This is a genomic window from Peribacillus sp. Hz7 (assembly GCF_042136355.1).
Taxonomy (GTDB): domain Bacteria; phylum Bacillota; class Bacilli; order Bacillales; family DSM-1321; genus Peribacillus; species Peribacillus asahii_A.
Window position 1 is genome coordinate 1 of sequence record NZ_JBHHJV010000023.1, and the last position, 49,093, is coordinate 49,093.

The window sequence follows — 49,093 nt, forward strand, 5'->3', positions numbered from 1 at the left end:
ACAGTTTAGTTGTCGGGATCTAGTCCCACGGGTGCGTCCGTTCTACCCCGGCTACTATCAATCTATAAATTGAATAAAAAATAGTCAACCAGATTTCTCTGGCTGACCTTATAATACGAACGGAGTGCTTATGTTAAAGGAGGGATGGCTGCGGCGATCCCGTTTTCTTATTGTACTAACGGCGCAGTTTAGTTGAATTTTCAATATATTGTAGCCACCATTGAAAATGTTGATAAAATTATTTAGGTAATTATTATTTTTTTATCCATTTTATAGGAGTGTAAAAAATGAATTTAGAATTATGGGAAGAAGAATTTGATGATTATTTCAAAGGTCAAGTTGATTTAGAAATGTTAGAAAAAATTCAACAAGAATTAAAAGTAGATTTGCCTGAGTCATATATTAACTTGATGGCGAAAAGGAATGGATTTTATTTGAAAAAGAAATATTTCCTTACTGCTACTCCCAATAGCTGGGCTAACAATTCTGTATATGTAGATTTTTTATATGGAATAGGCGAAGAACCAGGATTATTAGATAATATATATTTACGAAAAGAATGGGGGATACGCAGCAAAAAGTTACTGATTATATCAGCAGACCCACCGATGTTTATCTGTTTGGATTATAGAAAGAGGAAAAATCCTTCTGTTATTTTCATTGATGTGGAACAAAATCAAGAGATAAAATTAGCAAATGATTTTCAGGAATTTATTAGTGGACTTGTTGATTACATAGAGGATGTAGAATTGGACCCTTATGATTTAGAGCTTTCTGAACAGGAAATAAAAGATTACTATGTGAAAATTGACGAAGTAATACAAAAGGGAAAGCCAGGAGAAATTGATCGTTTTTTCACAAAAATTCTCTCGACGAATAACGAGTTGATTCGATATATGGTTGAAAAAATGAGACAACACGAAAAACCAAAAGTGCATTTTAATTTACTGCTTTTTTTATTATGCTGTGCTGAAGGTGAGAATAAAGGAATTATAGAAGATGCTTATTTATTGGAAGTATTAAATGAACTATCCCAAAGTAAAAATAGGGATGTTAGAGATTTTAGTTTGTATAGCTTAAAGGAATTACATAAGAGACTTAACATCTAAGATTTTAATATATTCAACGGGTGTTTTACTTCAATATGGAATGAAGCCTTTTTCTTATTCACGAACGGGCAGGATAGCTGAGCAAGAAAAGTAAAAAAGGTTAACGTTACCAATTGGTCGTGATAATATGAATGTAATCTTTTAGAAGAGGTGAGCTTAGTTGAGTAGGGTTGAGCAGAGTACAAAGTTAGATTTAGAACGAATTGTTTTTATTGGGAGAACCTTTGAAGAGTATTTAAAAATGTTCTCACTTTCCGAGGAAGAACTGCAAGGAAAGAAAATACTCGATTGCCCAGCAGGAGCTTGTTCCTTTACTGCTGTTGGGAACAAATCAGGTTTAGATGTAACAGCGTGCGATATTGCCTATTACCATTCGGGTCAAGACCTAAAAAATAAAGGGCTCCAGGATATTGAACACGCTATGGAACATATGCAAAAAGCCCAAAATAATTATAAATGGGATTATTTCAAAGATATAGAAGGTCTTAGAAGTCATCGTTTAAGTGCCTTACAAGATTGTACCAAAGATATGAGGGAATCCAGCGAAAGATATATTCCCGTTACCTTACCTGCTTTACCGTTTGAGAATGAAGAATTTGATATTCTTCTCTCTGCACATTTTCTATTTATGTATGCGGATAGATTAGATTATCAATTTCACATCGAAACGATAAATGAGTTATTGAGGGTTACGAAACAGGAAATTCGTATTTTTCCTTTAGTTGATTTAGAGGGGAAAAGATATGAGTATTTAGATAAATTTATAAGTTATCTGAATAACAATGGCTGCACAGTTGAAGAAGTGAATGTACCATATGAATTTCAGACAAATGCTAACTCGATGTTAAAAATAAGAAAAGGGGAGTAAAGCAAGGCAACGTTGAGGCGTTGCCCTTTTTTAAATACCTCTTATTTAACTACCATGAAAATAAACTTCTGTAATTTAGTGAAAAAGGCAATACTTAATAAGACGCAGCTTATTCATTTTTAAAAAAGGGGAGAGCGCCTGATTTATTGATCTATTGTAGGAATATGGACTGGATTAAGATGCTTCAGGTTCTTGTAACGTTACTGTGTATCCTAAACTTTCAAGTCTTCGGAGTGAATGTCGTACAATAGATTGCTGTCTCTGTTTATCAAAGTAGTCTTCGCCTAAGTCTACATACATCTCTTTTCGTGTTAAGAGATAATAAGCTATTCTCATCATGGCATGAGCGACGACAATTCCTGCTCGTTTCTTACCTTTTCGTGATGCTGTACGCCGATACAGTGCTCCAAGGTAATTTTTTGATCCTCTTACGGAATGAGCTGCCTCTGTTAATGCTGACCTCAAATATTTGTTTCCTTTTTTGGTTTTAGCTGATTTTCTTTTTCCAGCACTTTCATTATGTCCAGGAACCAAGCCTGCCCAAGAACACATATGAGCTGCACTTGGAAACTGTTTTTTAATATCAGTCCCAATTTCGGATAAAATTTGTTCAGCCATTCTTGTAGCTATACCAGGAATAGAGTCTAATCGTTCCACATCTTCTTGATAGGAGCTTACCCTTTTCTCGACCTCTTGGTCGAGCATCTCGATTTGCTCTGTTAAAAAATCAATATGCTTTAAAATGGTTTTTAACATGAGGCGTTGATGCGAATGGATATAACCTTTAAGGGCAAGCTGCAGTTCATCTTTCTTCTTTTTCATTGTACGTCGAGCGAAGTTTGCTAGTTTTTCAGGATCTTCTTCGCCTTCGACAATAGCGTTAAGCATATCCCGATCTGAAACGCCCATGACATCCGAAACCACAGAACCCAGCTTAATGTTTGCGCCCTCTAACACTTTTTGAATGCGATTATGTTGTCTAGCACGTTCTTCAATAATACTCCTGCGATACCGAACTAGTTCGCGCAGTTCCCGTTGATTTCGATCTGGAATGTAACTAGCTTTCAGGAGCCCATGACGAAGAAGTTTGGCAATCCATTCTGCATTTTTCACATCTGTTTTACGTTCTGGCACTGCTTTCATATGTTGGGCATTCACAACCAAAAACTCAATATCTTCAGCCTCTAATAAATTAACAATAGGTTTCCAATACACACTGGTACTCTCCATTGCAACATGAGTACAGTTATGCTGTTTAATCCAGTCCACCAACTGTATTAGAAAAATAGTTTTTGTTGAAAACGTTTGAATCTCCTTTCCTTCTGGTGTCATAATACATGCAGTAATATTGTCCTTATGGATATCCATACCACATGCTCTTTCAATGACTACTTCCATTGAAAACATCCTTTCTACGGCTCTCAATATAATTGGAGGCTGGTGCATCAACCAGAATAGGATTAATCTACCATGTGTGCTTCCCGTAGGGGAGCGACAGTCAGTGGTGCACCTTGGTCGTTGAAGTCAGACTAACGGATGGGCTCTAACGCACCATAGTTCATCGACCTTCCTCTCCCAGCCGTAGAATCAGTATCGACGGTTCTGAACCATTTTCATTCTCTGTGGTGAAGCGCTGATTTTTGCGCTTCATGAATGGCTAACGGGCAGGTTAGCTTAACAAGAATTAGTAAAATAGAGTTGATAAAAAACTGAAACTCCACAATCAACACTGTTTATTAACGGTATAATTGGAAAATGTGCGAGTGCGAGAGAGTTATTATGGAGTTTCAGTTTGCTTGTAATCATTGTGGCTTTAGGGGGATGTTCAAGTTCCTCTAAAGCTTCGAGTTCTCTTGAGGCAAAAGGCGTTGGCTATCAAATAGTAAACGAGACTCACTCTGCAGAAAAGAAAGGATTGTAATTATGTATCAAGGAAAGTTACTAAAAATAACGATTGTGTTGTTAACATTATATACAGCTTTGATCCTCTATTTCTTGTATCTTGGTTTCAATAGAGGTTCCCTAGGGCAAGACTCTAGCTTACGATTTAACCCAATACCTGGAGGGATTCAATTGCATTATCCAATGGGAAGAGACTTTCAAAATTGGTTTTTTCAGTTCGGGAATTTTGTAGCGTTCATACCTTTTGGGATTATCATTCCACTTCTGTTTCGATGTAGTTTTAGACGCTTTATAACCTTTTTTATTTTTTCTATAACAATACTTGAAACCCTACAAATGTTTTCTGGTTTGGGAGCTTTTGATATAGACGATATCATAATTAATTCATTAGGTGCTTCGGTAGGATTTGCGGCACAGCGAATGGTCACCGGTGACCGAGATAAACCAAAAGGGATTTGCAAAATATTCTTAATGGCTATTGTACTTGCCCTTGGTACTATTATAATTATTGGCGGTATCAATAATTATCTAGAAAAAGGGGGAGGGGAAACCGCAGCTCTGAATGAACTGATCTTAAAAGATGGGTCTGTACAGTGGGATGAAAGCTTGTCCAGCTTTACAGTAGACCGAAAAGAGGTTACGCCTCAAATAAATCTGTATAGTAGAAATAATACGAAAAACAATGAATTCACGTATCACTTAGATGGCAAATATAAAAACATAACAGGCTATGTCGCCATACCGGACGATGTAATTAACGCTGCAAGAACAGAAGGTAGTGACATAGAATTCATCAGTGGCGGAACAGTCATTTATTCGTTAGGGTTATCATTCACAGGCGAGGAGGATTTTCAAATCCCTTTAGATGGCGTAAATGATCTTACCATAAAAATAATTAACAAAGACCCCAATCCAATTACAAATGCTGTGATGTGGGATATTACTCTTACAGAGGTAAACACAGGACAAAAAGTTATAAACAATATAAGAGAAAAAATAAGAGCATTATTCTAACAAAGACCTCAACAAAGAAACGAAAATAAGCTATCTACGAGAGGGGTACCTTATTTTCGTTGTTGGTATTGTGATTAATTTCACTTAAATTAACGGGTAGCATTAGTGGAGGAATTGTCTTTAGCTTTTATTCGACAATCTGGCCATATTGTGGAATAACACTTCAACGATAAGAAAGATTTTATGCAAGTTTTATGTAAATTTATGAACAAACTTTTTAAGGATAAATGCAGCTACTTCAACTGTTTATGCTATCTGTATAAAAAATGTGTAAACAAAGTTACACTAAAAAAGAGATAAACGTTGATGTAACAGCGTTTATCTCTTTTTTTGCGCTCCAAAACTTTGATTTGGGAACGTTTTTTAAGTTTATTTTGTATGCTTTATAAAGTTAAAAGGTACATTATTTCATTGAAAATTAAATATAAAAACAAACAACTTGAAATTTAAAAATTAATCAGTTAAACTGATTATATATTTAAGTGATTATCTGTAGGGGTGAATAATTTAAATGGAAAAATGGAATCAATCTTATGGTTTTTTACTCGGAAAAGTTCTTCAGCGAATGGAAACTAAATTCGCCGAGGGGCTTGTCCCATATCACATTAATGCTAGACAATATGGAGTTCTTTTATTTATTAACGGAAACCCTTACTCATCACAAAAAGATATTTCTGAAAATCTACAAATTGATCGGACAACAATGGTAAGTCACATTGATCATTTAGAAACTTTAGGCTTTGTAGAGAGGACAAGGAATCCTAATGATAGAAGGTCCTACAGCCTTATGATTACACCAAAAGGAAATGATTTATTGGATTCACGTTGGGAATTTTTAAACGATATTGAATTAGAAGTTTTAGCCCCTTTAAATAATCAAGAAAGACAATTGCTAAAGGATTTTCTCATTAAAATTTGGACTACACTTTAAAACTGGAGGTAACATAATTATGAATGCACTTGATTATTTTAATGCCCGTTTGGAAGCAACTATTAGCCCTATGGATTATTTGAGATTGACACAAATAGATCCAGATAAATATTTTTTGCTGGATGTAAGAAACGGCCCACTTCATGTAAGAAGTTTAAAAATTAAGGATGCTAATGTCATACCCGAACAAGAACTGCAAGCTCGTTTAAATGAAATACCAAAAGACAAGGAAATTATTGTTTACTGTTGGGATGTCTGGTGTAACACCGCTGCCAAGGTAGCAAAGTTTTTATTAGAACGTGGATATATGGTAAAAGAGCTAACGGGGGGTATTGCAGCGTGGAAAGAAATGAACTTTCCTGTTTCAGATTCCTCTCAAGAGGTTAACATGTCTGATAGCTGTGGGTGTTAACTCTGGTGCAAAGGGAATCTAATTAAATAAAAAACAGCTAACACTTTGTAGTAGTCTTAACTGCTGGATTGAACGTTCCCTATGTGTCATTTGGGATCATTTTTCGGAAGCGGTGTTTGGGAATATTGGTATTCATAAACTTGTAGACGCATAAAACTAATGGTATTCGTTATTCAACAATCGAGCGCTTTTCTTTAATTCACGAATTGCGCCCGATTGTTGAATAGAATGACTCACATTGTTTTAAATGATTTTATTGTAAGTTAAATAACTTTGTTGTTAGTATACAGAAGGATTCTGCGAAGATTTCTTCTAAACAAGAAAAGAAGAAATCAATGTTTCATCTTTTCTTCGTTTATTAATATCAAAATTCAATACTCTTCATTATTTAAAAGCATAATTAAATAATCCATAGTATAAAGGACCAACACAGATAATCAATGTGATTACAATAATTATTGGTTTAATGAATTTTGGTATCTCCTCATCGGTTACCTCTTCATTGAATTTTTTGAAACTAAAAATAACATCCCATAATAAACCACCTACAAATACAAATTTCCATACAAGCGGGGTAAGAATCTGGTTATTTGTAACATAGCCAAATAAACCTATCCAGGTAATTATGGAAAACACAAAATCCAATTTAGTAACAGTCGTTTTATAACCACCCTTTATGAGAAATCCAATTGCAGCTGTAGCTAGAATTCCTAAGTAGATTAACCAAAAGATATAAATCATAATGTACCTGCTCTCTCTAGTATTCGTTCATTATATAAAATTGCAATTAAATACAAGTAACATAGATAATGCTCATAGAAAAATAGATTATCGCATAATACGTTAAATATATGCAATAAAGAAAAAGTTTCTTGTCAATCGAAGGCATTGATGGATCGGGGGACGAAAGAGATCTATGTAGCTTTCCCGAGGAACCCCTCAAAACAAGAAAAGAAGAAAACAACTTTTCTTTGTTAGAAGAAAGGTTGTTTTCTTCCTTTCTTTTGCATCTGCGTAGCGATGCGGAGCGGGACTTCTCTGAGTGATCTTCAGCATGGCTGCATGATGAATAAGCTTGAAAGAATTGCTTCTTCGACTAGAGCACGAGGCTCTGGAGACTGTGCCGGATGCGATAGCAGGGGGCTAATGTCGGAGGAGACACGTGCGGCTTCCGCATGAAGAACTTCTTCGAGTAAACCGAGCGACAAGCTCTGGAGCCCCAACCTGAAGCTTTAGCTGAAGGTGGCGGTGGAAGAGATTGGCGCGGGCTTACTGCTTAAGAGACTTCTTTGAGTGAACGGAGAATGCTTCTACGAAGAAACCTTCGAAACAGGAAAAGAAGAAAACAATTTTTCTTCGTTAGAGGAAAGGTTGTTTTCTTCCTTGCTGTTGCTTCCATGCAGGTATGCGGGAAGGGCTTCTTGAATGGGCGGCAGCATGGCTGCAGGATGAGTATGCTTGCAAGATGGCTTCCTCGACTAGAGCGCGGGGCTCTGGAGACCGTGCCGGATGCGATAGCAGGAGGCTGGTGTCGGAGGAGACTCGGGCGGCTTCTGCGTGGGAGCTTCTTCGAGTGAGCGGAGAATGCTCCTGCGAAGAAACCTTCTAAACAAGAAAAGAAGAAAACAACTTTTCTTTGTTAGAAGAAAGGTTGTTTTCTTCCTTGCTGTTGCTTCCATGCAGGTATGCGGGAGATGCTTCTTGAATAGGCGGCAGCATGGCTGCAGGATGAATAAGCTTCCAAGATTGGCTTCTTCGAGTAAGAGGAGCGGCAAGCTCTGGAGACCCAACCTGAAGCTTTAGCTGAGGGTGGCGGTGGAAGAGATTGGCGCGGGCTGCCTTTGAACTTGCTTCCATGCAGGTATGCACGGGATCTTCTTCGAGTGAGCGGAGAATGTGCAAAATGAAAATAAAGTTATTTAATTTTAAAAGCTCAAACAAGCATAACCCCGTTATAAATTTAGGACGGGGTTAAAAGTATAGTTGTTTAATTTTTGATGTAAGACACTTCACTACACTCAAAAATATAATAATAAAGTCGTTTAAAAATCTAAGTTGTATTCCACAATCGCTCCCTTTACTTGAATAAGCTATAACGATTTCAAATTAGGGTCCTTTTCATCATTCTTATTAGGTTTTCGCATAAACAAACCTCCTTGTTTTTGGAACGATGCTATTCATTTCATCAGCTATACAGAAGGAAGTTAATTATTGCGATTTTTTTCTCCCCACTCACATAACTGTTCCAAAACAGGTAATAGAGTTTCTGCTTTATGTGTGAGACTGTACTCAACTTTAGGGGGGATTTGAGGATACTCTTTCCGTCTAACCATCCCATCTGCTTCCAATTCTTTAAGTTGTGAACTCAATGTTTTAAAGGTAATAACTCCTATTTTTCTTTTCATATCATTGAAGCGAACGGGTTGATTTTCTGCTAGGAGGTAAAGAATAAGCATTTTCCATTTACCACCAATCACTGACAATGTATAACCAAAAGGTGTCTCTTGGATATTACCATTTTCCTCATAATCATTCATACTCATATTGACACTATCCTTTCTGGTAGTAACTATCAAAAAAGTGCGTTCTATTTTTTTCCTTGTTTTCATTTTATACTTACTTTACTTTGAATTGAAGGAGAGAAAAAAATGACTAATGTTAAAACCTACAATCACGACCTTTGGGATCACGGTATTACTCAAGGTTACAGCGTCAACGGCACTATCTACATTTCAGGGCAATTTTCCCACGATAAGGAAGGTATTTTCGTTGGCGAGGGCGATATCGAATCTCAGACACGACAAACGCTTGAAAACCTCGATCGTGTACTGGAGGGATTTGGTGCCACAAAGTCCAACCTCGCTTACGTGGATATCTATCTAACAAATCCGCAAGAGCATTCCGAGTCAGTCATCGGTCTGTTCAAGGAATACCTAGAAAAACACCGGCCTGCGGGCAGCCTCATCGGCGTGACCTACTTGGCGTTCCCAGAGCAACTGATTGAAGTCTCGGCTGTCGCACACACCGATTAAATAAACTACATTTTAAATAAAGTAATTTTGTCAAGACTATTTCTTTAAGTGATTATTGAGTAAGCAGGAAAATCTAAAAAAGAGAATCAACTTGATTGAACCAAACCCCGAATAGTAGACTTAGAAAAAGTTGATCTATTCACCTAATGTATTATTGTTTTTTCTATATCTCAGCAAATCAATCTGTATTGATATTACGTTGAATTAAAGCAATATCAATACAGATATTAATTTGGTTGTTATTAAATTCTCTATTGCTTTTTTTACTAACCTGCTTCGTTCGCATTATAAGGTCAGCCAGAAAATATTTCTGGTTGACCATTTCTTATGTGGAGGAGATTGGCGCGGGCTGCTTTTGAACTTGCTTCCATGTGGTATGCGTGGGACTTCTTGAGTGAGCAACTTCTTCGAGCCAGCGGAGAATGCTTCGACGAAGAAACCTTCGAAACAATAAAAAAAGAAAACAATTTTTCTTCGTTAGAAGAAAGGTTGTTTTCTTCCTTGCTGTTGCTCCTATGCAGGTATGTGGGAGATGCTTCTTGAATGGGCGTCAGCATGGCTGCACGATGAGTATGCTTGCAAGATTGCTTCCTCGACTAGAGCTCGGGGCTCTGGAGACCGCACCGGATGCGATAGCAGGAGGTCGATGTCGGAAGAGACGCGGGCGGCGACTCTGGGAATGGGTGAAAAAAGAATTCGATAAACTCAAATACATATTCCTGTATAACTGTATTTATGTGAATCTGTATATACAGTTTTTTTATTTATGTTTTTAGAAGAAAAAAGAGCCAGTAAAAAATATACTGATCCTCTTAATTCTTATTTATGTCACGGAGTATGAAAGAACGTAACTCCGAATCCTCCTTGGAAAGTTCCCTCCTAGCTATACTCGCTAGATACTCATAACAAGTTTGAATATTTTTATCGGTATATGGTCCTCTGATGATTTTTACTTTCATCTCGATCATTCCTTTAGATTTTTATTGTCTAAATTATTCTACCTATTTCACCGAAATCCTATAAATACAAAGTAAGTAATTCAAATACATATACCTGTATTTATGTATATACAGGTATGCGGTAATATGTATATTTAAGGAATAACCGACAGAAATCACCAAAATTCCTTGCCTGTTTTATTCAAGGGGGCGAAATGTGAGTTTTAATATTTTTTTGACATTTAATTAGCATGTATTTCGTTTTATCTTTAAAAATATTTTGACATTTCCAAAAAGTAGGTGTACAAATTATTTTAGACTTTTAACATAAGGAGGATACATATGGAATATCGTTCAATCGAAGTCAACGGCGGCACGCTTGCTTATGCTGAATATGAAGGATCAAAAGGTGTAATCATAGGTGTTCATGGCTTAACAGGAAATAGTAAACAGCTACATTACTACGCTGAATTACTTAAAGGAGATTACCGATTTATTTCTATCGACTTACGAGGCCGTGGCAATAGTTCCGCTGCGACGGAAAATACAGGTATCGAGCAACATACTAAAGATATTATTGCGTTAATCGATGCATTAAACATAAAGAATCCAATTTTAATAGGCTATTCAATGGGTGGGTTCATTATGGCAAATGTCGCTAGTAAACGCGATGATGTGAAAGGTGTCATTTTACTGGATGGTGCTGCCACATGTACAGATCATCAAAGACAAATTGTTGAGCCTTCTCTAGGTCGCATTAGTAAACATTATAAATCGGCAGAGGCTTATTTGGAGGAAATCCAAAAAATCTATAGCAATCTTGGAGTAGTTTGGAATGAGCATATGGAAAGTGTTGGTCGCTATGAAATAGATGAAATAGATGGGCATTGGGAGAATAAATCGGATGAAGCAAAAATTCGACAAGACTTTCAAAGCTTCTACGATTACAAACCAGCTGAAGTCTTTGCTAATGTAGAATGCCCAGTTTTACTGGTACATTCTACAGGTGGTATTGGCGCTATGCCCGCGTTATTTTTAGCTGAATCCTATATTGAGACACAACAATACGCAAAAAATATTCATAAAATTACTTCTGACAGCAATCACTACACACTTGTTTTTGAAGAACGTAGCGATGTTAACCCAACAATAAAAGATTTTGTGAAAAAATTATAAAAAAAGATTGAAATTTGACGAAATTTATGTGAATAATTAATTAATCTTAATTTACAGCCTATCAGGTGGCTACAAGGAAATATCCTTTCTTTGTTTACCCACTTGACTGTTGGCCTCATTATTCTCAAATGACACTTACGTTACGTACGTGTTCATGGGAGTAGTGTGGCCTTTTTTATTTTTTAAAGGAGTGAAAAATAGATGGAAACGGGATTAGAGTACTTTAAAAAAGTTTATGATGTTGTGCCAGGCTGGGTACAAAAAATGCATGATTACAATCCGGAAATGTTAGATCATTACACGGCATTACGTGGTGCAGCAATGGCTGATGGCGTACTTTCTGTGAAAGAAAAAGACATTTTACTAGTAGGCATAAATTCTGCTCGACATTATGCTCGAAGCATGGTTTACCATACAAAAGGCGCAATCGATGGCGGTGCTACTCTTGCAGAATTGGCTGAGTACTTACTGGTTGCATACAATTACGGTGGAGAAAAAGCATTACAAATTGGGCTTCAATCTTTTGAATATGCACTTGAGCTAACTGGCACCGAGGCTGAAAATATTTCACATGATGCAACAGCAGCAGATATTGTACGTTATTACGCACATTTTGCTTCTACTGATGAAAGTAAAGAATACTACGAAAAGCTCATCTCCCTTTTTGTGGCGGATGATGAAAACGCTTTATCTGCCAAATTACTCGAATCGAATGTAGTAGATGAACAAATGAAATACATTTTAACGATAGGCATTTACACTACTGTTCTAAAAAATGCAGAAGTAGATTACTGGGCAAAAAAAGCACGTGAAAAAGGTGTAGATGAACCTCGCTTAGCTGAACTAGGATACATTTGTCTTTTAACAGCTGGTATCCCTTCCTGGTTCGAAATTAGTGACGCACTTATTCAAAAATAATGGAGTGAAAAAGAATGAAAATTTATAACTCAGCTGAAGAGGCACTGGATTGTGTCCAAACTGGTCAAACGATAATGGTTGGCGGCTTTGGGCTTGTAGGTGGCCCTCTGACACTAATTGATACTTTAGTAGAACTTGATGTAAAGGACTTAACTATTATTAGTAATAACCTCGGTGAGCAAGGTCAGGGCTTAGGGAAATTACTAGAACAAAAGAAAGTAAAAAAAGCGATAGGCTCTTATTTCACAGGAAATCGTGACGTAGGTGATGCCTTCCAACGTGGTGAAATTGAGATTGATTTACTGCCACAAGGTACATTATCCGAATCTATTCGGGCAGGTGGCGCTGGGATTGCTGGCTATTATACGAAAACATCTTTTGGCACAGATTTATCAAATGGCAAAGAAACAAAAATGTTTAATGGCGAGGAGTATGTGCTAGAAGAGGCGTTAAAAGCAGATGTAGCAATTATTCGTGCTCACCAAGCAGATACATTAGGCAATCTTGTGTATTACAAAACAGCGCGCAACTTTAATCCCCTTATGGCAACGGCTGCTAAAACCGTTATTGTCGAAGTGGATGAAATTGTAGAAGCTGGCGAACTAAAAAGTGATGAAATCGTTACGCCTCACCTATTCGTTGATCGCGTCATCTTAGCGAAAAAGATTTTGACAAAGGAAGGTGTCATCGAACATGGCTAATCCAATTCAAGAAGCAATTGCTCAACGTGCCGCAAAAGAATTAGAGCATGGGCAAATTATTAACTTAGGTATTGGGATTCCGACACTTGTGGCCAACTATGTAGAAAATAACCATGTTTTCTTCCACACTGAAAATGGCATGCTTGGTGTCAAGGACGTAAGTGAAGAAGATATTGATCCTAATATCGTCAATGCAGGAAAATTCGCAGTTGGAGAAGCTATTGGTTCCTCTTACTTCGATAGTGCAGCTTCTTTCGCTATGATTCGCGGTGGCCATGTGGACGTAGCCATACTAGGAGTTCTTCAAGTAGATGAACACGCACGAATTGCCAACTGGGCTGTACCAGGGAAAAACATCATTGGTGTCGGCGGCGCAATGGATTTACTAGTTGGCGCTAGTAAGGTTATTGTAACCATGACTCATACATCAAAAGATGGAAAAAGTAAGATCTTAAAGGAATGTAATTACCCTATTACCTCTACTCGTAGTGTAGACATGATTATTACAGATTTAGCTGTTTTTAAATACATCGACGGTCAATTACATTTAGTTGAATTAATGCCAGGAGCAGATTTGAAATCAGTTGAAGCAAATACAGAAGCTAGTTTCATCAACTCGTTGAAATAAGGAGGAGGCAACATGAAAGAAGTAGTGATTGTAGACGGTGTTCGTACGGCAATTGGAAGGCTCGGCGGTTCACTAATGAGTCAGACCGCTGATTACTTAGGTGCCGCTGTTATTAAAGAATTATTGACCCGCACAAGAATTGACCCTAATGCAGTGGATGAAGTGATTTTAGGTCAAGCGAAACAAAGTGCTGACCAATCCAATGTTGCTCGCCTTGCGTCATTACGTGCTGATATCCCGCTTGAAGTGCCAGGCTACACTGTACATCGTCAATGTGGTTCTGGCTTACAATCTATTAATAATGCTGCACAACAAATTGCTCTTGGGTTAAGTGATGTTATTATTGCAGGTGGTATAGAGTCGATGAGTACAGCACCCTACTATATTCGTAATGCTCGATACGGACTAACTGTAGGAAATGGCCTTTTATTAGATCCAAATACGGAAAGTCAACCTGGCTCTCAACCGGAATCCTATGGGCTAAAAACAATGGGAGAGACCGCTGAAAACTTAGCTGAAAAATACTCAATTTCTCGGGAAGCACAGGATGTCTTTGCTTATCAAAGCCAAGTCCGCACAGACATAGCTATTAAGAATGGCTATTTTGAAGGACAAATTGTCCCTTATGAAATTAAAACACGTAAATCGACCGAAATCTTTAAAGTGGATGAGCATCCACGGTTGACGCCACTTGAAAAAATGGCTACTTTAAAACCTGTTTTTCGTGAAGGCGGATCCGTTACTGCAGCTAACTCAAGTGGTCGTAATGATGGGGCTGCTGCTCTCCTAGTAATGTCTAAAGAAAAAGCCGAATCACTAGGACTTCAGCCAAAGGTAAAAATCATTGCTCAAGCTGCTGCTGGTGTAGACCCTTCTATAATGGGCATTGGACCTGTTCCTGCAACGCGAAAAGCATTAAAACAAGCAGGGCTTTCGATTGAGGATATCGATGTGATCGAACTAAATGAAGCCTTCGCTGCCCAATCATTGGCAGTGATCGGAGAACTGGGCTTAGATCAAAGCAAAGTAAATCCTAACGGTGGGGCTATAGCAATGGGACATCCCATTGGTGCAACTGGTGCTATTTTAATGACGAAGCTTATTCATGAATTAGATCGCACTGGTAAGCGTTATGGGTTAGTTACACTTTGTATCGCTGGTGGACTTGGTATTACAACAATCGTAGAAAATTGCCAAGTAAAATAAATAAAAAGAAAGCTCTCTTTAGAGAATTTTCTTTCAACGAGAAATGTAACCGCTTTAATTTAAGGCTCAACACCAAATTCTGTTCTTGACATAAAAAACAACTTTGCGTATGCAGTCCAATTTGTTATAAACAAAGGAATTTGCTAAAGACAATACATGTGTTAATTTCGTCAAGTATATGTTTGGGTGAGCCCCTAATTTAAATAACATCTTTTCACAAAATTATTTGGAAATTTTTTCTAAATATCTCTTCTGAGCAGATTTTAAAGCGACAATAACGGAGCCACTTGAAGGAGCCAAATAATGCTCTTCAATACGCCCAATTAAAATATTGATATCAGATGTAAAGTCAAAATTAATTAACATGCGTTTAAAGAAATCTTGTGCTAATTCCGTTACAAATGTGAATTCAGCATCTATTATTTTATGTGTTTGTCGGTCAATTTCAAGCACAATGCCTGCATGTTTATAGACCTCATACATGGATGTACCATGTGGAGCTTTAGCATACGCAGTCACTAATATAGTATTTAATTTTTGCATAAAAGAACCTCCGTTAATGAAAATTTAGATTTATTTTAGCATAGTTATTCTGAAAATTAGGCATTGTTATGCAAGTTAAGATAATAATTGCTTAAACTGCACGAAAGATTTAAATGGGAGTACTCGTTCGTATATCAAACAATTTTAAACGATTTTAGGGGGGACATTATATATGGAAAGATTAACGAATTTCTTCACTTCAATAATGAAAAAATATTTGCCAGACCCATTCGTATTTGCGATTGGTTTAACAATTTTAACATTTATTTTAGCACTTTTAATTGAAGATATTTCTTTCTTCGATTTGACAACTGAATGGGGTGGTGGCTTTTGGAACCTTTTAGCCTTCACTACGCAAATGGCTGTTATTTTAGCCATGGGTTATGTATTAGCAACAGCACCTATTACGGATCGCTTCTTAAATAGAATTGCAAGTATGGTGCATACACCTAAGATGGCTATTATTGTGGCTACACTAGTTGGAGGGATTGGTAGTTACTTAAACTGGGGCTTCGGACTAGTAATCGGCGGGATTATCGCAAAAAAATTAGCGGTTAAAGTAAAAGGTGTTCACTATCCATTAATTATTGCTGCTGCTTATTCTGGTTTCACATTTTATGGATTAGGGCTTTCCGCTTCCATTCCAATCTTAATTTCAACACCTGGCCATTTCTTAGAAGAAAAGATGGGTCTTATCGCTTTATCAGAAACTATTTTTAGTTTACCAATGATTCTTACTGCTATTTTTTTATTGATCACATTACCGTTGTTTAACGCTATGCTTCATCCAAAAGACGCAAAAAATGTAATCGAAATTGATCCTGCTTTATATACAAATTCTGAACAAGTAAAAGCAAAAACACTTGAAGAGAATACATTCGCTAACAAATTAAATAATAGCCGTATACTTTCCTATACGATTGGTATTTTAGGAGTTATTTACGTTATTAGTTATTTTTCTAATGGAAAATCATTAGATTTAAATATCCTTAACTTTATCATCTTATTCCTAGGGATTATTTTGCTTGGTACTCCTGCAAAATATGTAGAGCATTTATCAGATGGTATCAAAACGGTATCCGGTATCATTCTTCAATTCCCATTCTATGCTGGTATTATGGCAATCATGGCAGCATCAGGCTTAGTTGATACAATTGCAAAAGTATTCGTAGACATCTCTACTCAACATACATTACCGTTCTGGGGCTTGATTAGTTCGTTCTTCATTAACTTCTTCGCTCCATCTGCAGGCGGTCACTGGGCTGTACAAGGTCCTTTCATGATTGATGCAGCAAAAGAACTGGGAGCTTCACTTGGAGAGACTTCGATGTCAGTCATGCTCGGTAATGCTTGGAATGACTTAGTACAACCATTTTGGATTTTACCAGCTCTAGCACTATCCCGTTTAAAATTAAAAGACATCATGGGCTTCTTAGTAATGATTATGTTTTATGTAGGAATTGTCTATATTGTTGCTACACTTGCTTGGTCTTACCTATTCTAATAAAAAAAAATCTTTGTTTTTATAACAATGGCTCTTTTATATAAAAGGAGGTTCGGTTATGCACACTTTACTTGCAGATTCTTCTCTATCTAAAAAAGAAAAATCCTTAATATTAGTTGGTTTATTTGCTGCTCGACGTGAAGAACAAGCTATGCTCCATTTTACAGAAGTGGCCATTGATGCTGGCAATACGGTACATGAAATTGCTGAACTAATTTCTACCACAATTATTTCTCGTGGTATCCCGGCCTGGTTATCAAGTATTGATGCTATTTCAAAGGCGATTGAATTAACGGGAATGGTTGAATCCACGATAGAAACACAGAGAGTATCTGCTTTTTCAACTCAAGAAGAATGTGTGAGCTATTATCAATCAGAATTTGAGCAACTACCAAAATGGATTCAGTATTTAGTAGATTACGCACCCGACACATTATTAAAGTATAGCAATTTACGTACTACTTCCCTTCGTGATGGGGTAGTTTCACGCTACTTAAAGGAATTACTTTTATACGCTATTAACCTTTGCGATCAATACCCAAAAGGCATTGATATTCATAAAACGAATGCAATTCAATTAGGGGCAACTGATACTGTATTACAAGATACTAAAACGATCTGCATTTATGCAGTAGGTATTCAAGCCATTTTTAACGATTAAGGCAGTGTTTCCTTATGAAACATGTATGCATTATTTATTGGCGGTGGTTTTATGGGGGCTGCACTGACTAAATATTTCTTAGACGCTCAGGTCAAAGTGTCGCTATTAGAAGAGTTTACAACACGCCGTCAGGAATTAATGGCAGACAAAACTTTTCAGGAGGTACATTTAAAACTGTTAAGCGTTCCCATCTATATTGTAGAGAACTTAGTCAATTTACATCAGCTTCCTTTAAACGAGCATTTCACTTTCATGGCACTCCCACTCAACCTTAAAAATGCAACCGCCTCACCCGTTCGCGTTGTTGCCCTTATTAAATAACATCGATTTTAGAATGGAGCTGACCCACAAGTTCGCTAAAAGCGAACTTGTGAGTGTCAGTTTTTGTTTTTTAGCCAAAAAACAAAGAAACGGATCTCATTTTGACCGAGATTTCCGTTCTTTTTCATGTATTATATACTTTTAGTATCTAAGCAAAGATTGAAACAATATATTTTTCAACATTATCCTTCTGCATTGCCTCTAGCTAGGATTGATTTGTCGATAAATTCATTAGACGGTGTTTCAGATAGAAGTTAAGTTTGTTTGCAAGAATACTTCTTCGATTAGAGTGCGGGGGCAAGTAAAAAAAGACTTCGATAACCTCAAATACACATTCCTGTATAACTGTATTTATGTAAATCTGTATATGCAGTTTCCATATTTATGTTTTTAGAAGAAAAAAGAGCCAGTAAAAATATACTGGTCCTCTTAATTCTTATTTATGTCACGGAGTATGAAAGAACGTAACTCCTAATCCCCCTTGGAAAGTTTCCTCCTAGCTATACTCGCTAGATACTCATAACAAGTTTGAATATTTTTATCAGTATATGGTCCTCTGATGATTTTTACTTTCATCTCAATCACTTCTTGGATTTTTAACATCTAAATCATTCTACTTATTTCATCAAAACCCTATAAATAAAGAGTAAGTAATCCAAATACACATCCCTGTATTCCTGTATTTATGTATATACCGGTCATTGAAAATATTTATATTTAAAGAGCTTTTAGAATTGATACATGAAGAATATGAAGGCTTAGTATTTGAAACGACAATGCCTGGTATAGCAGCAATTAACAGACTATCCATTTACGGCTTTTATAATAATCTAGAGATCCTTCCAGATACAGAAATACAGGTCGGAAAAGAGCAAACAAAAGAATACTAAAAAGGCTACATTTGAATTGAATGCTGAACTTCATAAAAAGATTACGTACAGATGCTGTTGTACATGATACGACTATGATAGATATAGTTGAGAAGGCACGGAATGAATACTTAGATAAAACAGATAATTAAACAAGGAAAAGCTGTATACCCGTAAAACAATATTTACAGGGATACAGCTTTTTTTGTTTTAGTAACTACAACTTTTACGAACGGATAAACCATATCTTTCTTAAGCAATCTTAAAATGCTTTCTATCTTCACTGGTGACCTGTACCAAAGAGAGACTCCAGTGTGTAGAAACTTCGTTAGGATTGAATCTCTTCGTTGAATAAGCTTGCAAGAATGCTTCCCCGACTAGAGTGCGGGGCTCTGGAGACCGCGCCGGATGCGTAAAAGACTTCTTCGAGTGAGCGGAGATGCTTCTGCGAAGAAACCCTCTAAACAAGAAAAAAAGAAAACAACGAAATATTAATGAATGTTCAAATACACTTGTCTATCCAAATCAGCAAGTGCATACTCTTTCGCTGGTTCTATATCTTCGGCTACACCTTTCCCTAAATAATTACGGTACGGAGCTTCTTCATCGTAAAGACTGAAATATGCCTCTACTCGATCACGAAAAATCAAAACCAAAAAAATAGCTGCATCATCAAATTCGTCCATCAGGATTCCCCACTTAACGTCAATCAAACCCACTCCAAAACATTCATCATCTAATAGTGCCAATAGTTTTGATTTACGTTCCATACGAATCCCTCCTCTTTTATAAAGAGCTTCGACATAAGCAGGCTTTACCCTTTTGACAATAATGTGACTGTTAAAAACGCTTAATCTTCTTAACAGTGATAATGAAAATGGGGCTGCTGTGTAAATTCCTTCTATGAGCTGAAAAAGGAGGACCTCTGCTTTTGACACTATATTGTGACATCTTTTAATTGGCCGGTATTACTACACGATCAAAACCGTATCACTTCCTTAAAGTTATGACACCGCATAATGCTGTTATAGTTTTTTAAGACATAAAAAAGTCGATTCCCTAGTTTAAGAATCGACTCTAAACATTTTCATTCCGTTATAACGCTCTTTTGTTGAATAAACCACTAATTATTTTAGCTCTCGAAAATCTTCAATTGTAAAGTACATTACCTCTTCTTCACGCGAAATGAGCTCTTGCACAACTCCAATAGTCCGTGGTTCTGTGTAATCAACTTCAGTTAGACTCATCTCGAAGGGCTCGACGGCGTTCGTGCAGCACCAGCAGGATAATCATCCCCATTATTACACCTAAGACGATGCCCGCCTGTGTGGTCAACAACCATGCCAATGGGTACTCTGGGGAGGGTGGCGCATCGAGTCGAACTGAAGATAAGGCAGAATAGAGGTTGTTGGAGAACAACGCTCCCGATGAAATCCATGCCGCTGCCATAGGGGGTAGAAACCACTTCGACCCACGGCGGGATACTACCACCAGTATGCCCCACGCACCAGCAAAGGACCACACGCCTGTACTCAATGACAGCAGGTGCCACCACACATCGCGTTCACCCATGGTTGCCGGGTCGATGCCGAAAGAGCCGCCAACCGCCCAAAACACCTTGATGACACCGAGCAGAATGCAGCCGGCAGCGACAATCCTAGCCAAGATGATCTGCAGTTGTAGAGTATGGCCCGACAACTCCTTGTAGTCGGTTGTGCCACTCAGAGCCTCTGGCCAACGTGTCATTGCATACCCCGCCAATGCAAGCGGCAGGAAGATGCCAATCCCAAAAAGTGAAATCATGACGAAGATCTGCTCGTATACCCAGAAGTCGGCGGCACCTGCTTCTTGATCCCGGATCATAGCTGCAGGGCCCAGAACCGGTGCAATTAACAGCATAGGAACGAGCAAACCGGTACCAACCCAAATAGGTAGAGCAACCAGCCACGCAGGTAGCCGCTCTCCCCACGACCTGCAAAACGCCATTGCAAGAAGGATACCAATCGCAGCGAGAACGGCGGTTACTGCGTTTATAATGCGCCAGCTAGCGTCACCCATTTGCTCGGTTGGAAGGAAGAGACCAACAGTCCATACGATTTTGATCAGCAGGTAAGGTGTTACTGCTATTGCGGCACCATAACCGCAGATTCTACGCAATCTCATCAATCTTGAGGTCTTCCTCTCTGAACTAATTGTCATCTTCTCATCTCCTCTACAAGTTCTAACTCACTTTGTTTCATAATTATTTATTCACAACTATCCTAATGCCTTTAACGTTTTTAAACCTTTCTTGTACAACTTTCTTCATGCCTATCCTCACGACACTCATGGAACGAAGCAGCAAGCTCTGCTATTGGACTCGGAGCTGTAGGGGAGGGGAGTAAATTCCTCTCTGTGAGCGAAGGACATCCCCAGGGACACGAAGACACATAACCATGTCCTAGCATAGGTCATTAATCAATCATTTCATAAGCTAAGTCTCACCACTAACCACCCAACCAACAACCACCCACTCACACCATGAGACAAGGAAGGGACAAAGGACATGGCGAAGGACATCAGCAGGACACTCCCAGGATAGCCCCCGAGAGCGTACCCTCCAACTACACTTGCATAATCTCCACTTAATCCCTCCCGGCTTACTCCCATGCGGGCTCACCCCACGACACCCTCTCAAATACCTCACCATTTTTTTAGTATCAATAACAATGTTTTCATAAACAAAAAAATGACTTATTGAAGATAGCATTTTATAAAATAGAGCAAGGTACGCTGCTGTTATTTCTTGATGACTAAACTCCTTGCCCTTACTTACTGTATTCGCCTTCATAACATTCCGTACATATTGGAAGCCTCTCCTATCAACTCCATTGTGCACTTTTCCGAAGAAAACAACTAAAGAAGAAAAGAATAAATAAACTTTTCTTCTTTTCTTTAAAAATGGATAGCTTTTCATATATTAACAAAACATACATTCGGATATAATAATTAAGGGGGAACATTCTATGTAAAAAATAGAATGCTAAATTACTAGGAGGTTCGTATAATGAAACAACTAAAAATTCTAATTGTCCTTTCATTAATTCTTGCTTTGTTCACTGGAGTTACACCTTCAGAAGCTGCAAGTACTGTCAAAGTACATATTATTGATGTTGGACAAGGTGATTCTATTTTAATTCAGACTGGGAACGAGAACATTCTAATCGATGCTGGTAACAAAGGGACAGGCGATGAAGTTGTTGCTTATTTAAAGAAACAGAAAGTAAAAACTCTTAATGCAGTAGTTTCTACACATCCAGATGCCGATCATATTGGTGGGTTAGATGAGGTTATCTATGCTTTCAAAGTAAACAAAGTATACGCACCAAAAGTATCTCATACAACAGTTGCTTATAAAGATTTCTTAACAGCTGTAAAGAAAAAGGGATTAAAAATTACTACAGCTACAAAAGGTGTTGAAATCAGTACAAAAGCAAAAGATATTTCACTTAAGTTCATTGCACCAGTTAAAACTTATAGTAAAAGTGACTTAAATAACTGGAGTGCTGTTCTTCTTTTAACACACGGCAGCAAGAAATTCTTATTCACTGGTGATGCTGAAAAAGAAGCTGAAGCTGATATGTTAGCAAAAAAATTAATCCCTAAAGTAGATGTTCTTAAAGTAGGTCATCATGGCTCGAAAGATTCTACAACAACATCACTGTTGAACAAGGCTAAGCCTACGTATGCTGCGATTAGTGTGGGCAAATCAAACAGATATGGCCATCCAACATCTCAAACGCTAAATCGCTTAAAAGCCGCTAAATCTAAAGTTTATCGTACAGATAAGCAAGGTAACATTATCTTTACTTCTACAGGTAAGAAAATAACGGTAAAGACGGTGAGATAATGATGAAAAAGGGAATTATTGATCGTTTTGAGGGAGATCTTGCAGTTATTGAGTTTGAAGATACGATGAAAGATATCCCAAAAGCTAAATTGCCAAAAGAAGCTGCTGTTGGCGATGTTCTTGTATTCAATGGTGATAAAATCACTATTGATACAAAGGAAACAGCAAAGTTGAAGCAGGAAATTGAAGATCTAATGGACGAACTGTTTGAAGATTGATATGAAAATCCTATACTTCGGTATGGGATTTTTTTATGGCTAATCTTTAACAATCAATGGTCCTGTGATAAATTAACCATAATGTACCAAATTATACATATTTAAGGAGAGTTATCCATAAAAAAATATCTGCAATCGTATTAAGCGCTGGACTTATATTCGGTTTCTCAACAACAGTCATTGATACAGTTGATGCAAAGGAAAAGGTAGTAAGCTTCAAAAACTGTACGGAAATGAATAAGGGTAAGCGTCAAATACACCACTTATGTAGTATATTTTGGGGCTATTTGACGTTTTCGTTTAATAAGATGTACGGAAAATGACGTGTAAAATGGTTCACGTCATTTTCTTATTCATTCTATAATTTTTGTGCGTGTAATTTTTTTTCAAGAAATATTAATTCACTGTAAACAAATTGTTGAATTTACATATTTAGCAGTCGGAAAGTATTGGTATTATCTTCCTAAAATTAAATATTTTCTACTTTTTTGTCATTTTTCTTTCTTTTTTGTCGGGTGCTCTATACCAATTTACCACCCTTTATTCCTACTCCTAAACTTAACATTAAAAATATTACTATTTTGTTAATATATTCATTGATAAGGAACTTATATAATTCATTAGGAGGAACAAAAATGATAGGAAAAGGAAACAAGTCTGTAGTAAAGGTATTGGTTGCATCTTCTATTGCATTTAGTGTAATTCCTTCCACTTTTGGTCTAACAACCGTTTTTGCAAATGAAACGGGCAATGTGCTAGTGAATGAAAATTTTGACGCAATTACCGATGAAAAGCTTCCTGCTGGCTGGAAATTAGTTCAAGGGAATGCTGTAACAAAGGACGGCAAGCTATTGTTAACTTCTCCTTCTTCTTCAGCTCCAGCACGAGTGATTATACCTCTAGGCACAGACGCCGGGGATTATGTTTTTGAAGCGGATATGACCTTTTTATCAGCAGTTGATAACACAAGATGGGCTTCATTAATGTACCGCATTCAGAATGAAAATTATCCATACTATCAATTCGCAGTTAGAAAAGGGACTACTGCATTGAACGGGTTGGAATTTGCGATTCGCAATGAAAAAAATCAATGGGTTGTTCCAGAAACAAATTCATTTCAGGAGAATTTTGAGTTTAACAAATCCTACAAGCTTAAAGTCATTGCAAGTAAGAATCGCGTTCAACAGTTTGTGAATGGAAAACTAGTCATTGACACAGATCTTGCAAGTCAATATGGAAATGGTGATGTTGGATTTCAAGCAAACGGTGTAAATGTTCAATTTGACAATGTAAAAGTGACAACTACATCGACTGATCTTCCTTCGGGTGAGAATTCTGGTGCTTTCATTCCAGCTGAACCAGCGACAACGATTGTCAATCCTCCTACGTTGATTGCTAATCATCAAGCAATCGATACATCAGAACAGGTATCATCTGTGTTATTGCCTGTTACAAAGAGTTCAGATGGAGAGCTTCTAGTCAACGAAAAATCATTGATTGACGTATTAACATCTATCAAAAATAAGCGGATTCCAATCCTACAGGTTGAACAAGCTGGTCTTGAAGAAGATATCATTGCCGTACTAAATGAAGCACAAACGACTGATGTTCATTTCATATCTAGCAATCCAGCAATCTTGAAAGAATTAAGAACTAAAGAACCAAATGCACGCGGCGGAATCATTTATTCAAAAAATTCACTGAATAAAAATGATTTAGAGGCATTTGCCCAAACGATTCATAAAAGTAAGGGGAAAGTAGCCATTATCCCTCAAAAGATTTTGACGCAGGAAATCGTACATTATTTACATAGCCGTACCATTTCTGTATGGGGCGTTGGCGCTGATTCTACTAATTCGGCTCATGATTTATTGCACTTAGGCGTTGATGGTATTATTTCAAACACGCCAGGGTATGTAGCAACAGCACTAACTGAATATCCTGAAAATACGATTATTCAAAGACCTATTGTAGCTGCACACCGTGGAATTCCTTCATTAGCACCGGAAAATACAATGGCCGGCTACCAATTAGCCTACGATCTAGGGGCTGACATGATTGAAACAGACGTAAAAAGGACGAAAGACGGTCACCTTGTTATCATGCATGATGATACAGTAGATCGAACTACAAATGGTACAGGCCGTGTTCGTGATTTAACACTAGATGAAATCCGCCAATTAGATGCAGGAAGTAAATTTTCTCCACAATTCGCGGGAGAAAAAGTCCCAACATTTAAGGAATATTTACAAGCATTTAAAGGAAAGGACATCGTGTTGCTTGTTGAATTAAAAGATACAGGGATTGAAGAACAAGTCATTCAGGAAATTGAAGCTGAAGATATGGTCAATCAAGTTGTCCTGCAAAGCTTTAATTTAGATAGTATGGTTACAATCAACAAACTAAAACCCGAAATTCCGATTGGCTATTTGTACTCTCAGGGAGTTCCTGGAACAGACGTAGAAAAAGTTAAAAATGCACAAAAACTTTTAAACTATGGAAGTAGCCGTAACGTTACACTCAACGCTAGCTATGGTAGCGTATATCAAGAATTTATTACCTACATGCGCCAACGCGGAATGATGAACATGCATTGGACCTTTAGAGGAGAAGATCCGTTCAGTGAAAAATTACAGCAAGGCGTGATTGGTCCGATTACAGACTACACACAATGGCTAACAAAATCTCCGATTAACCTAGAAACACCTATAAAAAAAGTAAACTTGAAAGTTGGAAAATCTTCAACCATTCAAGCAAAAGCATTTGTCGACTATCGAGTAGATAAAAAGGAAAACATCAAGACCGAGCTTTACATGCTCGAAGGTTCTAACAAGGTTCGCATAAAGGGCAATACCATCGAAGCTCTAGCCCCAGGTACAGTAGAAGTTTTCGTTAAGCATACCTTTACTATGTTAGGTAAGGAATGGAATGTTGTTGCAGAGCCAATTGAAGTAAATATTACGGAATAAAAAACAAAGTAAAGAAAGTATCCTCAAAAGTTCGTTGAATAATGAATAGTTGGAGTTTTCTTTTCATTGTCATATTGCACTGCAAGATTTTTCTCATCGTTCGCAAAATGAATTAAAAAATTCTCAAGACTCCACTACTTGAGCGACCTTCGGATTGTTAGTTTTGGTCTCATAATACCAAAACTGAGAGGCTGTCGTAAAAGATCATACTTTTACGAATAAGGTATATAAAGGCGGCGTAGCAAGATCTTCTAAAGTTAAAAATAAAGGTGGCAAAACAAAATATAAGCCACATGTTTCAAAAGCTCTTTACGACAAAAACAAAAGTAGAGACCGTGATAAAGACGGTATCGCTTGTGAACGTTAAAAAGTAGTAGTTTCATAATGTTCAAAGCCCTTCTCAAATGTAAGAAGGGCTGTTATCTATGTATTTCACTCTGGTAGGGACTTTTTTGATTTTAGACTCTGTTAAAGAAAAATGTTCATTTTCTGATTTAACTACGGAGAGGTTTGGTGAGGAAGAATATTTACATACTATTACTGGAGGTGTTGTAATGATTACGGTTAAGAATACTGAAAGTTACCTTAAAAATAAAATTGGTGAAGAGACCGATGATATAAAAAAAGTTTGGGAAACATTTAAGGCTTTTTGTAAAGAGACAGTTGTGGGGGAAGAAGATAAAGAAATTTTATTTCAATGTGGTGTTTACGATTTTACTGGAGAGGAACTATTTCATTTTGACTTTGTACGTCAGTTTACTGTTTATGAAGAAGATGAGTATTCTCATATGGAACAGCTTCACTGTGAATTTTTATTTAAACCAACAGATGAGTTAAGTAAGTTAGAGGCAGAAGAGTGGTCAATGGATTATGATGATATAGATGATTTTTTAAATCATATAGAAAACCTTCAGGAGTTTAAAATACCTTTGAATTTAAAGCCGATAAAATTAGAAATATATCAAGAAGAGATGTAAATCTTATTTCACGAAAGTAAGTAGGATAGTTGAAGCTTAGTGATATAATGAACGGAAGGCTAATACATACTGTTTTAAGTACGAGGAGAGAATAAAATGAAATTCCCTAGTGATGATGATGGGCAAGTATTAAAAATGCTATATAAAGAAGGGGTTGATTTTAAAGAACCACAGAATGTAGATTTTTTTGTTGCGGTTCCAGATAAAAGCAGTGGTGAATCTGTATTGAAATCCTTGAGAGATGAAGGGTTTAGTTGTGAACTGGAACAAGACGATGAAACAGAAGAATGGACTTGTTTTTGTCTTATAAAAATGCTTTTAAATTACGACGACATCATTGATATACAAAAGCGACTTGATGAATTAAGTAAACCTTATGACGGATACTCGGATGGATGGGCAGTAATGGTTGAGTAATGTAACATAAAGAAAGGTTAACCCGTTTATCATAGGTTAACCCTTTTTCACAACTCCAACCTCAACACCACCTCATCCATCTGCTCCTGTGTAATCCCTATGTACCGCAAAGTTTCAGTCTGGCTCGAATGATTCAACAGCTTTTGTATCATCGCCAAATCAATTCCTTGCTTATATGCAAAATATCCAAACGTTTTCCTTAAAGAGTGGGTTCCGATGCGTTCTGTGATGCCTACAGAGCGTGCAGCTTCATTGAGGATGTCATACGCATGCTGCCGGCTTATTGGCCTTCTTGTTCCTTTCTGACTCAGGAACAACGGCTCATCCTGACGTGCTACTGAGCGTTCTGTTTCTAAATAACGCTGGATTAATCGGCATGTTTTTTTATTCAGGGCAATGATTCGCTTCTTTTTCGTCTTCTTTTCCCTTAGATCCAGCCGGTCGACGACACCTTTTTTCGTTAAAACATCCGAAATCTTTAGTGCTAAAATATCGCTAATCCGCAGTCCGGTATTGATTCCTAGCACAAATAAAAGCTCATTCCTCAGCGTGGATGCACGTAAAATCTTCTTTATTGCCTCGATTTTTTCTCTATCTTTAATAGGTTGGACCGTCTGCATAAATACGACACCCCCTTAATTAGATAGCCAATACGTCAGATTTCTCATAAAAAGGACTGTTGAAAAAAGGACCGATAAACCCTTACTAGAACAGGCTTGCGACAAAATGAAAAATCTGACATAACATCGTTGTGTAAGATTTTTAGAATTCTTAAAAAATCTCCGCCATATCGGCAGAGTCATTAAGATTTTTTTACATCGATAAGCCACCCGTATTGTTCTTTTAACACTTTTGCGTGTTTTTCAGCTTCGGCTTTGTTTTTGAATGCAATCGTCATTAGATAAGCACTGCTGCTGCTCTTTTTCGTCAATCCTGCAGCTTTAGCGATTCCAATTGCATGCGCCTCGGCTACCTTATCGAGAAAGGAAGCTGATTTTAAGAGTTTTGCTTCAGTTGGATTCGAAATAAACAGCGTTTCTGTTAAAACAGCTGGCATGCTTGTCTGGCGGACAACCGCAAGATCCTTCTCCTTCATACCGCGATCCGTAATATCGTATGGTTTTAAAACCTTCATCACTTCCTCATGAATGGCTTTCTGTAACTCAATCGTCTTGCCTTTTGTTCCTGGATAGCGATACGTTTCAAAGCCTTTGGACGTTGAATTAAAGCTGTTAATATGAAACGAACAAAACAGGTCGGCCTTTGCTCTATTCGCGATATTTGCACGTTCTGAGAGCCCTAAATATACATCCTTATTCCTTGTATACATCACATCGCAATTATAATACGTTCTTAAATAAGCACCTGCTTTAAGCGCCAGGTACAACGTAATATCCTTCTCCATTAATCCATTTGCGGCAGCACCCGAATCCTTCCCTCCATGCCCCGCATCGATTGCAATCAGCATCTTTTTCACCCTTTCTTTATCAACCTAACAGATCTCTATTGTTTTAATGATACGGTCAGGTCATTAATGGATTGTGAGAGTTGATCGATCTTTGTTTCCATCCGGTTTAATAGATAAAATGTCACCAAAATCGGAAAGCCAACTTCACTGATCATAGCCGCCCAATCCATACATACCACTCCCTTCCCTAAATAGACTAAAACGGAAGGCTACAGCACCTTCCGTCCTCGATTACACCAGTTCAATATCTGCAGTCGTACGATCAATCATTCTAGCGCTTTTCACGCCTACGATATCCCCCTCAGACGATGTAAAAATATTCGCCTGAACCATTTGCTCCATTGCCGTTTTAATTTCCGTTGGGGTAAGAGAATCTTTCGGATTTCTAACAGAAATCTTTACAGTTCCTCCATCCTCACCATTAAAGGTTAACTCTAATGTTTTAGCCATGTCGCATTACCTCCTTTCTCGTTTTATTTCCAAATCACCTTACGGAAGTAAGTCATTATTATCAATCGTCGTGAATCCACGCTGCGTGCCTTTACACAAACCAGCAATCGCTTGCGCAGTAGCTAATAGGGCATCAGGTGTTGCTGTTTTCTTGATGTTTGAATACGAATAACGCTTAATAATTGGATCCCCATCCGCATTGATACCGTCCTGAAACGCTAGTGATAAGGTCTTTTTCACATGAAATTCTGAAGCCATAATATCTCCTCCTTCCCCTTGGGATACCTCTACTATATACAGGTCATCCAATCTCTCCCAAAAGGGTTTTAGAGTGAAATACCGTGAAAAATGGGGGTTTTGTAGAATTTAATAGCGAGTATCCTTGTAACAAAATCGATTAGAGCTTATTACATCAAAAAAGCAGGAATTATCCTGCCGAGAAAATCGAATTCTTTCTATACGGTTCATGAATTTCGCCATAACACAACTCGATACATCTAGCATTCTTTAGCTGTTCAAAGCAAAACTTCTCCGAATGCATCACACTCACTTCATGCTGCGACAGTTGAACGACTGTGTGATGCTGCAATTTCTTATGAAAATGCGAGATCTCCTTGGCCAGAAACCAACCAGTTCGTGTCTGCCTACCAATCGGCTCGCGCACCGTATAGGGAACTAACGTCATGCCATACGATAAAACTATGGGCACCAGGTTTCTCTTGCCAACCAGCTTTCCATAGCGATTTCGATTCGCTGAAACGCTTGTACCGAAATAATAAAGCAGCTTAGCTAAAAATGACTCACACTGTATATCTAAAATCTCCGTTGATCCATCTTTCAGATACATCAATACAGAATCTCCCTTATTTTCAGCATATACCGGAATAAATGCCTGACCTGAAGATAAGAACATTTCGACCTTCTTCCAATCCATTAAACTCATCCTTTCCGTATTAAGTTTTCAAGCTGAAAAACTATCTCCTTACGAAAAAAATAGACGATTTCCCCAAAATGCACTACTTGTTTTTCACTATGTAAACATCCAAAAAACAACAGAAAAAGGCCAAAAAGAAAGGATTCTCCCACTTTTTGGCGTGATATGGGTTTGTAATACTAAATAGAAGGTATATAGAAAAAGAGGGAAGCGGGTTGAGAGGTTGATTCCTTCACTAGTTTAATCATATGTTTTACACAAAAGGAAATCAAAAAGCCAAAATTCCATTTTCAAGTGAGATTTCACGTTAAAAACAGCATTTTTTACGCTGAAAACCTGAATTTCTACAACGAAATTCAGGTTTTTGAACGACAAAACGGCATTTTGTAGTATTTTATTTATTTCTCATACTTTGTGACGATTTTGAAAACATCTGCGGTCAGGCATTAAATTGTTTCTAATTAAGTTTAATCATTTTCAACCTATGTTGTTCTACGATTGTACATAAGCCTGTCAGTTAGCGATTGCTTATTTCGTAATAGCAGCATTCTTTAGTGGAATAACTTGGAGTTGCAATTCACTTTTTATAATTTCTTCTCTTCTTCAATTAAAGGCCCCTTTGCAAAATAACTAATATGCTTATATTATTTAAACCTAGAATCAGTACGCATTAAACTTTTGCAGATATTTATTTCTAACTAAGCTCCTTAATTTTATTATCAAATTTCATACTTAAATCTGTTAAAAACTGCTTAATTATATATTTGTAAAGTTCTGAAGTAACACTTAGATTTGGCAGCTTAAAATCAAACCCTACAATGCTGCTTTTTTCACTATTACGCCAGCCTCCAACCAGAGCTTCAACCTCTACTTCAGCACATACGATTTTATTCAATATATCATACAATAGATTTTGCTCATTTGATATAAAATAGGTTTTATCATTTCCCATAAGATACTTTGAACCATTTCTGCTTTTAACATATTGAACATTATTTAATGGTTCACTATGGAATATATTCGAATTAAATGCTTGAGCTCTAATAGTGGTACTCTTTTTAAAGACTTCATCTTTTATATAGTCGTCTATCCCAATATTACTTATATCATTGATAACTTTTTGAACAGCCTTCTGCTTATAAATCAATTCTTCTTTCTCCATCAAGGGTTCACGTGCAGCTGCTAAAAGCCCTAAATAATACTTAGAATATAGATGTTCTTGTTGATATTTTTCAACTTTTTCTCTATAAGATTTAAAAAACAAATCTATTGAACTGGACTTTACCTCAAATTCATATCTCTTATTCTGACCTTTTTTAGGAATCAGCTCAAGAAAGCTGATTCCCTTTGAAGAATAAAAGGATCGTTTTTCTTCTCCCATTTCATGAGTGACACATACTTCAATTGCTAAGCCATTCCCAACTTCAGTTGGACAGTAAACGTCTGCAATGTAAGGTCCAATTCTCTTCTCAACCTTCGCACCCTTTAATGCACGTAAGGAAACCAATATTTCATGTAAATTCACATCAAAATCTTGACTAAGTCCTAATAAAGCAAGCTGCTCATAAAGCTCAGGGATGTATTGTTCTAAGGGAAAATTAAGGGTAATATAATAGCCGTTTGGTCCGAAACACTCGTCAGCCAGATAATTTTTAGCATTAAAGTGTAGAATTGTTTCACTGTCTGCTGAACAATTAGATCCTGGCTTATGACTAAAGTGATGTTCTCGTTCCTCCCCCTTTCGATAAATTACTTCTTCCTCACAGAAAGGACATCTATAAGTTTCATTTCTACTCAAATCTTCGGAAATATGTTTAAGTTCAGGACCTGCATATGCATAATCTAATTTAATACTCATTCATATTACTCCTTGTCTTCTTCCAAGAATGATATAGGAAATTCATCAACTGATTTATCGTTAAACAAAAAATCCTTGAACTCGTCGCTTTTATTAAGTTCAAGTTTTTGAATTGCTTCAATAATACCGGCTCTGATAAGCTCCCTTACAAATGGAACTTTTTTCAATCCTAATGATTTAGCAATTAACTCTAATTTCCGATTATCTGTCTCATCAAGGGAGACGGTAAACTTTACCTCATGCTTTCTATTTTTCGTAACAGATTCCCCAATAACATGATCAATAAATTTTGAAACTTCACTCATTAAAATCACTCCATATAGGTTTTTAATAATTATAATTTATAACATTTTATATAACTTGTAAAATAACCATTTAAATAACCTTTTATTTTTACAGGAATTCTTCGCTTATTTTTGACCAAAAGAAGAGACCAACAACTATGGTCCTTGATTATTCTTTAATAAATAAACTTTGTTGACGACGTCTGTCCTTTAAATTAAATGACTCTTAACGAAATAACACGACTTACATTTTTAAACAATAGTACCGTCCCCTCCTCAAATCAACATCACCTATATCAACGCTTCAAACATACATATCAAGCCAGAACAAAAACAAATCTCTTAACAAGCAGGAAGTTTTCAACTAATATAGAAATGAGGAAAAGAAGAAAAAAATAAAAGAAGAAATAAAGTTTAGAAGAAAGGAAGGTGCGAATCTTGTCAGCAATCACTATTACAATGGGGATTCAAAAGGGTGGCTGTGGTAAATCCACAACAACAGGGATTCTATCTTACCTATTAAAAGAAGACGGATACCGCGTATTAGCTATAGATATGGACTCTCAAGGTAACCTGACTGAACTGCTATCTGAAACACCGTCTAATGAATTTATGGGAAGATCGGTGCTAGAGGCAATGCAACAGGATAATGTAGAAGAATATATCGTTTCAATTAACGACAATTTGGACCTTCTACCTGCAAACAACTTTTTAGCCACATTCCCTCGCTGGATTTATACCGGAAAAACATATCAAGGAGAAAACCTACCGTTTCAAGGTAATCCAAGCTTAATCCTGGATCAAATACTTGAGCCTGTAAAAGATAAATATGATTTTATACTAATCGATACTCCACCATCACTAAGTGAGCAAACGACAAATGCCTTATGTGCTAGTGAATATGTAGTTGTCATGTTTGAATGCTCAAACTGGTGCTACTCAGCGATTCCGAACTTTATGGATTCTATAGAAGGAGCCCGCACTTTCGGTAACAAAGACACACAAGTGCTCGGTATCTTACGAACAATGAACGACGTGCGCCGCAGCGATGCAAAAGCGTTTAACGAAATGATTGAAGAAGACTACCCTAAAGAAGTCTTTCAAACAATCATTACCCGCAAAGCACCGACTGGCAGACTTGCTCTATACGGATTTAACGAAAATCCAGAAATCAGACAAGCTCTAGATCAGTACAGAAATTTCTACAAGGAGTTGATTGAACGTGTCAAAGGTCAATGATATCAAAAACATGAAGCGTCAAAGAAAGGTTGTCACACCAACCCAAGCCCTAGCTGAAATCATCGGAGAAGAAGAAACAACTAATCAAGAAATAAATATTTCTTCAAACGAAGAAAACAACGAATCAACTAAAGAAGAAATAAATAAAACAATAAAAGAAGAAAACAATATAGAAAGAAAACGCGTCTCCTTCGATTTACGCACAGACCTGCACAAACAACTGAAGATGCAAGCACTTGTTCAAGACAAGAAGATTTATATTTTGATTGAAGAAGCTTTGGAGAAGTATTTGGGGGAGAAGAAGTAGATACTTTATGAAAAACTGAACACAACAATTCCAGCTGTGTTCAGTTTTTCAATCAAGGGGGTTCGGAATGTTCTCATTCCGAACCCCTTTCTCGTTTTTCTTTGAATTTTATTTTAAATGAGTGAAGATAGACCTCGTCAAGCCCAGTTGTCCATCTCATTTACATTCATGATAGCGAAAGGAAGCATCGCCTGCATCGGCAATTCTTTATGTCCACGTAACGTTGTCCAACACACCTTTTAAATCTGCTAATACACGCTCACTCAATGGTTTCTCTACACTTCGCATAAAAGAGAATTTTACACCTTTATGATGACTGCTTCTTCCACATATTCTTGCCAAATATGACGTGTTACTTAGTCTTTACTTTCCGTACATTGGTCTAAAGCAATCATTTCTATTTGATTTCGTTGGATGAGATTATTTTTAGAAAGCATCTTCATCGCCCCAAACATTGTATGATTTATATTTTAAAACAAAAAATACTGTAGACAAACTCGAGGAAAATCAACTTTGTCTACAGCATGAACTAAAGATGTGTTAATCCTCAGCTTTTTACGTAAAATGGCATTTATTTCTTATCAAAAATCATCAAATAATTACATACTAACTATGTCTCATATATCAAATCAAAATCCAAAAATGTTCTTTTTAAGAACTTTTCTATCATATGTTGATTAATAAGGTAAGTACTTATAAGGATTGACCGCAATATAACGAGCTTTTCCAGTTATAAAAAGCATATTTCGAAACCATCATCAATTATATCTCGATATTGTCCATATTTATTTAAATTGTGTAATCCTCTCCACTTTTAATATCTAAGCGTTATAATAATATAATACCGACTATTCTACTAGAATAATTCAAGTTAATCTAGTTAAAAGGAAGTGAAACACTAAGAAAATTCTATTCAATCCTTAAATAAAGCTCCTATAAACCTATTTTTCCCAAAAGAGAAATACCTATATTTTTTTTGCTTTAACACTCCTTGAAGAGTAATTCTATTCCAAAGAATAAAACATGCACTATTAATGTTATCCACATTAAAGTCACGAAAGGATTGGTTTTATGGATAGTAAACTAGTTAAGTTATATACTGATTATGGAATTAAAGAAAATGCTGCTCCTGGTACTGTCGGTGATAAATTAGGTGATGTATATGAGGATTACTGTATTTCTATTTTCAAAAATGAGGATTACTTGAAAGCGTTAAAACAAGGGCACAGCAGTTACAATAATGAAGATGGTTATAAAATATATATTTCTCTACTACATAAAGTAAATATATATAGCGTAAAAGAAAAAATCAAAGAAATTCACGCTACCAAAAACATTCCTCCTAGAGCAACAGGCGGAAACCCTAAGACAGATGTTTTAATATCTATATATTTAGAAGAACAAAAAATTTTAGTCCCTATCAGTATAAAACAATCAACATTACCAAAAGTAGCTTTTGCAGAATTCGATACTACTACCATTGTAAATGAGATTGGAATTAAAGATAAAACTCTTATTCAGCTCTTAACAAAACATCAAAATGATGCATCAGCTAAACATTTTACTCCAAATGAAAAAAAGGAATTGAGCGATTTACTAGAACCAATAAAAGAAAAATTCGTCAGATGGGTAGTAACTGGAAGCGCACAGGAGAATACTTCTGATATAAGATTTCCTAAATATTTAATAAAATTCGACCTAATGAAACAAACCTTTAGTCTAAAAGCTAGTCATGTATATTCTATAGAAGAATACATACATAATACGTTATATAAAAATGGCCAACCTAAAAAAGGCGGTTTTGGAACTGGTTTATCTTGGACTTATGCTACAGGTACAAAAGGTCAGAAAATTCAATTTAAAGGATAATAGTAGAGAAAAAGCTATATAAATCTATATAGCTTTTTCTGATATTTACTTCTAAATAATATCCTCACATCACTACATATTTTTAGAAACCCTTATAATATCTCTTAAGGAATTAACAAACTTCTTATCTTGATTGTCTAACCAATACATAAATGCTTCTTCTATAATTTCATTTTGATGTTTATTTTTCAACAAAGCAACACATTTAACCATTTCAATCATTTCTTGAGTATATGTGAAAGTCGTTTTTACTTTATCCATGATTATTAACAACCTCTTTAAGTTCAAGATTTTGAAATGTTATTTCATTTAATGTTTCTACTATTTTTACTCCTAAAGCATAAGCCAATAGTGGGGGGATAGCATCTCCCATTTGTTCGTATCTATCTTGTTGAGGATCGCTATGAAACTTCACATAAGGTCCTTGTAATTGATACCAATCAGGAAATGATTGTAGTCTTGCAGCTTCTCTTGGAGTAATTGAACGATTTAAAATGGGATGAACCATTTCGTCTAAACAGTGAGAAGTTACGGTAAAACTAGGTTTATCAGCTACTAGTCTTCTATTTCTAGCAGCGTAAAGTTTTTTAGGAAAACAATTGTTACGAACATCTTCTTGTCCATTATTAATTAAACGTTCAGCAGCTTGTTTCATACCTTCTCCTGGAAGAATATTAGCTAAACGATTTATCATTGGAGGTTTATGACCGGGTCCTATATGTGAGTTTAACTTATTCTTTTTATCTTTTAAATGTTCAGGAAGACCGAACTTTTCACCTGAAACAATTTGAAGAAACTCTTTTCTCTGAATAGAAAAAGAATCTTTGATTTCAGGAATAAACTCAACTTCTTCTTCTCCCTCTTTTACTCCCACTTTAGGTAAATCTAATATTGCATCTCCAACTGTAACATAGGGATATCTTCTACCTTCTCCATGTGTTTTTTCAGGGTAAGAAAACTCTGCATGATATTTACTATTAACGCCGACTAAGAATATCCGTTCTCTATTTTGAGGAACACCATAATCAGAAGCTTTTAATAATACTGTCCCCTGATCTCTACTAGCCAACTTAAATGAAACACCCTTATTATTAGCTCTTTCGAACTCATCACAAATCATTTCGTACATTTTTCCAGCTTTACCATCTAGTTTTTTCGAAAAAAGACCTTTAACATTTTCAAACAAAACCATTGAAGCATCAACATGTTTTGCTATCCTTTCTAAATTAAGAAAAAGGTTATTCCTTTCATCATCATCACGACGTTGACCAGCCATTGAGAAACTTTCACATGGAGCTCCCCCAGTTACAATATCAACGGTGTTAACTCCAAATCGCTCATTAAGTATTTTATCAATTAACTCATTAGTTATCTTTGTTATATCACCATGGATTAGTAAAGTCTTGTCATTTGGCAAAAAATACTCCGCTTCATTTTCTAATGTACCTTCTAGATAATCACCTAATACTAAAATATCAGCATCATGCGAAGCTCCGTAGGTTTTAACCGTCCAATCACTCATTTCGACAGCTATAAGTGGTTTTATACCTGCCCATTTCAAACCTGTGCATAATCCGCCAGGTCCGGAAAATAAATCAATCGATGTAAACATACTTTTCCCCCTCTATAAAAAGAACTAGCGTTCCGTTTATTCTATTTTTAATTTAATATATTATAAACACTCTGTCAATAATTAAAGAAATACAGAAATACAGAAATACAAGATCAAATTCTTACCTTTTAATTATTAAATTTATTGGGCAAAGCCCTCTCCATATAGCTAACTTAATTATATCTACTCACCTTTGTTTTCTTTTAAAAAAGTCTATATTCCATAATTTTGAATAATAATATTCAAAAAACTAGGTTCCAAATCACTATAATTCAAACCCTAGTCCTAAACTTCATGTGATTGTTCAGTATAACTATAAAAAGTATAATTAATAAAAGAGAACATGATAGGTATACCAAAAAGGAAGTGAAAAAATGAAGTGTACATGCGGGGGAATATTATCTGTTATTCGTATTGAAAACGATGACTTGAATTCTCATAAACCAAGACTGTGTGATGTAGAATGTTTAGAATGTGGAAAAATCTATTACAGCCAGCCATACGATTTTGGTAAGTCAATCAACTCAATTAAAAACTTAGAAAATCAATCAAGAAAATGATAGACCGCCCGAATATTGGTAATTAATACATCCAAAGAAAAGAGTCCTCTATTTACAATTCCAAAAATCCCTGCTGAAGATTACTTACAGAAGTCCCGCTCTGCATTGCTATATAAAGGCAACAGCAAGGAAGAAAACAATCTTTCTTCGTAGAAGCATTCTCTGCTCACTCGAAGAAGCTAATCTTGCAAGCTTATTCATCCTGCAGCCATGCTAACGCCCATTCAAGGAGTATCTCCCGCATACCTGCATGGAAGCAAGTTCAAAAGCAGCCCGCGCCAATCTCCTCCACCGCCACCCTCAGCTAAAGCTTCAGGTTGGGGCTCCAGAGCTTGCCGCTCGTCTTACTCGAAGAAGCTAATCTTGCAAGCTTATTCATCCCGCAGCCATGCTGACGCCTATTCAAGAAGTATCTCCCGCATACTGCATGGAAGCAACAGAAAAGAAGAAAACAACCTTTCTTCTAACAAAGAAAAGTTGTTTTCTTCTTTTCTTGTTTCGAGGGTTTCTTCGTTGAAGCCTTATTCGTTCATTCAAAGAGGTCTCTTAAGCAGTAAGTCCGCGTCAATCTCTTCCACCGCCACCCTCAGCTAAAGCTTCAGGTTGGGGCTCCAGAGCTTGTCGCTCGGTTTACTCGAAGAAGCTCAGAAGAATCTTCCATAAGTACACTATCCTCTAGTCCTTAGTGTGCCTTTTCAATGAATAGGGAGACGTTTTAAAGAACCAGCCTCGCACCTCAAAACAGGGGGATTACCTGTCTTTTCTTCATCTCTTTCTTCGTTGTTTTCTTTACTGAAGCATTCTCCGCTCGCTCAAACAAGGCGCCCTCCGGCTAAGAAAGCCTATCACATGGCCCACCCAAACCAAAAGACTACGGGTCACCAGTGAAGATTGAAATCTTCTATATATAAAACTTAAACACTTAATTATGGATCTAATTCACAAATTGAAAAGTTATTATAACAAAGAAGAAAACAACCTTTCTTTTAAACAAGAAAAGTTGTTTTCTTCTTTTCCTCTTCCGTTGTTTTCCTCATTACTTATCTGTTCCTAAAAGTACACATTTACGAACAGGTTAGTTTTTGATTTAAAACTACTTTTTTACATTTCCACAAAAGTATAAAAACCACTTTGCGAACGTTCATTTTTCATAGATACTTTAACGAACGGTTTTGCTATAATAATAGAAAAAAGATGCTGGAAATTTAATGATTATATGTATTTATTTTGCTCGATGGTTTGGTAAATAAAAGGAATACGAAAATATATCAGAGAATAACATAGATGGTATAAAAAGAAAAAAAGGAGGTTGCTAAATGGCCGTAGAAAACTGTCCAAAATGTGATGGTGAAGGAGTAATCACTGTGGATGTTGGATGGGGTGGAACAACGGTGACTTGTGGTGATTGCAATGGTAGGGGTTATTAATTGAGACTTAAACAGAGTTAATACTTTTCCTATTAGATGCCCAGTCAATTGATGACTAGGGCTTATTTGTGTTTATATATGCTTTTTCTTAATAAGCTATTATACTCAAAAGTTTTTCAACTACCAGAGTGGTTTTGCTACTGTGTTTACTTAGTGAGGAATCCCCCTGAATGAATGGTGATGGTACATACTTTCATAAAAGTAATCGAAGTGTAAGCGATGCATGAAATTTCACATTTCCTCGACAATTCCTCTATAGTGGCCCCTCAATTTACGAATCGTTTCTGAAATCCTTAAACACCATACCACTTCTAACGTCAAAAAATAAAAGAGCCAGAATTCAAAAGAACTCTGGCTCTCATATTTTTTTTATGTCCTTAAGCTGAAGGATATAATTTAAAAATTCATCTTCTTCCAAAGAATTATATGGTTCATCCTCCGTTAATTCCTCTTCGACATCATAAGAAATTAACCACCAAACATGATCCCCATCAAAGTTGTATGTAAATTGATAATAACCTCCATCAATCTTCTCTATACTACCAGCATGATTCATACCACCTGTTTGTAACATAGAAGCAACATAACCCATCTCTTTCAATTTAAGAACCATATTATGTTCTTTAGCAATTTCTTGTTTAACCTGAATCAAGGTATTACTCAGATTACAACGTGTAACATCATAATTTTCTTTTAAATCCTGAGGCTCAATAAGTTGTTGCCATTCAAGAGAATTAACGTCCATCGTTTTATGCTGAAATTGAGGACCATGATAACGTACACTAATAACATGAGCTGATGGTGTAAATATACCAAGTGCTGCTTTCATAAAATAGCTCTCCTTTAAAAATACTATAAATAACGCTATAACCTGCCGCTACTCGCTCCGAGACTGGTTCCCTAGTTATTTATATCACACTTATTCATTACTCTTGCTTCTTTTAAGCCCTTTTAAGAGCAAAGCAAGCAAGGTTTTCTACACAATAAAGTGCTAAAACCACAAGACACATGATAATTACCTGTAAAGCACTATAAATAGAAACAGTATATTCCCAATATAACAGAGAATTATATATAGATCATTAGATAAAATAGGGTACCACCAACATTACGTATTTGTTGGTAGCCCCCCCTGTAGTCAACATCAAGATTGTTTCATTTGAGAGAAGCATCATAAGCCTTACTATTAAGATGGTAAAACAAGAAACAGCCAAAAATATTTCACAAGCTTCTTTTTCTTTTATTAAAAAATCAACATTATCGTTTAACAGAGTTACTATTTATAAGCTCTTGAAGCTGTTGTTCTATTTCTCTTTTCTGTTCTTCGCTTAATTTTCCTTTTCTCACTGTTTTTTCTTCTTTCTTATCTTTCTTAAACCAGTGTGGCAGCAACTCTTCCCGAATGATTTTTTTCGAATTACTTTCAACACTCACTCGATGATGACTTGTACCTTTTTGCACGCATTTTACTTTCTCGTTGAGTATATAGGTGATAAAAGCAAGATGATTTTCAATGGAGGGAACACTAAAAGATTGCTGAACGAGCTTGTGAATTTCCATGTGTTTGTTATCGCCCCATACTTCCTCGGCCAATTCGCCCCATCTTTTCAACACTTTTTTCGTCAATGTATAATCATGCTTTTTGAAAGTCTGATCTAACTGAAGATAGAGGGATTCAAACAAATCATCTGGTTCCTGCTTCATTTCAAGCAACTGAGTTTCATTTTCGAGAGCAGTTCTTTTTGAGGTAATAAAAAAGTGTAAAGCACTAACTTTTCTTCCTTTTTTAATCTCCTTGTAATTAAAAGAAATATCTGTGCTTTCTTCTAATTCCTTTTGGGCTGTTTTAAGTATTCTTAGCTTAAAATTGGAATACTCACTATATCCCGAATCTATTCCAAGCATTTCTTTCAGTTTTTCTAAATCAATTTGTACTTCTTTTCGCACTTCCCATTTCTTTAATAGCTCATACATTCTAATAGAATGTCCACTTTTCAACTCTAAAATATTCTTCAATTTATAAGAGGTAAACTCTCTTTTTAACATTAATAAATACGGTTTTAAGTCTGCTGGAAAATTAAATTCCACCGTTCCTTGGCCGTAATTGTATTTCACTCTGGTTAACCAATGAGTTTGAATTAATCCGTCTTCCTCATGAATTTCAATAACTTTTGACAAAAGGTTTTTCGTCACCTTTTCTATCTCTTCATATTTTGGAGAGCCTTTAAGTCCCATCATTTCACTAAAATCTTTAATAGAAAGGGAGTACGTTTTTAACTCTGTATCTTCTTTTTGTATTTTACTCACTATGTATAAAATGATTTTTTGTTCACGGGGCGTCAATCTACTTTTATAATTTGCATCAATCAATTTATTTGATTTAGTAACCAAATTATTTATATCTTTTTTCATTTTCTCAACCCTTACACAGATTTTATTCATGTAAGGTTATTTTATCGCACACTAGTATAAATTTCAAAATGATTATTTAACTGAAACCGAAAGTGTAAGGGTTAGCATAGAAAATGTAAGAATTAATAGGGATAATACCGGCATTAAAGCTAAAAATGCGGGGTTAAAACCGAAAATGTAAGGTTAAAACCGAAAACGTAAGGGTTAAACCGAAAATGTAAGGTTAAAACCGAAAACATAAGGGTTAAACCGAAAGTGTAAGGTTAAAACCGAAAACGTAAGGGTTAAAACCGAAAGTGTAAGGGTTAAGAAACCGAAAGTGTAAGGGTTAAAACCGAAAGTGTAAGGGTTAAAACCGAAAGTGTAAGGGTTAAAACCGAAAGTGTAAGGGTTAGGGCTCGAAAAACCTTATATACCAAGGGATTCAGGCCTCCGAAAACAATTAAAACAATTAAAACAATTAAAACAATATATTAAAAACAACAAAAGGAATTGTTGAATGAATATTAAAACCGAAAATGTAAGCTTTAAAACTCTTTTCCTATGATGTCTTATGGAAATCTGCAAAGTTTATAAAAATACTGTTTCAATACGTGTAAGTAACCTCTTTATACATACTAAAAAGAATCAACATTTGACTGACTCTTTTTGACCTAAAAGATCTAGTGACAGAGTTTTTGTCATAGCCTGCTAAGTTTAAACATTATTGTAAAAAGATTTGATAATCGTTTCAGAAATGTCTTTTAGTAAACTTCAAAGTGAATCGTATCAATAATCATTAAATTTTTATGATGTCATTACAAAACTGATGTTTTTAGTAACTATCGTTAGTTAAATAACTATTAATTTTTTATATGCAGTAAACTATTTTACAATTCATAATAGAAACTCTGTCACTGAGCAGGTAATTAGCATCAATAGTTATCTAATTAGTTACTTTGTATTTAAAAGTAAGAGTATAGATTATATCTTACTACTGTTACATATCCCAAAAATCGCTCATTTTTGCGCCTTTATCTATCTCACGAATGGCTTTTAATAACTTTTTCATGACGTCTTGTCGAGGGATGTAATCTTTTTCATTACAAGCTTTTGAAATTGTATTCTTACTAACCTTTGCAGCTTCAGCTAAATCCTGTTGATCCAATCCTCTTTTATCCATCCACTTTCCAAGTTTACTTCTTTGTTTACCGATGCCCCACATGTTTTTCTCCTTTCGAAATAATTGTTATCAGCATTCTTGACCATCAATCCCAAAAATATTCAATCTAATCTAAAAAAGTTGGGAATAATGGACAAGCAGTACCTAATACCATTTATCAAGGACGTCAAGAGACGCCATATAGGGAGGTTGACAAATGGCAAAAAGAAAACGTGAAGAAGAGCTAGAAGAATCTAATTTAGATAGTATTGGTGATTCAGGCTTAGAATGGGCTGTAGCTGTATTAGTCGTTATTTTAGCAGTTGGATTTTTTACAATGTAAAGGGGGGATTTTATGTATCGACCTACTGTACGTTATGACGATGTTTTTAAAGAATATATAGATAGTCTTTTCCATGCTACTCATTTAGATCGAAACCAAATTATAAGAGCAGCTCTCTTTGCAGCAGCCTATTCGAAAGAGTTTCAAAAAATATTAACTGAACACCGAAAGAAAGACGTCCCTCTACCTCCCCCACTATGGGAGGGCACCCAGCACTGTTACTGGATGGAGCAGAATCCTAAGATTAGAAAAGAAAAGGGAGGTAGGGACGTCAATGATGTCAGTGAACGAGCGACAACGATTAATAAAAATATTGGAGTTGTTAAACGAGGAAGAAGAAATCGAACAAAGGAAGATGGATGTATCGAACCGATTAAGGGATCAACAAGGACGATTCCTTCCGAGTCAATCAGAATCGAAAACCAAGGAGGAATCACCTTCACGTTCAATTAAATTAGTTAAAGTAAAGGGAAGCTATGGAACCTACGTGGTGAAAGAACACTGGCTAAATGAAGAAGAGAAAGGGAGATTGATGGCTTTAGGGGTAATTATCTTATTAGCTATCATTTTTTAAAGAGTGGACATTAAGCCCATTCTTTTCTTTTAGTGCGGATAAGGGTACTCTTTGAGAGTCCCGGCGTGCTCAATACTTCTTTGTAGGAATGAGTTTCCGCCCCTCAATATTATATGATGGGTTTAATGAGGCATAATAGACTCAAAAACAGATTAAAAGCCCTAACAACCACGTTAGAGCTTTTAATCTGTTTTTAGTTACTCGCCTAAAATTGCCACAGGGCTAAATGACTCATAATGAATCCGTTCGCTTGGCACTTCCCATTCACGTAGAGCCTTAATAATAGCATCCATAAAAGGCAGAGAACCGCAAAGATAAAAATTCGCTTCTTTCGTAGCAACGTTTGATTTTAAGAAGTCTAAATCAATATAGCCTTCTTTATCAAAGTTTTTGGAGGCTTTGTCCTCCTCTGTCGGTGAGTCATAACAAACTAATGACTTTATATCACTATTTTCATTAATTAATTGCTTTACATCCTCATGAAAAGCATGTGTCTTACTATTACGGGTGGAATGAATAAATGTGATCTTTGGTTTCGTTTGTTCATTTAAAAGAGTTTGCAACATGCTAAATAAAGGAGTAATTCCAATGCCTCCACTTATGAAAACTACAGGTAAGTCATCCTGTTGAAGTACGAAGTCTCCTGCTGGAGCAGAAACTGGGAGGGAATTCCCCGTTTGAATCTGTTTATGTAAATAGTTAGATACGATCCCTTCCGGTGAACTATCATGTTCATCTTCTCGTTTCACGCTAATACGATAATAATCTTTACCTGGCGCTTCCGAAAGGCTGTAATGGCGAATATGGGTATACTTTTCTCCAGGCACTTTAGCTTTAATGGTTAGATATTGTCCAGCTTTATAAGTGGCTATGGCTTTTCCATCTTCAGGCTTTAAATAAAAAGAAGTAACTTCATCACTTTCTTCGACTTTTTTCTCCACAATAAAGTTGCGATAGCCTTCCCATCCTCCTGGCTGGCTTTTTGTTTCTTCGTAAAGCTTCTGTTCAAGCTCAATAAAAGCATCTGCAATATAGCCATACGCTTTTCCCCAAGCTTCTATAATTTCGTCTGTTGCAGCATCTCCAAGAACGTCTTTTACCGCTTGCAGCAAGGTTTCTCCTACTACTGGATATTGCTCAGCTTTTATGCCGATGGCCCGGTGTTTTTGAGAAATCCTTTCAATGACGGGCTTTATCGCATCAAGATTGGTAATATGCTCTCCAGCTGCATAAACGGAATATCCCAAAGCCTCTTGCTGAAGACCTCTTTTTTGATTAGTTTGATTAAAGACATTGTATAAATCAGGGGCTTTCTCAAATAATAGCTTATAAAATCTTTTCCCAATTGCTGTACTGTGTTCTTTTAAGACAGGAGCAGTCGACTGAACAATTTGTATCGTTTTCTCATCGAGCATAAAATCCACCCTTTCTTCAAATAAATGACTAATGAAAATCCACCCTTTTTATTATTCCAAATTTTGTTTATTTTACACTGATTCATATAACATCCATTCAAAAAGAATTAATGAACTAAAATTACAACCACTTCAAAACAAATAGACTGAAATCCTCTACTTTCATAAATAGATAGATTAGTCATACTCTCTACTTCTATAAGAACAACACCTAATATTATGTAACCCCTTAACTCGACATATAATTCTTGTTATAAAGGTATTTGTGTGGAATAGCGACTGCTGATAGGGGGCATTATGTTAATTTAAAAAAATATATATAAGATCTATTTAGGGATGACAGCATAATTTATATATTCTAGCGAGGTTCATTTAAGAATATTATGTTGAAACTCTCCGCTCAAGTGTTGCTTTTACTGGATATACAAACAGTTAACACAATGCCTGTTTATGGCCTAAAATCTCTTTCAAGTAAGTATCCCTGGTATTTCTGATAGTAAGTAATATTGCGGATAGTGAAAGAGCCCAACAATAGCTCTCCCCTGCCGCGCTTCCGCTTGCCTACCGCTGCTCGCTCCGAGACTGTGCCCTCCAACAAAGGGCAAGTAATGAATCTTTAATAGATTTTTTCTTTTAAATCTTTTCAAAAGCTGAGCAAGCAGGCTATCGCCCATAATATAAGAACAAGGACCATGAGACACATTATAATTGCTTTAAAAGACGGTATAAATGTGAACGATGCATCCCTAATAAATCGGATAATTCCTTACGTGTAGCATTAGGATGGCGTTCAATAGCCTGTTTAAGCTGCCATAGCTTATCCTCTGTCTTTTCCTTCTGTTGCTCCAAATACACTTCTCTGGTAACCGCATTATGCCTCTCACGATATGCTAATTTCGTTCTCTCACGGTTTCTCCTGCGCTTTTCATTTCCATCAATAATCGTTTTTAAATGCTGCTGTTCTTCTGATGTTATCTCTAACCACCTAATAATCGTTGCATTCTTCAAGTTATAACCCGCCCCGGGATATCCCTTAGCTATCGCCTCTTCATTAGCCTTTACATCGCTTTTGGCCTTCCAAGCCTTCTCAGCGCTTCTTGTCGCTCTTTCTACTTCACACTTCGGCAGCGGCTCTTTAAATTCACTATTAAACTCCAGCATTTGATTTAAAGACTCTTTTAAATCATCCGTTAAGCAACAAGACCAATATCTGTACAAGAAGCATATTTGCTCCCGATGTCCTCTTAAATCATAATCACGCAGCTCCGCAATCTTAACTAAATCTAATAATCTAGCATAATGAAGGCTGCGGACGTTATGTAAATGAATAACCTTTGATTTACGCCCTGGCTTTTTCGATGTATTTTGTCGTGCTAGAGTTAACTCTGGTAAATATTCTGCCTGCAGCTCTCGCAGGCCATACCGATAATCATGTCTATAATCGACAAATACTTCTTCGCCATTTTTTGAATTCACACTGCCAGCTATCCTGAAAACGCGTGTTGAATCGATTGATTTTCTATCAGCCCCAACATATTCTAACCGCTCATAAAAATAGTTCTGAACAGCCTTCCACAGCGGCAAAGCTTGATACGGCACAGGTTCAATCAGCCATATACAAACAAGACCACGACCGGAAAATATAATAAAATTCGGAGGTGGAATGTCCTCCTGAAATACTTCTAAATTCAACTTTTCTGCCACCCAATGGGGATCATAATTCAAGTTATGACAGTCTATATCGACGTATAAAGCCCGTAATTGCTTTATATTTTCAAGACGACGTTGTGGCTTAAAGAATGTATTTTGACTAAAGAAAATATTATCACCGAGCCAATTAGGCAACTCTGAAGCCAATTCTGCAGGTTGATAGTGATATTGCTTCCAAGATCCATCACCCTCCTTCTTAGCAAAAGTGATCCATCCAGACGCTTTATGATGATGGAACAGCACGTGCCGTTTCGCTTCGTCAAGCGCATAGCTTTCCACCGTATTTAAATTTTGCATGACAAAAAATCCTCCTACTAAAGAAGGACAATCGCAAGTATATATGATAAAATTTGTCCGTATATATGCATATAGGGGGATGCGATTCCTTCTAGTATTTTCAGAAAACTCCTAGAGCGGCCAAGCTCATATAGGGGTTTTCTTTTTTATTTGATTAGAAATTTAGAATCTTGTACTTTTGAGGTGAAAAATAAAAGAATTGAAGATAAATAATAAAAAGTTGCAAGAAGAAAAAAGAAGAAAAAAAGAGGTCTTTCACTTTCAAATTTCGACACAAAGACCTACTTTCCTTCATTTTTTTTGTTTTTATACATAAAATACGGTAAAAATGTACTATTTTAGAAGTTGATATGGAATTTAAAGCATTGATAGAGGGGGATTAGCTGATTCTACATTCACTGGTGACCCGTAGTCTTTTGGTTTGGGTGGGCCATGTGATAGGCTTTCTTAGCCGGAGGGCGCCTTGTTTGAGCGAGGCACGAGCGAGTAGGTGCAATCCGGCCACGTCCCCGCATCACATGAGCCCTGGGGCCCCGAACCAAAAGGAAACGGAAGCTCCAGTGCGCAGAAGCTTATTCAGGATCGTGATTGCTTCGTTGAATAAGCTTGTAAAAGGGCTTCTTCGAGTAAGCCAAGCGACAAGCTCTGGAGCCCCAACCTGAAGCTTTAGCTGAGGGTGGCGGTGGAGGAGATCGGCGCGGACTTACTGCTTAAGAGACTTCTTTGAGTGAACCGATAAGGCTTCTACGAAGAAACCTTCGAAACAAGAAAAGAAGAAAACAACTTTTCTTCGTTAGAGGAAAGGTTGTTTTCTTCCTTGCTGTTGCCTCCATGCAGGTATGTGGGAGAGGCTTCTTGGATAGGCGTCAGCATGGCTGCAGGTTGAATAAGCTTGCAAGAATACTTCCTCGAATAGAGCACGGGGCTTCGGAGACCGCGCCGGATGCGATAGCAGGAGGCCGTTGTCGGAGGAGACTCGGGCGGCTGCTGCGTGAAGATCTTCTTCGAGTGAGCGGAGAATACTTCTACGAAGAAACCTTCGAAACAAGAAAAGAAGAAAAAAACTTTTCTTTGTTAGAAGAAAGGTTGTTTTCTTCCTTGCTGTTGCTTCTATGTAGGGACTTCTGTGAGAGATCTTCGGCATGGCTACATGATGAGTATGCTTGCAAGAATGCTTCTTCGACTAGAGCGCGGGGCTTTGGAGACCGTGCCGGATGCGATAGCAGGAGGCTGATGTCGGAGGAGACTCGGGCGGCTGCTGCGTGAAGATCTTCTTTGAGTGAGCGGAGAATGTGCAAAATGGGAATAAAGTTATTTAATTTTAGGCTCTGTTAAAGAATGGTGTTGATTTTCTTCTTCCACTAACTGGAAGGTTACTTGAAGAAGAATATTGAATTATATAAAAGGAGGTGGCAGATTTTATGTTAAAATCAAAGGTCTTTATTATAACAATACTAATGTTTAGCTTATTTTTAGTTGCTGGTTGTGCGAACGGAATAGAAAACGAGGAACAAAAAATAAAGGTTCAAAAGCGTATCGGTGATGAAAATAAATATGAAAATTACAAAGAGATTACTAACAATGAACAAGTTCAAGAGGTTAAGCAAATATTAGATAATGTTGATTGGAGAACAGCAAAAGTAGATATGGCACATCCTGCTGATTACAGATTTGTATTTCAATTTAAAAATCCTGAAATAGAAGCAAAAGCCCTGTCATATGAATTATGGATAAGTCCAAATAAAGATAAAGTGGAACTCGTCATAGATGCTTTAAGTAAATATTCTCAATTAAATGAGCAAGATTCCGCCGTTTTATTTGAAATATTAACAGGAAAAAAATTATCCGATTTGGAATAGTTCTTATGCAACTAAACCAGCTAATAGTTTGTCAATAAAAATCTTTTAAATTAAAAATAACTTCATGCTATACTAAAAATGCACAACTCAAATAACCCTCTGAACTTAGTTTGGAAGGTTTTTGCTTTATT

The 49,093-nt window shown here is 36.5% G+C and carries 48 protein-coding genes and 1 pseudogene; 27 read left to right on the top strand and 22 right to left on the bottom strand.

Features of this window, described 5'->3' with window-relative positions:
• Positions 1–287 precede the first annotated feature (287 nt).
• Positions 288–1,109, top strand: a complete 822-nt coding sequence (locus ACE199_RS20055; RefSeq protein WP_375351309.1) for an SMI1/KNR4 family protein — start codon at positions 288–290, stop codon at positions 1,107–1,109.
• A gap of 160 nt (positions 1,110–1,269) precedes the next feature.
• Complete coding sequence (locus ACE199_RS20060) at positions 1,270–1,977, top strand: SAM-dependent methyltransferase (protein ID WP_375351310.1); 708 nt, start codon at positions 1,270–1,272, stop codon at positions 1,975–1,977.
• Positions 1,978–2,151: 174 nt separating this feature from the next.
• Here ACE199_RS20060 and ACE199_RS20065 read toward each other — a convergent pair whose 3' ends face one another.
• Positions 2,152–3,375: an IS110 family RNA-guided transposase gene (locus tag ACE199_RS20065; RefSeq protein ID WP_375351311.1), complete on the bottom strand. Its 1,224-nt coding sequence runs from the start codon at positions 3,373–3,375 to the stop codon at positions 2,152–2,154.
• Between the two features lie 525 nt (positions 3,376–3,900).
• Here ACE199_RS20065 and ACE199_RS20070 point away from each other — a divergent pair.
• The 3 genes from ACE199_RS20070 (at position 3,901) to ACE199_RS20080 (ending at position 6,236) form a co-directional block, all read left to right on the top strand.
• A complete protein-coding gene (locus tag ACE199_RS20070) occupies positions 3,901–4,893 on the top strand; it encodes a VanZ family protein (protein ID WP_375351312.1) in 993 nt (330 codons plus the stop codon).
• A 511-nt stretch (positions 4,894–5,404) separates the two neighbouring features.
• Positions 5,405–5,824 carry a MarR family winged helix-turn-helix transcriptional regulator gene (locus tag ACE199_RS20075; RefSeq protein ID WP_375351313.1) on the top strand — a complete coding sequence of 140 codons (420 nt, stop codon included), beginning with the start codon at positions 5,405–5,407 and terminating at the stop codon, positions 5,822–5,824.
• A 19-nt stretch (positions 5,825–5,843) separates the two neighbouring features.
• On the top strand, positions 5,844–6,236 hold the full coding sequence (locus ACE199_RS20080) for a rhodanese-like domain-containing protein (protein WP_126992098.1): 393 nt from the start codon (positions 5,844–5,846) through the stop codon (positions 6,234–6,236).
• A gap of 384 nt (positions 6,237–6,620) precedes the next feature.
• Here the strand turns inward: ACE199_RS20080 and ACE199_RS20085 are convergent, their stop codons facing one another.
• The 3 genes from ACE199_RS20085 to ACE199_RS20095 all read right to left on the bottom strand — a co-directional run bounded on the left by ACE199_RS20085 (position 6,621) and on the right by ACE199_RS20095 (position 8,779).
• Positions 6,621–6,977 (bottom strand): hypothetical protein, encoded by a 357-nt coding sequence (locus ACE199_RS20085; RefSeq protein ID WP_375351314.1) that lies wholly within the window; start codon positions 6,975–6,977, stop codon positions 6,621–6,623.
• Between the two features lie 864 nt (positions 6,978–7,841).
• A complete protein-coding gene (locus tag ACE199_RS20090; RefSeq protein ID WP_375351315.1) occupies positions 7,842–8,177 on the bottom strand; it encodes a hypothetical protein in 336 nt (111 codons plus the stop codon).
• A gap of 263 nt (positions 8,178–8,440) precedes the next feature.
• Positions 8,441–8,779, bottom strand: coding sequence for a winged helix-turn-helix transcriptional regulator (locus ACE199_RS20095; RefSeq protein ID WP_375351316.1), 339 nt, complete (start codon positions 8,777–8,779; stop codon positions 8,441–8,443).
• Positions 8,780–8,884: 105 nt separating this feature from the next.
• Here ACE199_RS20095 and ACE199_RS20100 point away from each other — a divergent pair, with 105 nt between their 5' ends.
• The 6 genes from ACE199_RS20100 (at position 8,885) to ACE199_RS20125 (ending at position 14,835) form a co-directional block, all read left to right on the top strand.
• Positions 8,885–9,268, top strand: coding sequence for a RidA family protein (locus ACE199_RS20100; RefSeq protein ID WP_375351317.1), 384 nt, complete (start codon positions 8,885–8,887; stop codon positions 9,266–9,268).
• 1,280 nt (positions 9,269–10,548) lie between these two features.
• A complete protein-coding gene (locus ACE199_RS20105; RefSeq protein ID WP_375351318.1) occupies positions 10,549–11,382 on the top strand; it encodes an alpha/beta fold hydrolase in 834 nt (277 codons plus the stop codon).
• A 201-nt stretch (positions 11,383–11,583) separates the two neighbouring features.
• Positions 11,584–12,300, top strand: a complete 717-nt coding sequence (locus tag ACE199_RS20110; protein WP_375351319.1) for a carboxymuconolactone decarboxylase family protein — start codon at positions 11,584–11,586, stop codon at positions 12,298–12,300.
• A gap of 14 nt (positions 12,301–12,314) precedes the next feature.
• Positions 12,315–13,001: a CoA transferase subunit A gene (locus tag ACE199_RS20115; RefSeq protein ID WP_375351320.1), complete on the top strand. Its 687-nt coding sequence runs from the start codon at positions 12,315–12,317 to the stop codon at positions 12,999–13,001.
• Positions 12,994–13,629, top strand: coding sequence for a 3-oxoacid CoA-transferase subunit B (locus ACE199_RS20120; protein WP_375351321.1), 636 nt, complete (start codon positions 12,994–12,996; stop codon positions 13,627–13,629). The genes ACE199_RS20115 and ACE199_RS20120 overlap by 8 nt, the downstream gene beginning before the upstream one ends.
• Before the next feature lie 12 nt (positions 13,630–13,641).
• The gene (locus tag ACE199_RS20125) at positions 13,642–14,835 is read left to right on the top strand and encodes a thiolase family protein (RefSeq protein ID WP_375351322.1); all 1,194 of its coding nucleotides are present in this window, start codon (positions 13,642–13,644) and stop codon (positions 14,833–14,835) included.
• A 222-nt stretch (positions 14,836–15,057) separates the two neighbouring features.
• On the opposite strand, the gene ACE199_RS20130 is transcribed toward ACE199_RS20125, so the two are convergent.
• Positions 15,058–15,378 carry a DUF3870 domain-containing protein gene (locus ACE199_RS20130; protein ID WP_375351323.1) on the bottom strand — a complete coding sequence of 107 codons (321 nt, stop codon included), beginning with the start codon at positions 15,376–15,378 and terminating at the stop codon, positions 15,058–15,060.
• Positions 15,379–15,550: 172 nt separating this feature from the next.
• Here ACE199_RS20130 and ACE199_RS20135 point away from each other — a divergent pair, with 172 nt between their 5' ends.
• The 4 genes from ACE199_RS20135 to ACE199_RS20150 all read left to right on the top strand — a co-directional run bounded on the left by ACE199_RS20135 (position 15,551) and on the right by ACE199_RS20150 (position 18,754).
• Positions 15,551–16,882: a short-chain fatty acid transporter gene (locus tag ACE199_RS20135; protein ID WP_375351324.1), complete on the top strand. Its 1,332-nt coding sequence runs from the start codon at positions 15,551–15,553 to the stop codon at positions 16,880–16,882.
• A 58-nt stretch (positions 16,883–16,940) separates the two neighbouring features.
• On the top strand, positions 16,941–17,543 hold the full coding sequence (locus tag ACE199_RS20140) for a carboxymuconolactone decarboxylase family protein (protein WP_375351325.1): 603 nt from the start codon (positions 16,941–16,943) through the stop codon (positions 17,541–17,543).
• Between the two features lie 51 nt (positions 17,544–17,594).
• Positions 17,595–17,864 carry a cyclase family protein gene (locus tag ACE199_RS20145; protein WP_375351326.1) on the top strand — a complete coding sequence of 90 codons (270 nt, stop codon included), beginning with the start codon at positions 17,595–17,597 and terminating at the stop codon, positions 17,862–17,864.
• 734 nt (positions 17,865–18,598) lie between these two features.
• On the top strand, positions 18,599–18,754 hold the full coding sequence (locus tag ACE199_RS20150; RefSeq protein WP_375351327.1) for a hypothetical protein: 156 nt from the start codon (positions 18,599–18,601) through the stop codon (positions 18,752–18,754).
• 470 nt (positions 18,755–19,224) lie between these two features.
• On the opposite strand, the gene ACE199_RS20155 is transcribed toward ACE199_RS20150, so the two are convergent.
• Both ACE199_RS20155 and ACE199_RS20160 read right to left on the bottom strand, forming a co-directional pair.
• Positions 19,225–19,503, bottom strand: a complete 279-nt coding sequence (locus tag ACE199_RS20155; RefSeq protein ID WP_375351328.1) for a hypothetical protein — start codon at positions 19,501–19,503, stop codon at positions 19,225–19,227.
• A gap of 463 nt (positions 19,504–19,966) precedes the next feature.
• Positions 19,967–20,932: a DUF1700 domain-containing protein gene (locus tag ACE199_RS20160; protein ID WP_375351329.1), complete on the bottom strand. Its 966-nt coding sequence runs from the start codon at positions 20,930–20,932 to the stop codon at positions 19,967–19,969.
• An 847-nt stretch (positions 20,933–21,779) separates the two neighbouring features.
• Between ACE199_RS20160 and ACE199_RS20165 the strand changes: the two genes are divergently transcribed.
• The 6 genes and pseudogenes from ACE199_RS20165 to ACE199_RS20190 all read left to right on the top strand — a co-directional run bounded on the left by ACE199_RS20165 (position 21,780) and on the right by ACE199_RS20190 (position 27,203).
• Positions 21,780–22,622: a ComEC/Rec2 family competence protein gene (locus tag ACE199_RS20165; RefSeq protein ID WP_375351330.1), complete on the top strand. Its 843-nt coding sequence runs from the start codon at positions 21,780–21,782 to the stop codon at positions 22,620–22,622.
• A gap of 2 nt (positions 22,623–22,624) precedes the next feature.
• Complete coding sequence (locus ACE199_RS20170) at positions 22,625–22,840, top strand: DUF3006 domain-containing protein (RefSeq protein WP_375351351.1); 216 nt, start codon at positions 22,625–22,627, stop codon at positions 22,838–22,840.
• Between the two features lie 635 nt (positions 22,841–23,475).
• Positions 23,476–25,809: a glycerophosphodiester phosphodiesterase family protein gene (locus ACE199_RS20175; RefSeq protein ID WP_375351331.1), complete on the top strand. Its 2,334-nt coding sequence runs from the start codon at positions 23,476–23,478 to the stop codon at positions 25,807–25,809.
• Positions 25,810–26,023: 214 nt separating this feature from the next.
• Positions 26,024–26,176: pseudogene (locus ACE199_RS20180) on the top strand (excalibur calcium-binding domain-containing protein); the annotation flags it as partial.
• 187 nt (positions 26,177–26,363) lie between these two features.
• Complete coding sequence (locus tag ACE199_RS20185) at positions 26,364–26,786, top strand: hypothetical protein (RefSeq protein ID WP_375351332.1); 423 nt, start codon at positions 26,364–26,366, stop codon at positions 26,784–26,786.
• A 96-nt stretch (positions 26,787–26,882) separates the two neighbouring features.
• The gene (locus ACE199_RS20190; protein ID WP_375351333.1) at positions 26,883–27,203 is read left to right on the top strand and encodes a ribonuclease E inhibitor RraB; all 321 of its coding nucleotides are present in this window, start codon (positions 26,883–26,885) and stop codon (positions 27,201–27,203) included.
• A 47-nt stretch (positions 27,204–27,250) separates the two neighbouring features.
• Here the strand turns inward: ACE199_RS20190 and ACE199_RS20195 are convergent, their stop codons facing one another.
• From ACE199_RS20195 to ACE199_RS20230, 8 genes are all read right to left on the bottom strand, one after another.
• Positions 27,251–27,823 (bottom strand): site-specific integrase, encoded by a 573-nt coding sequence (locus tag ACE199_RS20195; protein ID WP_375351334.1) that lies wholly within the window; start codon positions 27,821–27,823, stop codon positions 27,251–27,253.
• A 182-nt stretch (positions 27,824–28,005) separates the two neighbouring features.
• On the bottom strand, positions 28,006–28,671 hold the full coding sequence (locus ACE199_RS20200) for an N-acetylmuramoyl-L-alanine amidase (protein WP_375351335.1): 666 nt from the start codon (positions 28,669–28,671) through the stop codon (positions 28,006–28,008).
• Between the two features lie 35 nt (positions 28,672–28,706).
• Positions 28,707–28,841 carry a YvrJ family protein gene (locus tag ACE199_RS20205; protein WP_252283692.1) on the bottom strand — a complete coding sequence of 45 codons (135 nt, stop codon included), beginning with the start codon at positions 28,839–28,841 and terminating at the stop codon, positions 28,707–28,709.
• 61 nt (positions 28,842–28,902) lie between these two features.
• Entirely contained in the window at positions 28,903–29,121 is a 219-nt protein-coding gene (locus ACE199_RS20210; protein ID WP_252283693.1) for a DUF2922 domain-containing protein, read from the bottom strand.
• 39 nt (positions 29,122–29,160) lie between these two features.
• Entirely contained in the window at positions 29,161–29,379 is a 219-nt protein-coding gene (locus ACE199_RS20215; protein WP_375351336.1) for a DUF1659 domain-containing protein, read from the bottom strand.
• A 169-nt stretch (positions 29,380–29,548) separates the two neighbouring features.
• Complete coding sequence (locus tag ACE199_RS20220) at positions 29,549–30,055, bottom strand: hypothetical protein (protein WP_375351337.1); 507 nt, start codon at positions 30,053–30,055, stop codon at positions 29,549–29,551.
• A gap of 694 nt (positions 30,056–30,749) precedes the next feature.
• Positions 30,750–31,913, bottom strand: a complete 1,164-nt coding sequence (locus ACE199_RS20225) for a competence protein CoiA family protein (RefSeq protein WP_375351338.1) — start codon at positions 31,911–31,913, stop codon at positions 30,750–30,752.
• A 5-nt stretch (positions 31,914–31,918) separates the two neighbouring features.
• A complete protein-coding gene (locus tag ACE199_RS20230; protein ID WP_375351339.1) occupies positions 31,919–32,218 on the bottom strand; it encodes a hypothetical protein in 300 nt (99 codons plus the stop codon).
• A 438-nt stretch (positions 32,219–32,656) separates the two neighbouring features.
• Between ACE199_RS20230 and ACE199_RS20235 the strand changes: the two genes are divergently transcribed.
• The 3 genes from ACE199_RS20235 to ACE199_RS20245 all read left to right on the top strand — a co-directional run bounded on the left by ACE199_RS20235 (position 32,657) and on the right by ACE199_RS20245 (position 35,612).
• The gene (locus ACE199_RS20235) at positions 32,657–33,436 is read left to right on the top strand and encodes a ParA family protein (protein WP_375351352.1); all 780 of its coding nucleotides are present in this window, start codon (positions 32,657–32,659) and stop codon (positions 33,434–33,436) included.
• Positions 33,420–33,743, top strand: coding sequence for a hypothetical protein (locus tag ACE199_RS20240; protein ID WP_375351340.1), 324 nt, complete (start codon positions 33,420–33,422; stop codon positions 33,741–33,743). Before ACE199_RS20235 ends, ACE199_RS20240 begins: the two co-directional genes overlap by 17 nt.
• A 1,071-nt stretch (positions 33,744–34,814) precedes the next feature.
• Complete coding sequence (locus ACE199_RS20245; protein ID WP_375351341.1) at positions 34,815–35,612, top strand: MspI family type II restriction endonuclease; 798 nt, start codon at positions 34,815–34,817, stop codon at positions 35,610–35,612.
• 72 nt (positions 35,613–35,684) lie between these two features.
• Here the strand turns inward: ACE199_RS20245 and ACE199_RS20250 are convergent, their stop codons facing one another.
• The 5 genes from ACE199_RS20250 to ACE199_RS20270 form a co-directional block, all read right to left on the bottom strand.
• Positions 35,685–35,873, bottom strand: a complete 189-nt coding sequence (locus tag ACE199_RS20250) for a hypothetical protein (RefSeq protein WP_375351342.1) — start codon at positions 35,871–35,873, stop codon at positions 35,685–35,687.
• Complete coding sequence (locus ACE199_RS20255; RefSeq protein ID WP_375351343.1) at positions 35,866–37,224, bottom strand: DNA cytosine methyltransferase; 1,359 nt, start codon at positions 37,222–37,224, stop codon at positions 35,866–35,868. The genes ACE199_RS20250 and ACE199_RS20255 overlap by 8 nt, the downstream gene beginning before the upstream one ends.
• Before the next feature lie 2,345 nt (positions 37,225–39,569).
• The gene (locus ACE199_RS20260; RefSeq protein WP_375351344.1) at positions 39,570–40,040 is read right to left on the bottom strand and encodes a hypothetical protein; all 471 of its coding nucleotides are present in this window, start codon (positions 40,038–40,040) and stop codon (positions 39,570–39,572) included.
• Between the two features lie 428 nt (positions 40,041–40,468).
• Positions 40,469–41,623: a replication initiation protein gene (locus ACE199_RS20265; protein WP_375351345.1), complete on the bottom strand. Its 1,155-nt coding sequence runs from the start codon at positions 41,621–41,623 to the stop codon at positions 40,469–40,471.
• 979 nt (positions 41,624–42,602) lie between these two features.
• Positions 42,603–42,827, bottom strand: a complete 225-nt coding sequence (locus ACE199_RS20270) for a helix-turn-helix domain-containing protein (RefSeq protein WP_252283708.1) — start codon at positions 42,825–42,827, stop codon at positions 42,603–42,605.
• 154 nt (positions 42,828–42,981) lie between these two features.
• Between ACE199_RS20270 and ACE199_RS20275 the strand changes: the two genes are divergently transcribed.
• Both ACE199_RS20275 and ACE199_RS20280 read left to right on the top strand, forming a co-directional pair.
• On the top strand, positions 42,982–43,107 hold the full coding sequence (locus ACE199_RS20275; protein WP_375351346.1) for a hypothetical protein: 126 nt from the start codon (positions 42,982–42,984) through the stop codon (positions 43,105–43,107).
• 12 nt (positions 43,108–43,119) lie between these two features.
• Complete coding sequence (locus ACE199_RS20280) at positions 43,120–43,560, top strand: hypothetical protein (RefSeq protein WP_375351347.1); 441 nt, start codon at positions 43,120–43,122, stop codon at positions 43,558–43,560.
• 318 nt (positions 43,561–43,878) lie between these two features.
• Here the strand turns inward: ACE199_RS20280 and hmpA are convergent, their stop codons facing one another.
• On the bottom strand, positions 43,879–45,096 hold the full coding sequence (gene hmpA / locus ACE199_RS20285) for an NO-inducible flavohemoprotein (protein WP_375351348.1): 1,218 nt from the start codon (positions 45,094–45,096) through the stop codon (positions 43,879–43,881).
• 702 nt (positions 45,097–45,798) lie between these two features.
• On the bottom strand, positions 45,799–47,103 hold the full coding sequence (locus tag ACE199_RS20290) for a replication protein (protein WP_375351349.1): 1,305 nt from the start codon (positions 47,101–47,103) through the stop codon (positions 45,799–45,801).
• 1,421 nt (positions 47,104–48,524) lie between these two features.
• Here ACE199_RS20290 and ACE199_RS20295 point away from each other — a divergent pair.
• Entirely contained in the window at positions 48,525–48,962 is a 438-nt protein-coding gene (locus tag ACE199_RS20295; RefSeq protein ID WP_375351350.1) for a YhfM domain-containing protein, read from the top strand.
• Positions 48,963–49,093: the final 131 nt, after the last annotated feature.

What these genes read in the sequence shown, in the direction of transcription:
- ACE199_RS20250 (WP_375351342.1), bottom strand. Translation starts at nt 35,873, where the DNA reads ATGGATAAAGTAAAAACGACTTTCACATATACTCAAGAAATGATTGAA.
- ACE199_RS20275 (WP_375351346.1), top strand. Translation starts at nt 42,982, where the DNA reads ATGGCAAAAAGAAAACGTGAAGAAGAGCTAGAAGAATCTAATTTAGAT.
- ACE199_RS20185 (WP_375351332.1), top strand. Translation starts at nt 26,364, where the DNA reads ATGATTACGGTTAAGAATACTGAAAGTTACCTTAAAAATAAAATTGGT.
- ACE199_RS20255 (WP_375351343.1), bottom strand. Translation starts at nt 37,224, where the DNA reads ATGTTTACATCGATTGATTTATTTTCCGGACCTGGCGGATTATGCACA.
- ACE199_RS20220 (WP_375351337.1), bottom strand. Translation starts at nt 30,055, where the DNA reads ATGGATTGGAAGAAGGTCGAAATGTTCTTATCTTCAGGTCAGGCATTT.
- hmpA (WP_375351348.1), bottom strand. Translation starts at nt 45,096, where the DNA reads ATGCTCGATGAGAAAACGATACAAATTGTTCAGTCGACTGCTCCTGTC.
- ACE199_RS20290 (WP_375351349.1), bottom strand. Translation starts at nt 47,103, where the DNA reads ATGCAAAATTTAAATACGGTGGAAAGCTATGCGCTTGACGAAGCGAAA.
- ACE199_RS20295 (WP_375351350.1), top strand. Translation starts at nt 48,525, where the DNA reads ATGTTAAAATCAAAGGTCTTTATTATAACAATACTAATGTTTAGCTTA.
- ACE199_RS20115 (WP_375351320.1), top strand. Translation starts at nt 12,315, where the DNA reads ATGAAAATTTATAACTCAGCTGAAGAGGCACTGGATTGTGTCCAAACT.
- ACE199_RS20145 (WP_375351326.1), top strand. Translation starts at nt 17,595, where the DNA reads ATGGGGGCTGCACTGACTAAATATTTCTTAGACGCTCAGGTCAAAGTG.
- ACE199_RS20080 (WP_126992098.1), top strand. Translation starts at nt 5,844, where the DNA reads ATGAATGCACTTGATTATTTTAATGCCCGTTTGGAAGCAACTATTAGC.
- ACE199_RS20190 (WP_375351333.1), top strand. Translation starts at nt 26,883, where the DNA reads ATGAAATTCCCTAGTGATGATGATGGGCAAGTATTAAAAATGCTATAT.
- ACE199_RS20210 (WP_252283693.1), bottom strand. Translation starts at nt 29,121, where the DNA reads ATGGCTAAAACATTAGAGTTAACCTTTAATGGTGAGGATGGAGGAACT.
- ACE199_RS20095 (WP_375351316.1), bottom strand. Translation starts at nt 8,779, where the DNA reads ATGAGTATGAATGATTATGAGGAAAATGGTAATATCCAAGAGACACCT.
- ACE199_RS20235 (WP_375351352.1), top strand. Translation starts at nt 32,657, where the DNA reads ATGGGGATTCAAAAGGGTGGCTGTGGTAAATCCACAACAACAGGGATT.
- ACE199_RS20165 (WP_375351330.1), top strand. Translation starts at nt 21,780, where the DNA reads ATGAAACAACTAAAAATTCTAATTGTCCTTTCATTAATTCTTGCTTTG.
- ACE199_RS20070 (WP_375351312.1), top strand. Translation starts at nt 3,901, where the DNA reads ATGTATCAAGGAAAGTTACTAAAAATAACGATTGTGTTGTTAACATTA.
- ACE199_RS20270 (WP_252283708.1), bottom strand. Translation starts at nt 42,827, where the DNA reads ATGTGGGGCATCGGTAAACAAAGAAGTAAACTTGGAAAGTGGATGGAT.
- ACE199_RS20155 (WP_375351328.1), bottom strand. Translation starts at nt 19,503, where the DNA reads ATGGAACGTAAATCAAAACTATTGGCACTATTAGATGATGAATGTTTT.
- ACE199_RS20135 (WP_375351324.1), top strand. Translation starts at nt 15,551, where the DNA reads ATGGAAAGATTAACGAATTTCTTCACTTCAATAATGAAAAAATATTTG.
- ACE199_RS20265 (WP_375351345.1), bottom strand. Translation starts at nt 41,623, where the DNA reads ATGAAAAAAGATATAAATAATTTGGTTACTAAATCAAATAAATTGATT.
- ACE199_RS20110 (WP_375351319.1), top strand. Translation starts at nt 11,584, where the DNA reads ATGGAAACGGGATTAGAGTACTTTAAAAAAGTTTATGATGTTGTGCCA.
- ACE199_RS20195 (WP_375351334.1), bottom strand. Translation starts at nt 27,823, where the DNA reads ATGCAGACGGTCCAACCTATTAAAGATAGAGAAAAAATCGAGGCAATA.
- ACE199_RS20225 (WP_375351338.1), bottom strand. Translation starts at nt 31,913, where the DNA reads ATGAGTATTAAATTAGATTATGCATATGCAGGTCCTGAACTTAAACAT.
- ACE199_RS20140 (WP_375351325.1), top strand. Translation starts at nt 16,941, where the DNA reads ATGCACACTTTACTTGCAGATTCTTCTCTATCTAAAAAAGAAAAATCC.
- ACE199_RS20215 (WP_375351336.1), bottom strand. Translation starts at nt 29,379, where the DNA reads ATGGCTTCAGAATTTCATGTGAAAAAGACCTTATCACTAGCGTTTCAG.
- ACE199_RS20170 (WP_375351351.1), top strand. Translation starts at nt 22,625, where the DNA reads ATGAAAAAGGGAATTATTGATCGTTTTGAGGGAGATCTTGCAGTTATT.
- ACE199_RS20100 (WP_375351317.1), top strand. Translation starts at nt 8,885, where the DNA reads ATGACTAATGTTAAAACCTACAATCACGACCTTTGGGATCACGGTATT.
- ACE199_RS20205 (WP_252283692.1), bottom strand. Translation starts at nt 28,841, where the DNA reads ATGGATTGGGCGGCTATGATCAGTGAAGTTGGCTTTCCGATTTTGGTG.
- ACE199_RS20200 (WP_375351335.1), bottom strand. Translation starts at nt 28,671, where the DNA reads ATGCTGATTGCAATCGATGCGGGGCATGGAGGGAAGGATTCGGGTGCT.
- ACE199_RS20280 (WP_375351347.1), top strand. Translation starts at nt 43,120, where the DNA reads ATGTATCGACCTACTGTACGTTATGACGATGTTTTTAAAGAATATATA.
- ACE199_RS20245 (WP_375351341.1), top strand. Translation starts at nt 34,815, where the DNA reads ATGGATAGTAAACTAGTTAAGTTATATACTGATTATGGAATTAAAGAA.
- ACE199_RS20120 (WP_375351321.1), top strand. Translation starts at nt 12,994, where the DNA reads ATGGCTAATCCAATTCAAGAAGCAATTGCTCAACGTGCCGCAAAAGAA.
- ACE199_RS20075 (WP_375351313.1), top strand. Translation starts at nt 5,405, where the DNA reads ATGGAAAAATGGAATCAATCTTATGGTTTTTTACTCGGAAAAGTTCTT.
- ACE199_RS20085 (WP_375351314.1), bottom strand. Translation starts at nt 6,977, where the DNA reads ATGATTTATATCTTTTGGTTAATCTACTTAGGAATTCTAGCTACAGCT.
- ACE199_RS20260 (WP_375351344.1), bottom strand. Translation starts at nt 40,040, where the DNA reads ATGAAAGCAGCACTTGGTATATTTACACCATCAGCTCATGTTATTAGT.
- ACE199_RS20125 (WP_375351322.1), top strand. Translation starts at nt 13,642, where the DNA reads ATGAAAGAAGTAGTGATTGTAGACGGTGTTCGTACGGCAATTGGAAGG.
- ACE199_RS20175 (WP_375351331.1), top strand. Translation starts at nt 23,476, where the DNA reads ATGATAGGAAAAGGAAACAAGTCTGTAGTAAAGGTATTGGTTGCATCT.
- ACE199_RS20130 (WP_375351323.1), bottom strand. Translation starts at nt 15,378, where the DNA reads ATGCAAAAATTAAATACTATATTAGTGACTGCGTATGCTAAAGCTCCA.
- ACE199_RS20055 (WP_375351309.1), top strand. Translation starts at nt 288, where the DNA reads ATGAATTTAGAATTATGGGAAGAAGAATTTGATGATTATTTCAAAGGT.
- ACE199_RS20065 (WP_375351311.1), bottom strand. Translation starts at nt 3,375, where the DNA reads ATGGAAGTAGTCATTGAAAGAGCATGTGGTATGGATATCCATAAGGAC.
- ACE199_RS20105 (WP_375351318.1), top strand. Translation starts at nt 10,549, where the DNA reads ATGGAATATCGTTCAATCGAAGTCAACGGCGGCACGCTTGCTTATGCT.
- ACE199_RS20230 (WP_375351339.1), bottom strand. Translation starts at nt 32,218, where the DNA reads ATGAGTGAAGTTTCAAAATTTATTGATCATGTTATTGGGGAATCTGTT.
- ACE199_RS20160 (WP_375351329.1), bottom strand. Translation starts at nt 20,932, where the DNA reads ATGACAATTAGTTCAGAGAGGAAGACCTCAAGATTGATGAGATTGCGT.